Genomic DNA, 57,671 nt, shown 5'->3' with positions numbered 1-57,671 from the left:
GGGAAAAACGAATGAAAGAAACTTAGGTTTTGCACCGCACGGAGCAGGAAGAAATTTCAGCAGAAGCCAGCATAAAAAATCTTTAGCTCATAAAACGACCGAGGAAATCTTCAATGAGGAAACAGCAGGATTGGATATCCGTTTCTACTCTAATGAGATTGATATTTCTGAACTTCCAAGCGCTTATAAAAGTGCGAAGAATGTAAGAGCACAGATAGAAGAATACGGACTTTGTGAAGTTCTGGATGAAGTGATGCCTTACGGATGTATTATGGCCGGAGATGTTCAGAAGAATGCTCCATGGAAGAAAAAAAAGAAATTCAGAAAAGCATAATTTTAATAGTATGTTCAAACCTAACGGGTTTTAGAAACCCGTTAGGTTGAATAAAAACAATAAACCAAATTTCAAAGCACTAAAAAATTCAAGGCAAAGAAAGTTCCTATATTTCCAGATTTACTTTCCGCCTTTTTACAAATTACAAGGCAAACGGAGTTCCTATATTTTTTGGAAAAATACTCCCCGCTTTTTATAAACTATAGGTAAAAGGAGTTCCTATACCCTTCACTTTTAATGAATCTACTCCTCACTTATTTTTTAAACTTAAAACAATGAAAACACTACAATTATTCAATGCTGTACTGGCCAGAAAATCTGATGAAAAGCCATTTATTTCTAATGATGGTTTCATCATTGAACCGGATGCTCTATGGGCAAAAAATGAGATCATTTCTTATTATGCAAAGGAAAAGCTGAATGGTAATGATTTGAATAAAACCTTTCATAAATCCTGGGAGAAAATAAAGAACACTTCCAGAATTGATTTATTTTTTGAACAGATCACTCATTATATTTCAACCTATGGAAGCGATTTTCAAAGTGAAATCTATATTCCCAATGAAATTTTGAATGTTCCTGATATGAAGCTGGTTTTTAAAGTAGTCAAAGCCTACTCTGTAGAAGAAATGCAGGAAAAATGTCTTGCTCTTTTAAGATCAGGAATTGCTTTAAAAGAAGAAACCATTGATGATTTGCTTTCTATTTTACATACGGAGCTGGAATATGATTTTACCGGAAAAGAAAACATCAGAAATAAAGAAGCGGTTATAAAAATTGCTGATCTATATGATATCTATCCTGAAAATCCCGTTGAGTTTTTCCGTTATGTTATTTATAAAACGACGAACACTACGCTTTTAATCAAAAATGATGATTTGATTAATTTAATCAAGCAGAGTAATTTTAATCCAACATATTTGTTTGAAAGTTTTGGATTGGAAAAAATGGCGGAAATTTTCAACAGATTCAAGCCGTTATTTCTGGCTTATAAAAACAGAGCGCCCAAAGCGATCAACAAAATATCAAAGTTATCTAAGGTTCATCATAAACCATTGATTTCAAACCCATTGAATGACGCTACAAATACTCTATTGGAAAACAGCGATTGGCACTGGCTGGAAAATGCGACACCGTTTGCATTATTCAAAGCATTATCAGCATGTTACTCCAGAATGTATGGTCAGGATACCTTTGTCTACAGAATCCGAAACGGAAAATCATGGACTAAAAAAGGTAAGGAAACTTACGTGAATCAGTTCAATTATGATTTCATTCTGGACTTTTTAAAACTGAAGTATGAAAACCTATCCGGAAAGAAATTCTATTTCCCTGAGAATATAGAATTCGCATTGCCAACTTCTGAAAAGATGTTTGTTGGAAATATTCCTACCGGAACCCGTTTTTATGCGGATAGACTGGCTGTAGGTATTTATTGGGAAGATCAGTGGGGTGCCAATGACCTTGATCTTTCCGGATTGAACATCGCAGGAAAAATTGGTTGGAATGCCGCTTATAATCATGGTAACGGACAGTTGATGTACTCCGGAGATATGACTTCTGCTCCTAATGGCGCTGTTGAATATCTTTATGCCAATAAAGGCCTTTGTGAACCAACCCTTGTTATGAACAACGTTTTCAGCGGAGATGCGAACTGCGGATATAAAATTGTGATCGGAAAAGGGGATGATATTTCTTACGATTATATGATGAATCCTAATCACCTCTTTGCTGAAGCCAGATGTAATTCTGTTCAGAAGCAAATGATTCTGGGAATGCTTGTAGCGAAGAATGAAAAGCAATGTTTCGTACTGTTGAATTTCGGAGCCGGACATTCGCATGTTTCAGGAAATAGCCAGATTTCTGCAATGGCAACAAATGCATTATACCAGCAATGGTATGAAGCGATGTCTTTCAATGAGCTTATCAAAGAGCTTGGCGGTGAGATTACCACAGAAAAAGCGGAAGCTGATTTTGATTTCTCACTGGAAAACCTGGAAAAAGATAGTTTTATCAGAATTTTTAAATAAATTCTATGGCGTCATCTGATGGTATCGGGTGGCGTTTTTTCGTGGCGGTTTGGTTAGGTAAACGTTGAGAACCACCCCGTCAAAAATTCTTTGAATTTTCGCCACCCCTCCGAGGGAGGGGAATTTTCACGTCTTCAGTTGGGAGAATAGTCGGGATTGTACTATTTCTGTGTATGTTTTTTACAGGAATTCGGCCTACAAACTAATCTTTAACAAACGGACTAAAGTCCGTTCCTATTGAATACAAGCCTTTATGGTAATTATACATTCACCTTTTTCACAGAAAAAACTCCTTCATTCACATGAATGATCACTTTCCTTCCATAATCAATCTGAATAGTAAACATATTCTCCAATGGGAACTGAAGTACCGCCTGAAGGATCAGACGAATAACTCCGGCATGCGTAACTATAAGTGCTTTTTTCAGATCTTTTCTCTGAATAAATTCATTCCAGAAGCTGAGAACGCGGGTTTGCATTTCGAGAAGATTTTCACCACCCGAGGCTTTTACACTGACAAAATCTTTGTACCACGGATTGATTTCTTCTTCTGGAATATCCGTCCATTTTTTTAATTCCCAGTTCCCGAAATTCATTTCGCGAAGTCTTTCATCTGTTTGGTATTCAAATTTAAAATAATCAGCCAAAATACGGCATCGCTCAGAAGGACTTGAAACAATTACATCATAATGACTGTCAATATCCAACAATTTAAAATCTTCGATACACTCTTTCCGTAAAGGCATTTCAGCAAAACCATAACACAGGTTTTCAGGATTGTCCACAGCAGTATGACGGATCAAATGAATTTCCATACGATGATTGTTCCTAAATAAAATAAAACTTCACAAACCTGCTGTACCGATCCCAGACAATCACCTGTATACCCTCCGATATGTTTTTTAAAATACCAGCCCATATATATTTTTCCTAAATAAGCGAGCGCAAAAGCAAAAATCAAACGCCAGTCCGGAAACAGGGCAAAAGTGGCTAAAACACTGATGAAACTTACCAGCAAAGCCATTCCATCCAATGGTTTATTGGCCAGAGGCTTTGACTTACTGACATCGATATCCGTAACATACTGGTGAGTATAGATCATCGTTCCTGCAATAAAACGGCTTACCGTATGCCCTAAAATAACAATGAGTAAAACGCCCACCGGATTACTCATTCCTAAGGCCTGAATACTATAAAATTTTAAAGCAAAAAGCAAAATGATCCCTATTGTACCATATGCTCCTACCCGGCTGTCTTTCATAATCGTCAGGATTTTTTCCTTTCCATATCCGCCTCCGAAACTGTCGCACATGTCTGTGAAGCCATCTTCATGAAAAGCTCCGGTCAGCAAAACATTGGAAATCATCATTAAAACAATCCCGATTTCAAGATTAAAAAGCAGTGTAGAAAGATAAAGAACCAAAGCGTTGATGAGCCCTACAATCAAGCCTACCCAGGCAAAATATTTCTGAGATTTATTCATAATCTCGCTGGAGTACGGAATGGTAAACGGAACCGGAATTCTCGTGAAAAACATGAGTGCCGTTGCAAAGTAAATCAGTTCATTTTTTATAGCTTTCATTTAGTTTTTATTTGATACATCTGCATCTTCGAAACTTGACATTTCATTCAGAAAATTAACGGCACTTTGAATAATCGGATAAGCCAATGCACAGCCTGTTCCTTCACCAAGGCGCAGATTCAGATTGAGAATGGCCTGTTCTCTCATTAATCCCAACAGCTGAGGATGGGCATTTTCATTGCTTACATGGCAGAAGATACAGTTGTTCAATACTTCAGGATTCTTTTTCCAGACCGTGGCTACCGCAACTGTTGCGATAAAACCATCTACCATAATCAGAATATTGTGGTGATAAGCTTCTTCTATGGCTCCAATCATCTGGGCAATTTCCAATCCGCCAAAGGTCTGGGCAATCTCATCCTCAGTCATTTCAGCCGGGTATTTTTCAACAGCTTCTTTTAAAATACTGATCTTATTGTCAAGCTGATGATCATTCAGTCCCGTTCCACGTCCGATACAATGGATAATAGGAATATCAAAGAGCTTGCTCATCATCAAAGAAGAGGCGGAAGTATTCCCGATTCCCATTTCTCCAAAGCCAATGATATTGCAGCCTTTTTTAGCAATATCATTCACCACAGACTTTCCATTTTTAAGTGCCTGCTGATATTCTTCGAAAGTCATGGCAGGTTCTTCCAGAATATTACGGCTGGATTTTCTTACTTTTTTATCAATGAGATTCAGCCCTTCCGGGAAATCAAAATTCACTCCTGCATCTACAATTTTAATGTTGATACCATTCTGTCTGCAAAAAACATTAATGGCAGCACCTCCGCCAAGGAAGTTCATCACCATCTGATAGGTGACCTCCTGTGGATAAGCACTTACGCCTGCAGCAGCAATCCCATGATCGGCCGCAAAAACTACCATATGAGGGTTGAGCAACTGCGGAGAAGTGGTTTTCTGAACCATTCCGATTTTGTGGGCAATATGTTCAAGATGCCCTAATGCGCCTAACGGTTTTGTTTTAAAATCAATTTTATGCTGTAATTCTGATGATAACATGGATGTTTATAGTTACGTTAAATGGAAAAGTGCAATATTAGTAAAATTCAATGAGTCTTTTTCTTTTGTCTTGACACAAAAGAAACAAAAGGTCAAGACCTTGAAAATTGAGCTAAAATAAAATGTGTTCTCTAAAAATTCTAAACTCGTGCGAATTCATTATTACTTTTTTGTATCAATATATTCGTCGCACTCAGACAGGAGAATTTTCTTAACGTTCACACAATTTATTTTTTTAACGCCCAATTTTCAAAAGTCAGAAAAATTTTAGCCTGCAATATTCACTTACTCACAAACCGAACCCCGCAACTCTCAAACTCTCAAACTCTCACACACTCAAACCCTAAACTCCATCCCCACGAAACCCGCACCTCGAAACTTAAAAAAGCTACGCGAGTACATTGCGCACTTCCCCCTTTACTTTGCGCCATCAATCAATACCAATGACACCGAAAATACTTGAAAAAATAAAAGAAATAGAAGCAACACGGGGCGTAGAAGTCCTTCTTGCTGTAGAATCAGGGAGCAGAGCCTGGGGTTTTGCGTCTCCTGACAGTGATTATGATATACGTTTTATATACCGTCACGACAAAGATTGGTATCTTTCTCCCTGGGATAAGGATGAAACGATAGAATTTATGACAGAAGATGATCTGGATGGTTCCGGCTGGGATCTGCGAAAGACGTTTCATCTCTTACTGAAGTCGAATGCGGCTTTACTGAGCTGGTTCTATTCTCCTATCGTATATAAAGCGGATGAAAGGTTTGTAGAACTCTTTAAACCTTTGGCAGATGCCTGCTTTTCTCCGGTTGCAGTTTCTTACCATTATCTGAGTATGAGCAAGAAATATCTGGAAGCCTGCAGATATGATGAAGTAAAATTAAAAAGTTATTTTTATGGCTTACGAACCACATTAACAGGAAAATGGATCATAGAAAAAGGAACGGTTCCTCCTGTACTGTTCAGTGACCTGCTTGTTTTAACAGATGATGATACCAGATGGAAAATAGAAGATCTTGTCATCTTAAAAGCAACCAAAGGAGAATCTTACTACCATCCGAATGATTGGGAACTGTTTGATTTTCTGGAGAAAACAATCGCTGAAAATGAAGAGAAATCGAAAAGTTTATCAGGAGGAAAGGCGGATAAAGGGGAGATGGAGAGGGTTTTTAGGGAGATATTACAATTATAATAACTTATGAAACAACTATCTGAAAGAGCTCTTAGTTTTTTAAAAAGAAAAAAACGAAAAGAGGAGTTTTATATTGATAAAAAGGAGATAGAAAATTACTTATCCTTGTATTCCATCAAAAATTACTCTGAGATCCTTAGGTTTCAAGAAATGTATTCTGGTCTTATCATAAATGATAATATCATACACATTTTCAATCCTGCTAATGTAAAAGAACATAAGACAATCAAGACTTTTCTATGTGAAGAGCAAGTTCTGTTCCCTATTTGCAATGGACTTTGTATTTCGGAAGATGGAAGAATTGCCATAAAAGATAATATCAGCAATGATTATATCTTTTATTTTGAATTTTTTGAAACTTTTATAGAGCAACAAGCTTTTTTTGAGGAGTATCAAGATTACAAACACCTTCCAGCCATAGGATATTATACTAAGAATATCAGTTTAATTTCAAAAGGTCTTGCAGATTATGATTTCATTACTGAATGTTCGGACCGTTATCATTCTCTTTGGAAAAATATTTCGAATCTTGTCCACGCCAGATTATACCCTGGAGGTTACACGATCATTTTTGATAGTATTTCAGAAAAAGAACGTAGTTTTTTAATTAAAAAGCTAGAATCAAACAAATTAATCTAAAAAACTGTAATTAGCTAATATGACCATCCAAGACCTAAAAAACAAAAACCTCCTCCTCTTCGAAGCCATTTCCGGAAGTAGAGCTTTCGGGCTGGCAACGGAGAATTCTGATACGGATATCCGCGGGGTATATTATCTGCCGAAGGAAGATTTCTTTGGACTGAACTATATTCCGCAGGTTTCCAATGAGACGAATGATCTTACGTATTATGAAATCGGAAGATTTGTAGAACTGCTTCAGAAAAACAATCCTAATATTCTGGAAATTCTGGCAAGTCCTGAGGATTGTATTCTGTACAAACATCCGCTGATGGATCTGCTGAAAACGGAGGATTTCCTATCCAAACTATGCAAAGACACTTTTGCAGGCTATGCGGTTTCACAGATTAAAAAGGCAAAAGGTCTCAATAAAAAGATTGTAAATCCTATTGATAAAGAAAGAAAATCAATCCTGGATTTTTGCTTTATTCTGGATGGACAAGGTTCTGTCCCATTGAAAAAATGGCTGGATGAGGATGGTCTCTCACAGGAAAAATGTGGATTGATAAGTATTGATCATACCAAGGGAATGTATGCTTTATTTTATGATGAATCGGGAACATTGGGATATAAAGGAGTTATTCAGAATGAAGAAGCTAATCAGGTTTCTCTATCCTCTGTTCCTAAAGATGAAAAACCGGTTGCTTACCTGTATTGCAATCTTGATGCATATTCTGTGTATTGCAAAGATTACAGGGAATACTGGAAATGGGTGGCTGAGCGTAATGAAGACCGTTATAATGTCAATCAGACTCACAGACAGAATTACGACAGCAAGAATATGATGCACACCATCCGGCTGCTGCAGTCCTGTGAACAGATTTTTAAAACCGGGTCACTGACAATTCGTGTAGAAGACCGTGATGAACTGTTAGATATCAAAGCTGGAAACCAGTCGTATGAAAACGTCATGCAAAAGGCAGAAAACCTGATAGAATCCATAGAAAGTCATTATTCTACCACCACTCTACCCGACTCTCCGGACCTGAAGAAAACCACAAAAATATTAATTCATATCAGAGAAAAACTGTACAATAATAATGAATGATGAATGATGAATTATAAATGATGAGTTATGAATGGTGGGACTGTTGAAATCCAACGCTCCCACTCTCTCACTCACCTACCCTAAAACACTCTCCAAAACCGAATCCCGAATCCCGAAACTCTCCACCACACTCTCATACCCTCAAACGCTCCCACTCTCCAACCCTCCAACCCAAAACTCACTTCTTCGCCGCCTTCGCCAATGGATTATAATCAAGACATATTTTAATCCAATACTCAAAATCGTCTGCTTTTTTAAAACCTATGGGTTCTACATAGCAATAGCTATTTAACTGTTTCCCTTTCATGATCATTGGGAGATAACCTTTCTTCTCCGAAACCTCATCTTCCAGTTCGGGATTGTAACGGCACATCAGATTATCATGACTGATGTTGATGCACATCTTTCCGTTCACCAGAAAAGACAGTCCGCTGAACATTTTCTTTTCCTCGACCTCTATATTATTTTCCATTGAAAGCCGTTCACGTACGCGGTCGGCAAGTTCTGTACTGTAAGCCATGATTTCAATTTTTTGATTTATCCCTTTCAATAATAATGGTCTCGACAGGCTTAACCTGACAATGCTTAAAATTTCGGCTGGTATTCCAGTTGCCACCCTGAGCCTGTCGAAGGGTATCAATAAGAAAACCATATAATCATTTCTTGAGTATTACTTAAAGGATAAGTTGATCAGCTTTTCTCTTATTAAAATTAATAAAAAACTGTGATTAACACCTTACTTTTTTAATATTATTGATGAATTCAAAATTCAAAAATTAAAATTTTATTTAAATAAATTATTGTTTTACGATAATTAATTATACATTTGCAATAGTAATTACAATTCATACCATGAACCAGACCAAAATTATTGCAAGAATTTTATTCTATATCTGCGCCTTACTTTCGGCCGGATATTTAGTCACTTTTGGGTATTCCTTATTCTGTCTGATGAGCGGATTTGCGGTCACGCCTTATAAAGAAGGCCAGTTCCTTCACATCAATTATCCGTTTACAGAACAACCGTTTCTGAATATCGAAAACAATTATCCTTATATGATCTTTTCCTTTATGTTGGTGCTTATCACTTATGGAATCTTTTTCTGGTTATCTGCCAGGGTTTTCAAAGTGTTTTTCCAACAGAAACTGTTTACTCAGGAAAATATCATTCAGCTTAAGAGATTTTACCTGTACAATATTTTTATTCCGCTTCCTCTGGTTATTATCGCGAGTTTCTTTGTGGAAGTAGAAAGTATCATATGGGGACTGGTGTTTATTCACTTTATGCTTGGAATTTTCTGTCTGTTTCTTGCGAATATCTTTAAGCAAGGACTACATTTGCAAAACGAACAAGACCTATTTATTTAAAATGCCAATTATAGTCAACTTAGATGTGATGCTTGCCAAACGAAAAATGCAGAGTAAAGAATTGGCAGAAAAACTGGGTATCACGCCCGTGAACCTCTCTATCCTTAAAACCGGCAAAGCCAAAGGTGTCCGTTTCGATACTTTGGAAGCCATCTGCAAAATCCTGGAATGCCAGCCGGGAGATATTCTTGAATTTAAAGAGTAGACGAGTTGCGGGATGCGAGTTTCGGGGTTTGAGGGTTTGAGAGTAAGAGGGTTTGAGAGTAGTGAGTATAAGAGTTCACTTCTAACTTCTAACTTCTAACTTCTAACTTCTAACTTCTAACTTCTAACTTCTAACTTCTAACTTCTAACTTCTAACTTCTAACTTCTAACCTCTAGCTTCTAGCTTCCAGCTTCCAGCCATTAAACTTCTAAAATTGCTGCCGAAAGGCCGCCTGTCCTTCTATTCCCCAAACACAACGTTATGAACACATTAACCATCAACAACCTTAGCCTTACCTATAAAAATGGATTTCAGGCTATTAAAGACATTTCACTCAACATCAAAAACGGTATGTTCGGGCTTCTTGGTCCGAACGGAGCCGGAAAATCTTCTTTAATGAAAACCATTGTCGGACTTCAGAAACCGACCTCCGGAACAATACTTTTCAACGGAGTGGACATCGCCAAAAACCCTGATTATATCAAACAGAATCTCGGATTTCTCCCACAGGATTTTGGAGTATATCCGAAAGTTTCCGCGTACGATCTATTGGAACATATTGCCGTATTGAAAGGGATTACCGACAAAAGCGAACGTAAAAACCAGATTCTGGGTTTGCTGGAAAAAGTCAACCTTTCTGATTTTGCGAAAAAAGAAGTTCATACCTTTTCTGGCGGAATGAAACAGCGTTTCGGTGTTGCTCAGGCCTTATTAGGAAATCCGAAGATCATCATTGTAGATGAACCTACTGCAGGATTAGATCCTGAGGAACGTAACCGTTTCAATACGCTGCTCAATGATATCAGCCAGGAGGTTATCGTCATTCTGTCCACGCATCTCGTTGAAGATGTCAGAAATCTTTGCTCAGAAATGGCAGTGATGAATCATGGGCAAATCCTCCGAAAAGGAAACCCCGGAACACTCATTGCAGAGCTTGACAACAGAATCTGGTCCAAATCTATCGACAAAAACGAACTGGAAAGTTATCATTCCAATTATGAAATCATCAGCAGGCAGCTTCTGGAAAGAGAACTCCACATCACTGTATTTTCTGAAGAATCTCCGAAAGATTTCAGCCCTGTAACCCCTTTGCTGGAGCACGTTTACTTCCATACACTCACCCAAAAACCTTAATCATGAACGCGATATTCTTATTTGAAGCCGGACGCTCTTCCAAGCACTGGCTCACCTATCTTGTGGCCTTACTTTTAATAGGAATGGGCATCTTTTCTGGCAATCAGTTCAATCTTTCAGTAGGAGAAGGGATTTATTTAAACTCTCCCTACACCATTGGTTTTATGACCGGAATGCTGAGCCTTGCCGTGATTTTTTTCGCTACGGTTTATGCATTGCAGCTGCTTTTTAAAGATCAGGATTCAAAATTTGACAGTATTCTGTTTTCATTCCCATTGTCAAAACTCACTTACCTGAAAGGGAAATTCTATGCTTATTTTTTACAGACGTTTTTAAGTTTTTCTTTCCTAATGACAGGATTTATCATAGGTCAGATGATGCGGACGGGAAGTGAAATGCAGGAAGGTTTTAACATTGTCCATTATTTATACCCTTTATTCATATTCGGTTTTATCAACAGTTTATTTGTCTGCAGTTTCCTTTTTCTCATTGCATTTATTGTCAGGAAAAAACTGCTGATTGTAGTAGGCGGACTGCTTCTGTATGTTTCTTACATGATTATCCTGCTGTTTTCCAATTCACCCTTTATGGCGGGAAGTCTTCCCCAGTCACTGGAAACGCAACAGTTTTCGGCTTTAATAGATCCTTTTGGATTATCCGCTTATTTTATGGAAGCCCGTGATCTCACAGCTCATCAGAAAAATATTCAACTGGTACCTTTCTCTGGTTATCTTTTGTTTAACAGAATTTTATTCTCTTTTATATCTGTTGGAATTCTTCTGCTTTCGTATAGATTATTTTCTTTCTCCAATACCTCAGGAAAGAAAGTAAAAACATTAGGAAATACTCTTACATTTTCGGAAACAAATGGAGCTGAATACTCCACTGTTACACCCAGATTCAATGGATGGAGTTCTTTCCGGTCCGTATTCTCCTTTACAAAAACCGATCTTACCTATTTGTTTAAAAGCATTGCCATTCCTGCTGTATCGATTCTTTTATTATTCTCTGTGGGAATGGAAATGTATGCCGAAATTGAAAAAGGCATCCGTCTTCCGCAGAAGTATGCGAGTTCAGGTCTTATGGCGGCCACCATTTCAGAAAACTTCCATTTGCTTGGACTTCTTATTTCCGTTTATTTTTTAAACGATGTCTACTGGAGAAGTTCTTCTTCAGGATTTTCTCTGATTGAAAACAGTACCTATTTATCAAAAAACAGATTAACCGGCCATTTCATTTCCATCAGTTTTTTATTGTTTTTCTTTAGCGGAATTTTAATTATTCAGGGCATTATTTTTCAGGCGGCTTATCAGTATTTTCATATTGATTGGAATGCTTATCTCGGTGTTTTTCTTTTCAATACTTTCCCTTTGATCCTCTTTTCAGGATTGATTCTTTTGATAAATGACAGAATTCCCAACAAATTCATAGCCCTTGGAGTTTCCATTCTTGCCGTTTTTATAGTATCAGGTCCGGTTTCAGGGAAATTGATACCCTACCCTCTTTTCAGAATATTCTCAGATTTTAAAGGGACTTACAGTGAGTTTAACGGCTATGGAATCTATGAAGAAGCTTTTGCTCAAAGACTATTATTCGGAACAGGGATTATCAGTATTTTATGGATGCTCAACAGTATTATAAAAATTAAAAAAGTTCCTGTACTTGCATCTGGTTTCAGTATCATTCTGCTCATCTCAGGAATCTTTGCCGGAGTATTATTTATGAAAGGTTATATTCCAAAAAATAAAGATCAGGCTATTCTAAGCTCGGCAGAATATGAAAAAAACTATCGAAAGTATGAAAAACTTCCACAGCCGGATATCACCGATATTGCTACAGAAATTGCGCTGTATCCTTCGAAAAATGCTTATCAGATTGTTGGAAAATATATCCTTAAAAATCAAACCTATCAACCTATCAATAAGATTCTGATCAATTTTAATGAGGATTTAAAATTGGAATCTGCTGTGATAAAGTGTGGTACTGAAATCTCGAAAATTAATAACCATATTACAGAAGTCTCATTACAAAAACCTCTCCTGCCTGGTAAAACAGCTTCTCTTGATTTTAAAATCTCCTATCAATGGTTTGCGGTCAACGGACACCAGTCTTTCAATGCTATTATTGAAAACGGGTCTTTTATGAGAATCAGCAGATATTATCCAACAATTGGATATCAGAAGGATAATGAAATTCAGGATGAAAAAAAAAGAAGCCAGTTCAACCTTGGAAAACTTGCTGAGCTGAAAAAACCTGAAGCTTCTGAAGTTCAAAAAAGGGATTTTATCAATCTTACCATGATGATTTCCACCGAAAAGAAACAAACAGCCATAGGAACAGGAGATCTTGTCAGAAAATGGTCACAGGCCGGGCGCAACTATTTCAAGTTTAAAGCAGATCAGATTCCTTTCCGGTTTGCCGTTTCATCTGCTGAATATAAGATCAAAAGCGAGAACTATAAAGGAATTTCCATCAATATCTATTATCATCAGAAACACTTTGAGAATGTGAATCACCTTCTTGAAAACGCAAAGCTTACTTTAGATTACTGCCTGCAGAATTTCGGGCCGTACCCTTTTAAAAGCATCAATTTTGCGGAGATTTCTTCTTTTACCAGAGGTTTTGCCGCTACAGCCTATCCTTCTGCTGTTTTTATGCCTGAGGATATGGTTTTCCACGCCAATATTCTGGCGGATAAGAAACAGGATGTCATCAATGAGCTGGCAGGCCATGAACTTTCCCATCTCTGGTGGGGCAACAGCCAGATCGACCCTGATGACAGAGAAGGTTCTGTGATGCTTACTGAAACCCTCGCCATGTATACCGAAATGATGCTCTACAAAAAAATGCATGGCAAAGAAAAAATGATGGAAAGAATCAACGTACATCAGCAGATCTATGACAATGAAAAAGGACTGTCTGAAAATGTTCCGATTTATAAAGCAACCGGAGATGTTCCTCATATTTCATATTCCAAAGGAGCTTCAGCAATGGTACAGCTGAGTAACTTAATCGGTGAAGATAAAGTGAACCTGGCTTTGAAAAATTTTCTCAACAACAATCAATATCCCAAAAAACCTGGTTCATTGAATCTGATCAATGAGTTTTACAACATTGCTCCGGATATTTCCACCAGGAAGCAAATCGACAGATTATTCAAAACCACAGAAAATATAACTTTTACTTCAGAGTCTAAAACTGCTTCTGTAAAGGCAAAGTCCAAAGAAACCGGTAACAGCTTTTAATCTTTTTTGAAAATATTTTTCAGGAATTGTAACAAAGTAAAATGATGATTTACTAATTAATTGACATATCAATAATTGATATATCATTTTAAATCTGAAAATATGGAAAAGTTAAATTCAATCATCTTCTACAACATAGACAAAGCGATCAGATCTTACAGAAACTATGCTCAACGCCAGCTAAAAGTGCATGGTTATACGATCACTATTGATCAATGGCTTATCATCAAAGCAATTCTGGAAAACCCGGGAATTACCCAGAATGAAATTGGTGATCTGGTTTTTAAGGACAATGCTTCTGTCACGAGAATGATTGATTTAATGGTAAAATCCGAATACATTATCAGAAAAGTTCATCCTGAAGACCGAAGAAAAACCCAGCTGAAAGTGACAGATTCCGGGGTAAAAGTAATTAAAGAGGTTCAGAATATCGTAGAAAAGAACCGTAAAACTGCTTTAAAGGGCATCAGCAATGAAGAACTGGAAGTGATGTATTCAGCTTTACTGAAAATTTCAGAAAACTGTCTCAACCCTAAAAAGTAAAACGCTATGACCAGAATATTCTCACTTATTATTGTCTGTATGCTGATGCTGTTCAACAGCAGGATCTCTGCCCAGCAGGCAATGCAGAGTTTGACTTTGTCAGGAAACATAAAATCCGACAAAGCAGAGCAGATGGAGATCAATCTCTTTGATGCTGATCAGAAATTGATCAAAACAGAAATTGCTGATAACAGCGGTAAGTTCAATTTTAATGATTTAAAAGAAGGAACTTATCAGGTAAAAATTAATAAAAACGGTACTGAGGTTTATCACTCGGAAAATATTTCATTAACCGAAAATAAGACCCTCAGTCCCATTGACCTGAATGTAAAATCGATTGAAGGAGTAACGATCACCAAAACCAAGCCTCTCATTGAAAGACAGGATGGAAAGATGATCATGAACGTTGAAAACAGTATTGCCAGCACCGGAAATTCCGCTTTTGAAGTCCTCGAAAAGGCTCCGGGAGTGAATATTGACAATAACGACAATATCAGTCTTCGCGGAAAAGGAAACCTTCTGATCCAGATCGATGGTAAAAATACTCCCATGACGGGAACTGATCTTGCCAATTATCTAAAGGGAATCCAGTCTTCCACCATTGAAAAGATAGAGTTCATCACCAATCCTTCTTCAAAATATGACGCTGCCGGATCCGCCATTATCAATATTAAACTTAAAAAGGAACAGAGAAAAGGAACTAACGGAACTATTTCAAGCTCTCTGGGATCGGGTAAATATGTGAAAAACAACAACAGTTTCAGCATCAACCACAGAAATAAAAACATCAATATTTTCGGAAATTACAGCTTTGCGTACAGGGAAGCTTACAACGGATTGGTTCTCGACAGAAATTTCTATGAAGCCAATACCTTTAAGAAAGCGTATGTGCAGGATAATTATCTGAAATTCAAATTCAACAGCCATGTGGCCAAAGCGGGAATGGATTATTATCTGAACGACAAGAATGTGCTTGGATTTTCTGTGGGTCTGGTTTCCAACAAATTCAATGTGAACGGTGATAATTCCAACGTCACACTGGGCAGCAACTACCTTCCTGAAAGCACATTCACAACAGTCAACAGATCGAATGACCGCTGGACCAATGTTTCATTCAACCTTAATCATAAATATACGATTGATTCGCTGGGTTCTGATATTTCTACCGATTTTGACTACATTAATTACGCTAACTCTTCTTTGCAGAGCTTTGATACAAGAACACATGATATTTCCAGCAATACGGATAATCTTGACATTATTAAAGGTGATATGGACGGAAAACTGAATATCTATTCTTTAAAATCTGATCTTACAAAAAATTTCAGCAACGACTGGAAGCTGGAAAGCGGAGTGAAAACCAGTTTTGTAAAGACAGACAATGATTTGAAATTTTTCAACGCCAGTTCTGGTATTCCTGTTCCGGATCTTGGGAAAACCAATCATTTTATTTATGAGGAAAACATCAATGCAGTGTATGGAAATGTGTCCAAAAAATGGGAAAAATTTAAAGCTACAGCAGGTTTAAGAGTTGAAAATACCAATGTAAAAGGAACTCAGATTACCACCCATCAAATCAATAAAAGAAATTATACCCAACTGTTCCCAAGCGCTGTTCTGAGTTATGATCTGACGGATAAAAGCAACCTTGAAATCAATCTCAGCAGAAGAATTACAAGACCAAGCTACAACCAGCTGAATCCTTTCAAATTCTATCTTGATCCTACTACAATGAAAGCCGGGAATCCTGATCTGAACCCTCAAATCACGATGAATTATGAATTAACCTACAGTCTGAGTAATAAATACTTTGCCACTTTAAGCTACAGCAGGAATTCTGATAATATCACAGACATCCTAAAACCTGTCATAGAAAACGGGCAGATTGTAACCGTACAGACCATTGAAAACCTGAATTCTGCTTCTTATTTCGGATTAAACCTGATCGCTCCGGTAAAGGTGACCCAATGGTGGGATATGAATAACAGTGCTAATTTCTATTATGGCTCCTACACAGGAAATGTCTCCGGAACCCAGATCAATAATAAAGGGAATTTTACATTCAGTATCAACAGTATTAATTCCTTTAAGCTGGGAAATGGTTTCACTGCTGAACTTACAGGAAATTACAAAGCCAGAGAAATCTATGCTTATCTGAATGTGAGCCCGAACTGGTATCTGAATATCGGAGCGCAGAAGAAGTTTAAAAACAACAGTGTTCTGAAGCTTTCCTTCACAGATGTTTTCTTTACCAGCAATATCAAAGGGCAAACGCTGTATAATGATTATTTAGAAAACTTCGCTGTAAAAAGAGATACCCGTGTGGCAACCCTCTCCTATACTTACAATTTTGGTTCTTCCAAAAACGGACAGCCCAGAAAAACAGGCGGTGCTGAGGACCTGAAGCAGAGAGTGGGAAATTAATTGTAAGAAGTTGGAAAACGCAAAGACGCGAAGAAGGAGAAATAAAATACTGTCTTTAAGACGCAAAGATTTTATCTTCGATAAAATTGAGCACCAAATAACTGTACCTGTATTTTAGTCTCTCACGATTGGGCAGGCAAAGCAAATGCAAAAAATAAAACAATATGCTTGCTGAAAATCTTCGATTTTCTTGCGCCCTAATCAATATTAAATTAAAATTACTTTGCGCCTTTGCGTTTTCCAACTTATAACTTATGGTATAAAAAGCAAAAATCCCTCAAATTGAGGGATTTTTTATGTTTAAGAATGAATCTTATTAAGCTTCGTTAGATGGAGTTTGGTTTTCCACGGGTTTTTCGCTTTGTGGCTTTTCACCTTGTGGTTTCTGTCCTTCCGGTCTTCTTTGTCCTTCCGGTCTTCCTTGTCCTTCAGGTCTACCTTGTCCTTCCGGTCTTGGAGGTCTTGGTAAAAGAACTTTACGGGAAAGTTTCATTTTCTTACGGTCATCATAACCCATGAACTTCACTTCTACCTCATCACCTTCTGCATAAGGAACTTTGTCCAGACGAGCCCACTCAATTTCAGAAATGTGAAGAAGTCCTTCTGTTCCTTTAGCGATCGCTACGAATGCACCAAAGTCCATTACTTTCACTACTTTACCTTTGTAAACTTCGCCTACAACCGGTACGAAAGTAATTTCATTGATCTTAGCAATAGCTGCATTGATTTTTTCTCTGTCTGTTCCTGCAATTTCGATACGTCCGATTTCTCCCATCTCTTCGATAGCAATAACCGTATCTGTATCTTTCTGTAATTGTTGAATAATTTTTCCACCAGGCCCGATTACAGCTCCAATGAAATCTTTTGGAATCTCCATAACCACCATTTTCGGAGCGTGAGGCTTCACATCTGCTCTTGGCTGGGAAATCGTTTCCGTGATTTTATTAAGGATGTGTAATCTTCCGTCTTTAGCCTGCATCAAAGCTTTCTCCATGATATCCATAGAAAGTCCCTGGATTTTGATATCCATCTGACAAGCTGTGATACCGTCTGCAGTACCTGTTACTTTGAAGTCCATATCTCCAAGGTGATCTTCATCTCCTAAGATATCGGAAAGTACGGTAAATTTACCTGATTTTGTATCGGTGATCAGACCCATTGCAATCCCTGAAACAGGTTTTGTGATCTGAACCCCTGCATCCATCAATGCTAATGTACCTGCACAAACTGTTGCCATTGAAGAAGAACCGTTAGATTCTAAGATATCGGAAACAATTCTGATTGTATATGGATTTTCTTGCGGAATTACTGCTGTTAATGCTCTTTGAGCTAAGTTTCCGTGTCCTACTTCTCTTCTTGAAGTACCTCTTAAAGGTCTTGCTTCACCTGTAGAGAATGGAGGGAAGTTATAGTGTAAGAAGAATCTTTCGTCGTGCTGCGTGATTACGCTGTCGATCATGTTCGCATCTTTTACAGAACCCAGAGTTACCGCAGTCAGAGACTGAGTTTCTCCTCTTGTAAAGATCGCAGAACCGTGAGCTCCCGGAAGGTAATCAATTTCTGACCAGATTGGACGGATCGTCTGAGGATCACGACCATCAAGACGGATATTGTCTTCAAGGATCATCTGACGCATTGCTTCTTTCTCTACGTCATGGTAATATACTTTAACGAATGGAGTTACTCTTGCCAATTCCTCTTCGTCTTCAGCATATTGTGCTAAAAACTCTTCAAGAACCGCTTTGAATTTTTCTCCTCTTTCTTCTTTATTTGATGGAGTTTTTGCTACTTCATATACTTTATCATAGCACTCTTTCCATACTTTTTCACGAATTTCTTCATCGTGATCTTCGTGGCTGTATTCTCTTTTAGGGAAAGATTTTCCTACTTTTTCAGCTAATCTCTCCTGAGCTTCAATCTGTTTTTTGATCTCAGCGTGAGCGAAGTTGATGGCTTCAAGCATTTCCTGCTCAGAGATCTCCTTCATTTCTCCTTCTACCATTACGATGGAGTCTTTAGTAGCTCCCACCATAATGTCGATATCTGATTTTAATAAGTTTTCATAACTTGGGTTAACGGCCAATTGCCCGTCAATTCTTACTACTCTTGCTTCAGACATTGGTCCGTTGAAAGGGATATCTGTAATTGCAATAGCTGCAGAAGCTGCCAAACCTGCCAATGCTTCAGGCATTACTTCTTTATCGTAAGAAATTAATGAAATCATCACCTGTACTTCCGCATGGAAATCTTCAGGGAAAAGAGGACGTAATACTCTGTCCACCAATCTCATTGTAAGCACTTCATCATCAGATGGTTTTGCTTCTCTACGGAAGAAATTCCCAGGAATTCTTCCACCTGCATAAAATTTTTCTCTGTAATCTACCGTTAATGGTAAAAAGTCTACACCAGGATTGGCTTCTTTGTTGGCTACAACTGTTGCTAAAAGCATAGTTCCGCCACATTTCACCACTACAGATCCGTCAGCCTGCTTAGCCAGCTTTCCCGTTTCGATAGTGATTTCCCTGCCGTCTGCAAGGATAATCGTTTCTGTAAACGCTTGAGGTATACTCATAAATTTGCTTCTTTATACTCCGTATTGAGTATGATTAATATTTAAACTCTTTAAATTTTCGTTTGCAAAGGTACTATATAATAATGATATATTAAATTTTTCGATTGCTTTAATAGGCGTTTAAAATACAAAAAATTGGCTATCAATTGATGAAAGTTTGAAAATTTGCATTAGTAATCTGAACTTATACACCATTTACGAAAATAAAAAAGTATTTTTTTGAGGATAATGTATTGAAAAATCCCGTCGTTTTTGTATTATTGTCTCAAAAAATGAAAATAACATATTGATCTTAAAAAAAGTATTTATTTCATTTTAAAAATGATTAAAATTATTGCAAACCAATAGGCTGATCCCTATATTTGCCCTACTTCACCAATTACAATGCTGTAGGCTAAAAAAGTTAAGGAACTATCCTTATCCAGATAAATAAATGTTTATGATTAATAAAGAAGTACAATCTCAAAGCAGGAATTATACGGTTCCGTTGATTACCATCACCCTGCTGTTTTTTATGTGGGGATTCATCACCTGTATGAATGATATCCTGATCCCGTATCTGAAACAACTTTTCAATCTTACCTTTTTCGAATCCATGCTGGTACAGTTCTGTTTCTTCGGAGCTTACTTTATCGGGTCACTGATTTATTTTATGATTTCCATTACGAAAGGAGATCCTATCAATAAATTAGGCTATAAGAAGGGAATCCTGTTCGGAATTTTTCTGGCAGCATTCGGCTGCGTTCTGTTTTATCCGGCAGCTACGTTCTCTTATTATCCGCTGTTTCTGGGAGCTTTGTTTATTTTAGGACTTGGCTTTACAGTACTGCAGATTACAGCCAACGCTTATGTTTCATTGCTGGGAAGTGAAGAATCTGCATCTAGCCGACTGAACATGACTCAGGCATTCAATGCCTTCGGAACCACCATTGCACCGGTACTTGGAGGTCACCTGATTTTTGAATTTTTCTCATCTCCGGACGGATCATTCAGTGCGGTAGCGACGAGAATTCCTTACCTTATTTTTGCAGGTATCCTTTTACTGGTTGCTTTATTGATTTCCAGAGTGAAGCTTCCTTCCTTCCAGATGGGTGAAGAAGAAATCGTAAAAGGTTGGGGAGCCCTTGAATTCAGCCACCTGAAATTCGGTGTATTCGCTATGTTCTGCTATGTAGGCGGAGAAGTTGCCGTAGGAAGTTTTATCATCAGTTTCCTTGAGCAGCCACAGATTATGGGTTTTAATGAGATCATCAGTAAAAATTATCTTTCCTTATATTGGGGAGGAGCGATGATTGGCCGTTTTTTGGGAGCCATTTCTTTAAATCAATCCATAAGCCAAAGCAAAAAGGCTCTGTATATGCTGGGAGCAGCGGCAGCAGTTTTCCTTGTGATTTTCAGCATTGTCAATCTTACTTTCAGTCAGATCAGCTTTTTCCTTGTGTTTATCATCCTTAATTTCATTGCTTTTTTCGTGGGTAAAGCAGCTCCGGCAAGAACATTATCCATTTTTGCAGCAATCAATGTTGCCTTGTTGATTTCTGCAATGGTAAATCATGGTGAGCTGGCGATGTACAGTATTTTAGGAATCGGAATTTTCAATTCTATTATGTTCTCAAATATTTACACACTGGCTATTTCAGGACTGGGTAAATATACCAGCCAGGGATCTTCATTAGTGGTAATGGCTATTCTGGGAGGAGCTATTGTTCCTATTTTCCAGGGATATCTTGCCGATCAGTTTGGAGTACAGCATTCATTTATTATTCCTGTATTCTGTTATCTGGTAATTCTGATATTCGGAGCGTACTGTACCAAATATCTGGGTCATGTAGAAAGTACCGAAGCAAAGTCCGGGCATTAAAATCAAATTCAAATCAAAATGTATAAGGCGGAATATCTCAAAGGTATTCCGCTTTCTTTATTCAGATTTTAAAATGTAACTTTTCATGAGAAAAAAGAACTTATCGTATAAACTAACACAATCATTATGAAAATACAGTTAAAGCTTGAATATGCCGCATTTCTACTCTTAGGTATATATGCTTTTGCACAAACGGAATATTCGTGGTGGTGGTTTGCCGGACTTTTCCTCGCACCGGATATTTCTATGCTGGGATATACGGTTAATAATAAAGCGGGCGCTTTCTTCTACAATCTCTTCCATCATTTAGGAGTAGCCATTATCGTTTATTTTGCCGGAACAGCCTTGTCTCTGCCCTATTTACAAATGATCGGAGCTATTTTGTTTTCTCACTCTGCATTTGACAGAATTCTGGGTTATGGATTGAAATATCCCGATAGTTTTCAGAATACACATTTGGGAAAGATTGGAAAGAAGGCTGAGTAGTGAGGTTGTAAACCACCCCGTCAAAAATTCTTTGAATTTTCGCCACCCCTCCGAGGGAGGGGAATTATAACGTCTTTAGTTGTGACGTTGGTCAGGATTGGAGTTTTTGTTGAGGCTTTTTTTGTTGTTTTAATACGGCTGGATTCCTACGGAATGACACAATTGGCGCATTGGTCTATCCATACAGTTTGTCACTCCGTAAGAAACTTTTTGTGGCATTTGTGGTAAAAAATCCCCTGTTGCGTAAAACAAAAAAGCAACCTCTTTAGAAGTTGCTTTTTATTTTGAAAATCTTTATAGATTATTTTCTTAAACCTAGTTCAGCAATAATTGCTCTATATCTTGCGATATCTTTGTTTTTAAGGTAATCTAATAAACTTTTTCTCTTACCTACCAATTTCACTAGAGATCTCTCTGTGTTGAAATCGTGACGGTTAGCCTTTAGGTGCTGAGATAAGTGGTTGATTCTGAAAGTGAAAAGAGCAATTTGTCCTTCAGCACTTCCTGTGTCTTGTGCAGATTTCCCGTGTTTTGCGAAAATTTCCTGCTTTTTGTCTGTTGTTAAGTACATTCCAATATTGTTTAATGATTATTATGTAACGGGTGCAAAATTACGACTATTTTTTGATTCTGCAAACATTATTGATTTCATATATCAAATTTGATAGAAAAAAATGTTAAAAATTTCTTAATAATTTGTATGCCATCCAACGAAAAGGCAGTAATTTTGCATTCGAATTACAAATGAAAAAAATTATATTCTTTACAGCGGTTACTACTTTTTTATTCATCGGATTTACAACGGTAAAAGCCCAGAAAAATGCTGATGATAAAATAAAAAAAGTTCTTTACTTCAATCCTGAGGTAGAGCCTGATATCGACGAAATAAAAGACCCCACCAACAACGCTTTCTTTGATGCTGTTACCGATAATTTCAGTAACAGAAGAAATAAAATGCTCCGGGCGGAGGTTCAGGTTCCCTTCGACAGTATAGACAAACAGACTATTGCAGATTACTGTCTCAACAATGATGCAGATTTTGCCATTGTTTCCAAAGTGAGATATTTTAAAGTGGGATTTGGAAAGTATGTTTTCTCCAATCAGGTGGTTGTGAGTATGAAACTCTTTGGTGCTGACGGAACTCTTGTCACAGAAACCGATCATGATACTTATCGTAAAAATATGCGTCTGCTGGGTTCTACAGTCAACTCTGTTAAAATAGGAACCGAAGGAGCGATAAAAGGAATCATTAAGAAGCTGAGAAAACTGAAACCTACAGAAGCAGAGCTTTAAGATTTGAGGTTTAAGGTTGGAATTGACAGTCATTTATCGTCAATGGTCAATTTTGCTTTGCAAGTCAATGGTGAATTTTTTTCATGCAGGTCAATCCACATATCAGACTGATTCATAATCATAATTCTTTTATAGACACTATTCTGTAGTGTATCTCTATCCTTATCAATAAGTTGAAAGCTTTCATTAGTTTAGTTTTATCTTAAATCTAAATTATTATGAAAAATTCAAATCTAAAAAAACTAAGCAGAGAAAGCCAGAAAGAAATCCTGGGGAGTATCATACGTCTTCAGAAATGTCAATATCATTTCGAATGTCCTGGCGGTTCATGCTGCCACAGACTATGTGTTGCGTATGCATGCCCAGAATTATAAATATTTCATGTTAAATAAAGTACTTGTTCATCCTTACGAACAGGTGCTTTTTATTAAAAAAACCACCATAAACAACTGATACACAATTAAATATTTTCACTAAATAATGATTTATTAAATATTTTTCACTAATTTAGACCAACATTAAAACCAAAATCTCATGAAAAATCTAAAGAAACTCAGCAGAGAAAAAGCAAAACAAATTAATGGAGGAACTATGGAAAGATGCAGCGAAACTAATCCATGTACCGTTGGATGGTGTTGCTTTGGAATCTGCTATCCTTTCATCTGCCTTGAATAAAAGATAAAACTAAACCATATAAAATCAAAATTTATGAAAAATCTAAAAAAACTCAGCAGACAAGTACAAAAGGAAATTAAAGGCAGCGGACCTTTCAAAAGATGTACAGAACATTACGAATGTCCGGGAGGATCGTGTTGTCACAACACCTGTGTTGTTAATCCATGTCCCCTGGAATAATATATGATCATTACAGACACCTGCCTTAGTAGGTGTTTTTTTATTTAAAACATAAATAAAACACTGATTACTAGTAAAATATTTTCACTCCAAAATGAATAATATAGAAATATTTACTATTTTAGTCTGACATTAAATCTAAACTATAACAGTATGAAAAATCTAAAAAAACTCAGTAGAGAATCTGCCAAGCAAATTAACGGCGGTATCGGACCTTTCAGATGCAGCATCACAAGACCTTGCTCTGTTGGATATTGCTGTAATGGAGAATGCCTTGACCATGACTGCATGATAGAGCCTTAATTTAAATACAATCATATAGTATGAAGAATTTAAATCTTAAGAAGCTCAACAGGCTTGAACAAAAAAACATTAAAGGAAGCGGGATAAAAAAGTGCGGTGACAATTCAGATTGTGGTCCTTACCAATGCTGTACAAACGCTGTTTGTACATACATTCCCACTTCAGAATGCGAACCAATATAAAGAATATTGGAATTTAAAATTTAATTTTTGCACATCCGCTTCGGCGGGTGTTTTTTTTTCCCTTATACTGAAACAATAAACTTTAATTAATCCTTAATTTTGCCAGTTTATTACTCAGTCTTAAAAATTTGAATTATTTTTGCATATCCAAAAAATTTCACGTTTTGAATTCTAGAGACGAACTTATCTTCAACCCTGCCGATATTGCCGAAACTCTCAGCGAACTTCCTGCTGATGAGAGGCTGCTCGCATTCCTGAAGGTTCCGAAAGAATACAAAGCAGAAGTTTTTTCACATCTTGACCCTGATTTTCAGGAAGAAACCATCAGAAGTATCGGAAGCGATGAAGTTTCCGAAATTCTGAATGCCATGACTCCGGATGACAGAACTGCTCTTTTCGAGGATTTCCCGGATGAGCTGATCAAGTATTCCATCAACCATCTTAACCCCCAGGAAAGAAGGATTGCTTTAAAGCTTCTTGGATACAACTCGGATTCGATTGCCCGTCTGATGACACCTTACTATATCCAGATCCGTAAGGAATGGACGGTAAAAAGATGTCTTCAGCAGATCAAAAAAGTAGGAAAAAGAGTGGAAACCATGAACTACCTGTACGTGGTAGACGAAAGAAACCGTCTGATTGATGACCTTGCCATCGGAACTTTACTGCTGGAAGAGGAAGATACTTTGGTTTCCGACATCACAGACAATCATTTTGTGGCGATTACTACAACGACTTCCAAAGAAGATGCGGTAACCTATTTCGAAAAGTATGACCGTGGTGCTCTTCCTATTATTACGGAAGCCGGTGTTCTGGTAGGAATTGTGACTATTGATGACATTCTCGATCAGATTGAGCAGCAGAACACGGAGGACATCCAGAAGTTCGGGGGATTGGAAGCATTGGATCTTCCTTACATCCAGACTTCATGGACAGAAATGATCAAAAAAAGAGCTACCTGGCTGATCATTTTATTTGTTTCGGAAATGCTGACGGCTTCTGCTATGGGATATTTTGATAAAGAAATTGAAAAAGCAGTTGTTCTCGCTCTATTTGTTCCATTGATTATTTCCAGTGGAGGAAATTCCGGATCACAGGCTGCAACGTTGATTATCAGAGCAATGGCGCTGCAGGAAATCAGTCTGAAAGATTGGTGGTACGTCATGAAAAAAGAAATTATCTCCGGATTATGTCTCGGAGCAATTTTAGGGGTTATCGGATTTATCAGAATTATGCTTTGGCAGCAAATTGGCTTGTTTGATTACGGCCAGTATTGGGTATACGTAGGATTGAGTGTTTCTGTTTCCCTGATTGCTATTGTATTATGGGGAACATTATCAGGTTCTATGATTCCGTTTGTTTTAAAGAAATTAAATCTTGACCCTGCTACTTCTTCTGCACCGTTTGTAGCAACATTAGTGGATGTAACGGGACTTATTATCTATTTTACCGTAGCCGGACTTTTCTTAACCGGAAAACTTTTGTAATTTTAGGCATCATCTAACATGCCAATATGAAAATCGTTTCGCTTGTACCTTCTATTACTGAGGCTTTATTCGACCTTGGACTGACCGAAAATGAAGTGGTAGGAAGAACCAAATTCTGCATTCATCCTCAGGATAAAATAAAAAATGTACCCATAATCGGCGGAACTAAGAATATTAATATTGAAAAAATTAAAGCATTACAGCCGGATCTTATTCTTGCCAATAAGGAAGAGAATGTAAAAGATCAGGTGGAAGCTCTGATGGATGATCACAAGGTAATGGTCACCAATATTGATACCATTGAGGATAATTATTACCTGCTTAAAAACCTCGGAAAACTTTTTGGAAAGGAAGACAGAGCACAGCTTTTCAATCTTAAAATTTATGATGTTCTGAATCAGGCAAAACTGGAATCTCCTGTAAAAGCAGCTTATCTTATCTGGAAAAATCCTTATATGACCATTGGATCAGATACTTTCATCCACAGAATTTTATCTGAAATTGGTTTTGAAAATATTTTTAAAGACAAAACCCGTTATCCACAAATTACCACTGAAGATCTGGTAGAGGCAGACGTCATTATGCTTTCATCCGAACCTTTTCCGTTTAAAGAAAAACATATTGAAGAACTGCAGGTCTTCTATCCGGATAAAAAGATTATGATTGTAGATGGTGAAGCCTTTTCCTGGTATGGAACCCATATTGCCAAATGTGAGAATTATTTTAAAGAACTTCTCACAGAAATTCATTCAATGCAGCAAGGATAGTTTTTCACCTCATCTTTACTCTTTAAATATTAAACTTTAAATATTCAATTCACATGTCTGGTACAGTTATACTATCTGAAGGAACAGAATTCAATCATGTTATGCAGGAGGTTTTAAAATACATCAATCTTTATGTAATGGCATTTGGAAAGGAAGAAAGAACCATCACCCGTTTAGAAAAACGTGAAAATATGTATGGAGGAAAGGGAACGGTTTATATGATACAGATGTTTGATCAGGAAGAACTGGCCAATAACCGCCTGGCGGCCTATATGGTTTTACTGAATAAAGGAGATGAATCTGGATTCCACACGCACAATCTAAGAAATGAACAGGAATTGTACGTTGTAGTGCATGGAACCGGAGAATATCGTGAAAGAACAGGAACAGAAGGAGCAATACGCAGGAAAGTGCTGCATAAAGGCGATATTACAGCGATCAGTTCTGTAGGATATCATTCTATTGAAAATACGGGAGATGAGCCTTTAATTATGTTTGTGATTACCACCAACAATCCATAAAAAACTCCGGCTGATATAGCCGGAGTTTTTATTTTTTTATAGTAAGTTTTGATTATAAAATCTTAGAAACTTCATTACAAAGCCATTCTAATAATTCACGGTCTTCCTGCGTGAAAGGATCAATGGTGTGAGAATCAATATCGATCTGACCGATATTTTTTCCATCCTTAAAAATCGGAACTACAATTTCTGCTTTTGTATCAATTGAACAGCTTAAATAATTGCTTTCTTCGTGTACATCAGGAACTACAAATGTTTCATTGGAAACAGCAACCTGGCCACAAATTCCTTTACCGTAAGGAATAATAGTATGATCTGTTGGCGCTCCTACATAAGGGCCTAAAATCAATTCATCCTTATCTCCGTTTTTGAAATAGAAACCTGTCCAGTTGAAGTAAGGAATCTCATGATCCAACAGGTGGCAGACTTTTTCAAGTTTTTCTTCTGTATTATGTTTGGGACTTTCAAGAATTGAGGAAAGTCTTTTCTTTAATTCTGACATTGTATTTATATTTTAAGAGAATTGTTTTAGGGAAAGCTCTTCTTTATATCCGAACATTCCACGCTCTTTAATCATTTCTGCTACGCCTTCCGGAACCTGAGTTTCCCAGCCTTTCACACAACATGCAATTTTTCTCAATATCTCTCTGGAATAAATTTCCAAAAACTCAGGATTATAATTGGTAATATCTACGATACGGTTGTTGTGTTTGAAGTATTTGTATAATTCTTTCAGATTTTCTTCTACCTTCAGGTTGGAAGAATCCAACAGCTGATGAGTTTCCGGATCTTTGTAAGGATACAGATACACTCTCATTCCGTTTCTGAAAAACTTACCGAATGCTTCAAGAATTCCTCCTGAGAGATTTTTATAATATTTCTCATCGAATACCATCAGCATATTATTTACTCCCATGGCGACTCCGATGTCTCCACTTGTGTAAGATGCGAAGTAATCAATCAGTCTGTAATATTCAGAGAAGTTTGAAATAATAACGGTGTACCCCAGTTTTCCAAGAATGTCTACTCTATCCAGGAAATCCCTTTCATCAATATCTCCGTCTGCTCTCAGATTGGAAATGGTGATTTCAATAAGGACCTCCGTTTCTTCGTGGGTACAGGTAGCATCTTTGAAGAACATATCCATACCATTTTTAAGCATGTCAATGTTCACTTTCGTTACTGGTCTGAAACTTCCTCTTACCGCGAAAATATTTTTCTTGTACAAAACATCTGCAGGAAGCATATTGTTTCCTTGAGAATTGAAAATTACCGCATCCGTCATTCCATTCTTTACCAATTGAAGAGACATCAGTCTGTTATCAACATAGGCAAAAGCAGGTCCGCTGAAGTCGATCATATCAATTTCCAGATTATCTTTTGCAATATCATCATAAAGAGATTCTACTAAAGTTCTTGGATTGTCAAAATAATGAAAGGCTCCGAAAATAAGATTTACTCCGAGGTTTCCTAAGGTTTCCTGCTGAAGTGTAGCATCATTTTCTTTGAATTTTACGTGGATAACGATCTCATTATAATCTTCATTTTCTTTGGTCTGAAAACGGATTCCTACCCAGCCGTGGCCTTTTACCGTTTTATCAAAATTGATGGTCGTTACCGTATTGGCGTAAGAAAAGAATTTCCTGTCAGGATTATTATCTCTTGAAATTCTCTCTTCAATCAAAGCGACTTCATATCGAAGCATTTTGCGAAGCCTGTTTTGGGTTACGTACCTGTTTTTTACTTCTTTTCCGTAGATGGCATCACTAAAATCTTTGTCATAAGCAGACATTGCCTTAGCAATCGTACCGGAAGCTCCCCCTGCTCTAAAAAAGTGGCGAACAGTCTCCTGCCCGGCTCCAATTTCTGCGAAAGTACCATAAATAGTAGGATCTAGATTAATTGTTAATGCTTTTTGTTTAGGAGTTAGTTTCTGATACATTAGGACGTGAAATTTTTTGTAAATTTACCAAAATTAAACCAACCTCAAAACAAAATGAAGTTGAAATTTTTAGGAACCGGTACTTCTCAAGGTGTACCCGTTATAGGCTGTACATGTGAAGTGTGTACTTCAGAAAATCCCAAAGACAAACGTTTGCGTTCTTCCGTAATGATTACTACGGAAGAAAATAAAAAAATACTGATCGACTGCGGCCCGGATTTCAGGCAGCAAATGCTTACCAACCATGAACATACCGTAGACATTGCACTAATTACCCATGAACATAATGACCACGTGATCGGGCTGGATGATATGCGGCCCCTGATTTTTAAAAGTGGAAAAGATGTACCGCTCTACTGCTATTCAAGAGTGGCTCATGAGATAAAAAACAGATTTCCTTACGCTTTTGCTGACGTAAGGTATCCCGGTGCACCCGCTTTTGAACTACACGAAATAGAAAATAAGCCCTTTGAGGTATTGGACACAGAAATCACTCCTGTGGAGGTGATTCACTATAAAATTACTGTTTTCGGATATAAGTTTAAAAAGCTGGCTTACATTACGGATGCCGGGTTTATTTCTGAAACGGAGAAGGAAAAACTGAAGGATCTTGACATTCTGATCTTAAACTGCATCAGAAAATTTGATCCCCATCCTGCCCATTTTATCCTTCCGGATGTTATTAAATTATTTGAAGAGCTAAAACCTAAAAAATTATTTTTAACCCACATCAGCCATCATCTGGGGCTGCATGACATTGAAGATAAGGAGCTTCCATCCGGAATACACCTTGCCTACGATGGTTTGGAACTTAATTTTTAAAAAAAATCTTTAAAAAAGCTTTTGAACATTGAAAAAAGTTCCTATATTTGCACACCAATTTGAAACAAACATCATGTTTGAATTGAACATCAAGCCCAGGTGGCGGAATTGGTAGACGCGCTGGTCTCAAACACCAGTTCTTAGGAGTACCGGTTCGATCCCGGTCCTGGGTACAAGAAACCTCTGAAAATTTTTCAGAGGTTTTATTTTATTCTACCATCTATTAAATTTTACAACCTTGTAAAAAACATGTAAAATAAATATACTGAAGGCATTTCAGATTCCTCTAAAAACAAACTGTAAAGAAGTATTGGTTTCTTAGAATCACAAAAAGCCCTGTATCAAGAAAACACAAACCCCTGAAATTATTTGATTTTCAGAGGTTTATCACTTAAGCTTTATCATCATTGGGATTTTCCGCCCCTAAATGCATTAAGTACCATAATACACAATAGTCATTGATCCCTGAAGTATTCTAAAAGTTCTGGTATAATATGCTGTAACTCTAACAACATCACCAACATTAAAAAACTGTGTTCCTGCCAGATTATGTCCTATATCTGCTGTCCCATCCCCATGCCCCGAAAGATTATATGAAAACGTAGCACCGTTTCTAACGAGGTCTGTTCTAGCAGATCCTCCTGTTGGGGAGTTCATGGAGATATCATATTTTACAAAAACTGAAAAATTATAATATCCTGCTTTATTTATGGTAAAATTGCCACTACTATAGGTTATATTGGCGGCATTATTTTTACTAATCGTAAATGCTACTGTATAAAAATTATTTGCTGCCTGATTAGCAGATAAATTAGCTAAACCTATCGTAAAAATAGAAGGAATATTCAGATTACTTCCATCTACCAGAAAACCGTTAGCATCAGTTCCTAATACCTCGATATTTTTGTAATTTTCAAGACGAACAGATCCGTCATCTTGCACCCCCACTAATTCTTTATTCGTACTGTCATTAATCTCCAGGGCCTTAGTCGCATTAGTAGTCCCTTTACTCATGATATCAAGCACTGCGCTTGGAGAAGATGTATTAACCCCCACAGTACCTATAGGAGTAACAGTCATTTTGATTGCATTATTAGTCATCACATTCAGGTTATGAGCCGTAGTGGTTCCTATATAAGCAGCCCCACCTCCTATATACGTTTTCAGATTGATCGTACCATTGGTATGGTTCAAACCAAAACTATTGTCAGGAGTACTCACGGTAAGTTTTGTATCAGGAGTGGTTGTTCCTACTCCAACGCGGTCATTGGCAGCATCTACTGAAAGCGTACTGTTATCTACTGAAAAAGCATTGGTAGCCGTTCCTGTAAATGCCAATGTATTACCTGCCTGCGAAACGATACGGTTTCCGGTAAGGGCACCATCCGAATTGTAAATATTAGCAGCTATTGAATTGGTAGGATTATGAAGTTTCACCCATGCTGTCCCATCATAATAGTAATAACCAACGGTATTAATATTAACCGCCGTTCCCGTTTGTGTTCCTGTGGCTACGCTGTTTACATACACTAAGGTTGAAACAGGAACTCCAGTCATACTCTGAACTCTCTGCCGATCTACCCGGGTAATCAAAACACCATCCACATTGGTAGAAGCACCTGTAGCATTCTTGGCAGTAATATCTAATGTAGCAGCAGGAGTGGTGGTGTTAACACCTACTTGTGAGTACATTTTACAAAAAGTAAATAATAAAGCCAAGGGTAATAATTTTTTTCTCATAAAATTGGTTTTAAACGATTCATAAACAAAATTAAGCACAAATCAATGTTTAAATTAAAATTACCAATACATCATATATACAACAATAGTACATCAAACATACATCACTACACATAAACACCTGTAAATCAAAAGACAAAAACCTTCATATTTAAATATTTCAACAATTAATGATTTACTAACAATTAACCATATCCTAGTAAAAATTTATGTTACATTTACTCCAAAAAGCTTTCCTCCTAAAGCTGTAATTCCCATCGCACAATTCCCCAGAAACAAATCCTCAATACGGCTATTGTAATACCGGAACCACCGACTCTGCCAGAAACTATCCCTAAAAACATTAAAAATATAATTGAAAATCCATACTTTAAATACACCATTTTTTAAGAGAAGCCCAAAAAGAAACAGTAAACAGCAATAAGACTTTTATAAAAACAAGTTATTAACATAAAGCTGGTTAAAATTTAAATTCTCCTATTTCTAATTCATAATAAGTATATCCTGCTATATCAGGTTGTATTTTTGATTTTCTAACCTTGCCGCTCACCATTACTTCTGTATTTTCACGGAAAGCTTGAAGGTGGGTTACAAATATAATATACTGATACTTCATTAACAGTTCCCGGAGTGTGAATATTAACGAAGGATGTTCGGGAACTGAAAGCTCATATTCCAACACGAATACACGCCATCCTTACAAAAAAAACTACTTCAGCTGGCATTTTTTCATACAATGCAGTATTTAAACGTAATCATAAGACCTAAAATAAAAATAAATTTGTGGCTTAGTTCATCATTTTTTATTAAAATCATTTATTTTAAAATACAAACACCGAAAAAATAAAAACTAAAATAAACTTAAATATGAAAATTAAACGTTTTTATTCTCTGATCACGTTATGCAGTACAATCGTAATTACATATGCACAGGTAGGGATTAACACAGCCAATCCAAAGGCAACTTTAGATGTTGTAGGAAGTACAAACACCAATATGAGGGATGGTATTCTTCCTCCCAGAGTTTCCAAGCAACAATTAGCATCAAAAGACTTCGGAACTTATGGTATTGATCAGAAAGGGGCTATTGTTTATATCACAGACGTTACTTCACCCACCGGTACGACGCCGAGTATAGCAGAAGTTGGCAGCATTGACAGCATCGGATATTATTATTTTACCGGATTTCAATGGGTTCCTTTTGCCATGAATCTTTACAATACAGACGGAAGTCTTTCAGGTAACAGAGTTGTGACTCAAAATTCCAATACTCTGACATTTACAACCACCGCCAACAATGGCTTCTCTATTGACGGGACTACATTCTCTGTAGATGGAGCCAATCACAGAGTCGGATTGGGAACAAGCTCTCCTGAAACAAGATTCCATGTAGTGTCCACCACTCCAGTTTCAAACCGATACAATCTGATTGATGCTACTGCAGGAGCCAACCAATACGGAATTGTTACTTTAAGAAACACTTCTGCTTTGGCCACAGGAAATTTTTCATTGCTTGGTTTTACCAATAACGGACCTTCTTCAGGAGGCGGAAACTGGGCATTAGGATCTGTAAGAACGGGTTCAACACTCACCAATGGTTCGGAAGAAGATTTTTACATTGGAAATTCTACCGGAGGCGGTTTGATTGAAAGAATGAGAATCAATCCCATATCAGGAAATGTAGGAATCGGAACATCTTCAGCAACCAATAAACTCCACATTAATGCTACTAACCCAATAAGACTGGAAGGGTTACAGACTTCTTCAGGAACTGCGGGAAGCTTAACCGTGAACAGTACAGGTGTTGTACAATTACAAAACTCATCAAGCATCAGCGCTGCAAGAGGTACCGGAATAGTAGTCATTACAACAAACAATACTTTTGTAAATACAGCAACATCAGCAAAAACTTTTGATAATCTCAGTGAAATGACGGGTAATACTTTTACTGCTTCTGCAACAGGATTATATAAGGTTGATTTTGTAATTAATTATCCTCAAAGAGGAGCAACAGAAGATGGTGGAGACGGGTATTTAGGATATGCCCAGATTAGTCTGAACGGGATTCAGCAGTCATTTACCAATACTAAAGTTTCCCTGCCTGAAGCATCCGGAGCACCCTCATTTGTTACGTGCACAAATACTACATTACTAAAAATGAATGCAGGTCAGGTTCTTTCATTTCAGGCACTTACTTTCGGATCAACACCCAATTCAACCAATATTATAGCTCCGTTTACAATCAACGTCGTTCGTATTGATTAATCCATTGAAAAAAGTTAAAAGTTCCCATTTACCTTTTCAGGCAAAATTCTATCAACACAAATAGAAAAAGACCACTTGCAAAACACAGGTGGTCATACTTTTATTTAAATAATCTGTTTTTAGTCTTTACGTTACATTGACTCCAAAAATATGCCCCACAAATGCTGTAATTCCCATCGCCACGGTTCCCCAGAAACAAATCCTCAATACAGCTATTTTAATACTGGAACCTCCTGCTCTGGCAGAGATTTCCCCTAAAAGCATTAAAAATATAATTGAAAAGCCATATTGGAAATACACCATTTCTTTAAGAGGAGCCAAAAGAGACACCAAAAATGGCAATAAGGCTCCCACCGCAAATGAGCCGAATGAAGCCATTGCTGCTACCAAAGGTTTAGCCTGCGTTATTTCATTAATTCCGAGTTCATCACGGGCATGTGCTCCCAAAGCATCGTGCTCTGTAAGTTCAATAGCTACCTGCATGGCTGTTTCTTTAGTACAACCTCTTTTTTCATATACTTTGGCCAATTCTCTGAGTTCTATTTCGGGCATTTCTTCAAGCTCGCGTTTTTCACGGAGTAAATCTGCTTTTTCTGTATCCTCCTGAGAACTTACAGAAACATATTCACCCGCTGCCATAGACATTGCCCCGGCAATCATCCCTGCTAATGCAGCAAGAATAATGATATGACGCTCCGGCTCTGCAGCCGCAACTCCTATAACGATACTTGTAGTAGATAACAAACCGTCATTCGCGCCCAATACCGCTGCACGAAGCCAGCCTACTCTGTTTACATAATGTTTCTCCAGTGGATGATGCATAACTTTTATTTTGGTGGTAGGTTAAAGTTACCCAATATTTCATCAAGAATCATTTTAAATTATATTCATTCTTATAGGGATGGTTTTCTTCCGTGACAGTATGTAATACGCTATAAATCAAAATATACCGTTATAAAGCATCACCATTCTGTTCAGAAAATCCTATTTTCTTATCTTTGCGGCAATGAATTTATTATACATCAACTGGGATATTAATCCCGAAATCGTCAATATCTTAGGACTTCCCATAAAATATTACGGATTATTATTCCTTGCGGGACTTGTTTTATCACTCAATATTTTAAAAATAATTTATAAAAAAGAAGGTCTCAGCACTCAGGCACATGAGGCTTTATTCTCCTATGCCCTGATCGGAATTCTGGTAGGTGCAAGACTGGGACACTGCCTTTTTTACGATTTTGATTATTATTCACAGCATCCGCTTGAAATATTTTTACCGATTCAGAAAGGGCCGGATGGTGTCTATCATTTTACGGGATTTGCAGGTCTTGCCAGTCATGGCGGCGGCATTGGTCTGGTAATTATGCTTCTCATCTATGCAAGAAAATATTCTATCCCGTTCATGACGGTTCTGGATGCCATAGCGATTGTACTTCCGCTGGGTGGTACCTTCATCAGGCTGGCCAATCTTATGAATTCTGAAATTATAGGAGTTCCTACTGATGTTCCATGGGCTTTTATCTTCCGTCAGGTGGATGATCTTCCGAGACATCCGGCCCAGCTTTATGAGGCCATCTCTTATTTTATTATTTTCCTTGCGGTGTATTTTACTTATAAGAAGAATATTTTTAAGATCGGAAAAGGATTTTATTTTGGAATCAGTATTCTGCTGATCTTCATTATGAGAATCCTGATTGAGTTTATCAAGGTGGATCAGGTAGAATTTGAGCACGGAATGATTTTGAATATGGGACAGCTACTGAGTATTCCGTTTGTTCTTCTTGGATTATTCTTTATCATCAAAAGTATATTGGAGAAAAGAAAGATTGAAACCACTTAATTTTCTTATTTCTTTTACCATAAAAAACTCACTGAAAGCTGTTTTTCAGTGAGTTTTTTTTTGAATAAATTTTACAATATGCTATCTTGTTGTGTATCCACCGTTAGCAAATATGGTCTGCCCGGTAATCCACCAGCCTTCTGTTACCAGGAATTCTACCAGCGGAGCGATGTCTTTAATATCGGTAAGACCTCCCAATGCGGATGCTGATTTATGATACGCTACCGCATCGTCGGTTTCCTGTCCGTAGAAAAAAGGAGTATCCATAGGACCTGGCGCTACTGCCGTTACAGAGATACCTCTTGCCCCGAATTCTTTTGAGGCCGCTCTTGTAAAATGTTCTACCGGTGCTTTTGCTCCTGCATATGTAGAATATAATCCGGTATAAGCTGCCAGCAATGAAGTAACAATGGTACAGATTTTTCCGTGATCGTTTAGCTTTTTACCCGCTTCCTGCATAAAGAAATACGCAGACTTTGAATTGACATTGAACATGGTATCATATTCAGCTTCTGTAGTTTCTGAAAATGGCTTTTTAAGTACCATCCCTACAGTATTGATTGCAATATCAATTCCTCCGAAGCGGGAAATAGTTTCGTCAAAAAACTTCGTGATATGATCTACTTTGGTAAGATCTCCCTGAAATAAAAATGCTTCAGCTCCTAAAGCCTGCACTTCAGCCAGTGTTTTTTCGCTTTCGGCTTTTGAACTTTCGCTGTTGTAATGGATGGCCAGCTTTGCCCCCTTGGATGCAAAATCTCTGCTTAAGAGTCCTCCTAAATTTTTACCTCCTCCGGCAATTAAAACAACTTTTCCTTGTACATTTTGTGTTGACATGTTTTTATATTTAAATATTAATGAGACAAAGATCAATAATAAAAACCGCCTCAACATGGTGAAATTTTCGGGAATTTCTATTTATTATTTTTAAACCAAAAGAAAAATGTTTATTATTTTATGTAAACAATAGTTTTTAATAGAATGTTATTTACCAACCAGATACGCTTTGGCACATGTCATTTCTGTTAAACACTTTTGTATAATTCACAAACACGCATCAATTTTAGGCATAACATTTGATACCTTCCTCCCGTATCACGCACCACCACTTCATTTTTAATATATTTTTTTATAATCCTCAGGTTTCTGAGGATTTTTTTATACAATTATCACAACTTACTTTACACTCTTCCTACAGATAGAAAGTGTCACTTAAAACCATTTCTGATAATCAATCATTTAAATCCTGATTATTCATTTTATTGTTGTATATTTGCATATTATAAACCAAGTCTTTACTTTGTTTTCTGTAACGACCCGAATATTTTTTATTCAGTCTTTGCCTTTTGAGCAGCCATCTTTTTAACTTTTATTCTTCTATTAAAGAACAATACTTGTCGGAATTTTAAAGCTCTGTATGATTGGGATTATCCAGGACAGAAAACATAGCCAGGCTTTATAGGGGTCTAACAGACCAGTTTGAACTCATTAATTTATAGAAACTAAATACTAAAAATAATTTATGGCAGATTCTTTTTCTAAAAAGGAAAATTTCAAGAAAAAAATTCAAAAGCAAAAAGAAAAGGCGCTAAGACGCGAAGAACGTAAAACGAACAACAACAAAGGAGCAGAGGATGTCTTCATGTATGTAGACGAATTCGGAAGATTAACATCTACTCCACCTGAACAAAGACAGGAAGTAAATCTTGATGACATTCAATTGGGTGCTGCACCTATCATTGAGGAAGATCCAAGAAAAACAGGAATTGTTACTTTCCTGAGCGAAAAAGGATATGGCTTCATTACGGAAGATAATTCCAAAGAAAACATTTTCTTCCACAATAACAACTGTGCAGAGCCGGTGAAAAAAGGAAATAAGGTATCTTTTGAAAAAGAGAAATCTCCTAAAGGATTTTCTGCTGTTGAAATTCAGCTTGTTAAATAATATGTACTTATAAAGTGTTTCTGCCCTGAAAGCAGATTCATTTTAAACCATACACAAAGAGACTGCCCGCTGGGACAGTCTCTTTTTTTAGGGACATATAAAAAAAGTTAACTCAACTTATAAAAGTTAGATTGTATGCAAGATCCTGGAATTATTTCAATTATCATTACGGGAATCCGTAGGATCCTATAAAATATAAAAGAAGCTGCCTAAAGAGACAGCTTCCTTCATCGTAAAAAAAGTAAAAATTAATCCAGTTTCCCTCCCAGTGCTTTAAACAGCAGGACGTTATTTCTGGTATTCTGATGCTGAAACTGCAGCAGGTCCAGTTCAGCAGTTAATTTGCTCTTCTGAGAATTGATCAGTTCAAAATAATTAGCATATCCTGTGAGATACAGATCGTTGGAAACCTCAACACCACGATCAAGGAAACCTACTTCTTCCGATTTCAGTTTCAGAACACGTTCATAGATCTTGGTCTGTTTCAGAATCGACTGAAGTTCATTAAAAGCTGTTGTGATACTTTTCTGATAGTTTAAAAAAGCGATTTCCTGCTCTTTGCTGGCTACCTTAAATTCATATTTAAGCTGCCCTTTATTGAAAACAGGAACCATTAATCCTCCCAACAGCTGCCCGGCAAGGGAACTTGGTTTGAAAAACGTTTCCACAGAAAAAGAATTCAATCCGAAACCTGCTCCCAGATCAATTTTAGGATAAAAAGCAGCTCTTGCTGCCTTCGCATCAGCCTGAGAAGCTTCCAGAACATAATAATTGGCAGCAACATCCGGTCTGGAATGAATCACATTTTCTACATTAATGGTTTTATTCAAGACTTCCATATTGGTAGGCATCAGTATTTTTCCGCGTTTTACCTCTCCACCGTAGCTTCCTGTTAAAGTAGTGATTGCCTGTTCTACCGTAACAATTTCTACTCTGATATGTTCAATCTCTGCCAGCCAGTTGTTATTCTGAGCTTTGAACTGCTGAACTGCCAATTCCGTGGCTTTTCCCACTTCACGCTGAGCCAGAACAATTTCAAAGGCTCTTTGCTGAAGTTTATAGTTTTTCTGATAAATCGCAAGACGGTTATCTAAAGCAACCAGCTGATAATAGAGATTCGCAATATCCGTGAAAAGCTCTACTTGCAGCAACCTCAATCCTTCCGTTGAAGCAAGATATCTCTTCTGAGCAGCAATCTTTTTATTTTTCAGCTTTCCCCAGGCGTCAATTTCCCAGCTGCTTCTTGCTCCCAGCCAGTAATTTGGAGTAAAATCCCGGTTAATTTTCTGATTTTCCGTAATATTAGGGGAAAGATTGGTATCATAGTTTCCAACGCCTTCCATTGTATATTTTCCGTAGTGGTCACCGGAAGCCTGTACTCCCACTTCAAGAGATGGCAATAGATCCATCTTTGACCTTTGAAGGAAACTGTTGGCAATCTCCACTCTTTGCTGGGCAATCTGAAAATCAGGATTAGCCTGAACTACTTTATCGAAAAGTTCAAGCAGGTTTGGATCTGTAAAATAAGCTTTCAGGTTGATCTGCTGGAATTCATCCGGAGATTTATTTTTATCAGCTTTAAGAATCTCTTCAGGTAATTCCTGAGCTTTTTTCAACTCCGTTACTTTGGGAACAGCACACGAAACCAGGCTCAGTGACGCTATTCCATACAATATATTTCTATGATTTAATTTTTTCATCTTTCTTCTTATTTTCAAGTTTTGCAAAGAATATATACAGTCCCGGAATCACGACCAATCCGAAGATCGTTCCTATCAGCATTCCTCCTGCTGCTGCCGTACCGATAGAACGGTTACCGATGGCTCCGGCTCCTGATGCAATACATAGAGGAATAAGCCCTGCTACAAATGCAAAAGAAGTCATCAGAATCGGCCTCAGACGTTGCCTTGCGCCTTCAATAGCTGCCGGAACAATATCAAGCCCCTGTTTGTTTCTTGCTACCGCAAATTCTACGATCAGGATGGCATTTTTTGCCAGAAGACCGATCAGCATGACTAATGCTACCTGTGCATAAATATTATTATCCAGCCCTGCAGCTACCAATGCAATGTAAGATCCGAAAATTCCTGTCGGAAGACTTAATAATACAGGCATCGGAAGAAGGAAGCTTTCATATTGTGCTGCTAATAAAAGATACACAAATAAAAGACAGATCGCGAAGATATAAACGGTTTGGTTGCCTGATAAGATTTCTTCTCTTGTCATCCCCGACCATTCAATATCGAATCCTCTTGGCAGGGTTTCTTTGGCTACACGTTCTACCGCTTCAATGGCATCTCCGGAACTGTAACCGTCCGCGGGCTCTCCGTTGATCATCGCAGACATATACATATTGTACCTTGTCAGTACTTCAGGGCCGTATACCTTCTCGATAGTGATGAAAGTTGAGAAAGGAACCATTTCACCTTTATCATTTTTTAGATATAAATTCAGAATGCTTTCCGGGGTATCTCTGTGTTCCGGACTCGCCTGGACCATTACTTTATACATCTGACTGAAACGGATAAAATTCGTGGCATAATAAGATCCTAACATGGTCTGTAGGGTAGACATGGCGTTGTCTACCGATACTCCTTTCTTTGCTGCCATATCATAATCTACATTGATCATGTATTGCGGGAAAGTAGCATCAAAGCTGGTAAAGTTGTTCTGCAGTTCAGGAGCTTCGTTTAATTTCTTAACAAAATCCTTCGTGATCTTATCTGTATTTTCAATCGTTCCTCCGGTTCTGTCCAGAAGACGCAATTCAAAACCGCTGGTATTACCGAACCCCGGAACCGTTGGTGGTGCAAAAATCTCAATCTGCGCATCTGCAATGCTTTTTGTTTTGTCTGAAAGTTCTGAGATCAGATCATTCACTGAAATACTCCTTTCTTTCCAGTCTTTAAGGTTAATCATCGCCATTCCGTAAGAAGAACCTGCAATTTCTGTTACGATGCTGTACCCTGCAAGGGTGGTCACGTTTTCCACTCCTTTGATCTTCTTGGCAATAACGGTAACTTCATCCAGTACTTTTTCTGTTCTTTCTACTGTTGCTCCCTGTGGAGTCGTTACACTTACATACACCATTCCTTGGTCTTCCATTGGAATAAATCCGGTCGGCAGGAATTTGCTGGTCACGAAAGTAAGTCCGACAAATAAAAACAGCAGTCCGAAAGTTACCGTAGTTCTTGTAGCAAATTTTGATAAAATACCTACATAGCCATTTGTCAGTCTTTCAAAACCAGTATTGAAACTCTGGAAAGCCCTGTCGATGATCGTTTTCTTCTTATTGTGGTCATGAGGTTTTAAAATAATAGCACAAAGTGCCGGAGTAAGTGTCAATGCATTCACCCCAGAAATCACGATACTGATGGCCAGCGTTAATGAAAACTGACGGTAAAATACACCCACCGGGCCATCCAGGAAAGCTACAGGAATAAATACAGCAGACATTACGATCGTAATCGCTACTACAGCTCCTGCAATTTCTTTAGTGGCACTGATGGTGGCATCCATCGCATTCATTCCTTCTTCCATTTTCACGTGAACGGCTTCAACGACGACAATGGCATTATCAACCACAATTCCGATGGCCAGAACCAATGCAAACAATGTTAAAAGGTTCACAGAGAAATCCAGCATATTCATGAACGCAAAAGTTCCTACCAATGCTACCGGTACAGCCAGTACAGGAATTAATGTGGAACGCCAGTCCTGAAGGAAGATAAATACTACAATTCCTACCAGAATAAAGGCTTCAATAAGGGTTGTCAGTACTGCACTGATGGAAGCATCCAGGAATCGGGAAACATCATAAGCCATGTTATACTCCATTCCGGGAGGGAAAGAGGTAACTTTTAATTCTTCCATTTTTGCTTTTACGCTTTCGATCACTTCGGAAGCATTGGAACCGGGACGTTGTTTCATCATAATCGACGCAGAAGGTCTTCCGTCTGTTTTGGAAACCATTCCGTAGTTCATGGCTCCGAATTCCACTTTAGCAATGTCTTTAAGCTTTAAAATAGTTCCATCCACATCAGATCTGATGGGAACTTCTTCATATTGCTTAGGCTCAAAAAACTTTCCCTTATATTTGATTACATACTGAAGCTGGCTGGAGGTTTTACCAGAGGTTTCACCTACTTTTCCAGGAGCAGCGGAAATATTCTGTTTTTGCAGGGAAGTGATTACCTCATCTGCTGAAATATTATAAGCTGCCATTTTCTGAGGATCCAGCCATACTCTCATGGAGTACTCTTTCTGCCCCATAATTTCAGCACGCCCTACTCCATCAATACGTTTCAGCTCCTGAAGGACGTTGATATCCGTAAAGTTATAAATGAACTGTTCATCCTGGCTCGGATCTGCACTGGTGATGTTAAGGTACATCAGCATACTGTTCACCTCTTTTTCAGTATTTACTCCGGCTCTGATTACTTCTTCAGGAAGTTCATCAAGAATAGTCGTTACCCTGTTCTGAACGTTTACTGCAGCCACATCAGGATCTGTTCCTACTTCAAAGAACACCTGAATAAGGGTAAGACCGTCATTGGAGGTTACCGTGGACATGTACGTCATCCCTGGCACTCCATTGATCGCACGTTCCAAAGGCAGCGCTACCGCATTGGCAGACACTTCGGCATTCGCTCCTGTATATTTTGCTGTAACGGTTACTGAAGGCGGTACAATATCGGGAAACTGGGTGATTGGCATTTTCAGCAACGCCATAATTCCCAGCAATACAAATAATATGGAAATAACCAACGAAAGAACCTTTCGTCTTATAAACATTTCTACCATAGTTAGTTGATTTAAAGATTATGAAAGGTTAATACTTCTTTTTGATTTTGATAATATCACCATCTTTCAAAGACTGAGTTCCTTCATAAATGATTAAATCTCCCTTTTTAAGACCGCTTTCTACCATATAAGAATCTCTTAAAGTAGTTCCGATCTTAATGTTGGTCATTTTCACTTTATTCTGTTTATCTACCACAAAAACATAGGTTTTATCCTGAATGGAAAAGGTAGATTTTTGTGGAATAAGGATCGCATTATTCTGTTGCTCAGAAATGATAAGCTTCCCGGAAGTACCGTGTTTGATCAAACGGTCCGGATTCGGGAAAAGCACTTTATAACGAATAGAACCTGTGGTTCTGTCTATTTCCCCTTCTGCTGTTTTCAAAGCTCCGTTGAACTGGTAATTAACTCCATTAGGTAACGTTAATTCAATTTTTTGATGATTTCCGATCTTATCATTAGCTAAAAGCTCAAAATATAAGTTTTCAGGAATGGAGAAATAGGCATACACTTCGTTCAGTTGGGAAAGTGTGGTTAGCAATGTTCCATTTTCCACCAAACTTCCGTCTTTATGGGGAATTACATCAATTACTCCATCAAAAGGCGCCGTAATTCTTGTAAAGCTTATTTTCTGAAGAACCGTTCTCTTTTCTGCATCGGCAAAGGCATGTTTTGCTTTTGCAGAAGATAGTTTAGCCTTTACCATTTCCAGTTCGTTGTTTGCAACAAATTTTTTAGCATGAAGACTCTGAATCTGCTTCAATTCTACTTCTGCAATACGAACATCTGCTTCAGTCTGTTTTAAAGCTGCATTTGCTTTCAGGAGTTCCATCTGAAGTTCGGCATCATTAATTTTAAATAAAGCCTGTCCCTGATGGACAAATTGTCCCTCATTTACATAAATATGCTGTATAATACCTCCGATTCTGGAGCGCATTTCAACATTTTTTTTAGCCTGGATATCAGTAACAAACTGGTTGCTCACCAAGGTGTCTTTTTCCTTGATTTCCAGCACGGGAACTTCTTTGTCTTTCTGATTGTCTTTTTGCTTGTCTTTACTGCATGACACAGCGAATAATGTTGCAAGAATGCAAATTATTACGTTTTTAAAATACATTTTTAAATGTTTAAGTTATAAGATTTCCGTAAAAATGATTTGGTATTCAGAAACTTAAACCTAGTACAGCTGGAGGAGATGGAGAAAAGATTTAACGCCACAAATAATAGAAATTGCGATCTCAGGAAGCGTAACTTTGGGAATAGCTTTTAAAATTCCTGAAAAATCTGCAATGGCAGTATCGTTTTTCTTGACAGAATGTTTTACAATTTTGGCAGCCGCAGGCAATGCATGCGTATTCATATCTGCCTCTTCGTAAACATCCAGAACATGAATGTTGGTTACAGGAGGAACATGAGGGATATTTCTCAATGATTTTTCCGCCCAATTCGAATTGAAAAGGGAAAAAACCAGTATGATATAGAATAAGAAAAATGACCTCAGACTTGCCATGTCAACCAGAACACATTAGTTTTTAAGTAAAAAACGATAGTTTGGCAAAATTAGGAATTTTTACCGGAAAATCCGGCCATTGAACTGTTAAAAAAACTTAAACAATGGATGAATAATCTTATTTATTTGTATTGGGATTCCTACGGTACTAAATAACACAAATCTAAATAATTGATTATCGATTAATTACGTTTATTTAAAAATAAAAAGTGTCAATATTTGTGTCAATTATAAAGAAAAGTGTAAAATATCTTACTTTACTGAACTAACTCAAATTTTCTGTATTGGCAATTCATCATAAATAACAAAAGCAGGAGTTTTCCTGCTTTTGTATTTTAAATTTTATTGAACTTAATGATTAGTAAAAACCAATGCAAGGAAATATTGCTTTTCATTTTCATCTTTTGGAGGTAGATAATAACCAATAGTTAATTTAGATTTCTTAGAATTAGCTTCAATTAAGATTTCAGTATTTTCAGATTTTGTTTCAAAATTTTCATTTTGAATAGTTGAACTTTTAACTCTGTATCCTAATTTTTCAAAAGATTCAGTCAATTGTCTATATTCACTTATCATGTCTTCTTCATTTTTAAACAGGATTCTCTCATTAATTGAAAAATTGCTAGATTGAACATCTTCTTCTTTCTGTATTATACTGATTTGACCTTCCTTTATTCTTGATTGAATTAAAGGATGCTTTACAAAGCTGGCAACAAAATTATTTATATTTCCTCCAGTATTTCCCCAACTGATTCCCCTTCTAACTATATGTTCAAACTTTAGAGAAGATCTATTAGCCATAGTTTGGGGATTTGATGTTAGATCCAAGTCTAAAAACAACTTATTTAACTGCTCATTCATATTATTTTGACTGTATAAAATTAAACTTAAAAAAGTTAGTACTACAATAAGAATACTTTTCATAATTGATGATCATTATTTGTTTTTACTTAATAAACGTCGTACTAGGACTGGCACCACCATTATATAATCTCATTTCCATCAACTTATTTATCATTCTATACTGAGCTGTTATATGTACAACTTGTATATTATGTAATAATCCTTGCGCCACAATATTAGGCGAAATTTTAGTGTCCGAGGTAGTACCTATAATAAATTGTCCTCCATATTGATTTACTCCATTGTTTATACTCATTGCATAAAGCATAGATGAAATTTGTCCTTGATTTGAGCCACTATATAAAGTTCCATCCATTGCTTTTACCTCTGCAAACTGGACACCAGGATACCTTGTTGAGCTTTTAGGAAATGGTGTTGGTACTTTAAATATAGAATAGTATTCATCAATAACTAAATCAAACATCCCATCAGGAATTGTATTTCTCAATTTTCCTTTGTATTTACCTGCAATTTTAGTGTAATTACTTTCATAATTTAATGAGGAGTAATCTATTCCCATAATCCTGTTAAAAGCTTTTTCAAACATTGTACCCGCTTTTTGTTGTAAAGCACCATTAGTACAAGCAGGGCAATAATTATTTTTAACGTAATTGAGTAATATACTTTTCGTTAAATCATCCCATCCTCCTCCAGAGTAGTCTTCTTCGGGAGAAGTAATATATCTATACCCAGCACTAATTCCGTCTGTAGAAGTTATACTATTACCAAATAAATTGGCTGTATAGGATATTCCCCCAATGGCACCACCTAAGAAATTTCCTCCTGTAAACGCTGAGTTGAGTCCTCCTGAGATAATACCTGGTAAAGCAAACTTAATAGCTCCGGGGTTGCTTGTGATCGTTCCCAGTGCCCCTGAGATAGCTGCTCCACCAATGGCACCTCCCAACACGGCACTCCATGTTCTCTGCCAGTCCCATTTTACAGGATTCCAGTTTCCACCATTGGCAGCTACACCGTTTAAGTATCCTCCAACAAAAGCTCCAATGATCCACTGTAAGAACTCCCCGCTTGGGTCATTATACATTAGCGGATTATTCATCACATACCCATACTTATTATAGTTTTGGGTATTGGTAGGATCCTGGATATTTTCATCCGCATTTAAGAACCTTCTTAATAAGGGATCATACAGCCTGCCATTCATGTGAATAATGCCTACTCCCATAAAGTGCTCATGTCCTGTATAGCCACGATCAATAATAAGCGAAGCTTCAGCAATGACTCCCTTGTCTGTTATTACAGGTGCATTTCCTATCTTCAGGTGAGTAATATTACCCCATGCATCATAGTGTCTCTGTTCCAACCTGTTTCCAGTCTGGTCAGTTACCGCCAGAATACTTCCTAGATAATCTTTATGCAAAAATTTATAAGAACCGCTGCTCTGTTCAAAGTTTTTCAAATATACAATATCAGATTCATATGGACTGCCTTCAATGTATAAAATATGCTTTTCCTGAGCCGACATAAGATCTTTTACCACTTCAAAACTACCATCCTCACTGTAAAATTTGGTATAGGTATCTTCCCATATTGGATTCTTTGCATTCTGTGTTAAAGAAGAGATATCAATCCTTTGTCTCATGTTTCCCAACCCGTATTCAAAACTGATACGCGATTTTTCTCCATTGATCTGGACTGGATCATTATTCTCATTATACACAACGGTCTGGATGAGGTCTCCAGTATAGTTCTGTACTCCCACAGTATTAAGAGTCATTCCTGTAGGGCGGTAAATTTTGGCTGAGTTATCAAACTTGATTTCCCCTACCTGATCATTTTGTTTGATTCTCCCTTTTTCATCATAGATATTTTTAGAGAGCTGACCTGTTACAGGATTGGTCCAGTTCAAAAGCCTGTTATTATCGTCATAATTAAAGGATTCAATGATATTAAAGTCTCCTAAAGTCTTTCTGGATTTCAGCTCATTTCTGATAGCATCAAAGCCATACTGTATGTTCAGTACTGTCTGTTGGGGAGAAATATGCTTTATTTCAGTAAGCATTCCCGTGGCATCATTGTAGGTATTGGTAATCACAGAAGCTCCTAGTGTTGCCTGTTTTACCTGTCCCTTTGCATTGGTTTCCTGAAGCTGCCAAAGTACCTTGTCATTTTGCTGGTCCTTAATTTGGTAAAGCTCTCCGTTCCAGTCATTGTAAATATTCTCTATATGAGCCTCGGTAACCATACCTGAAGAAGAGAGCTGTTTTACATAGGAAATTTCCCTTCCTTTATCATCATAGGTAATTCCTTTATTGACGTAGGTTCTTCCATTGTTATTCTCAATAGCAGAAACAACTCTTCCATAAGGATCATACTCATATTCCGTACTGTATGGAATCCCGTTTGCCGTACCCGATTTTTTGGTAAGCAAACCTTTCGGGTTATAAGCGAATGTAATGAGCTTATTTGTGGCTGTACCCCCATCAGCTGTAGAAAATTCCTTCTGAGAAACCAACTGCCCCAGATTATTGTAAGAAAATTCCTTGGTTCCTTTCGGACTGGTTGTCTTTTTCGCCTGTCCTAATCCGTCATATTCATATTTGTACAATCCGTTGGAAGGATCATTAAATTCTGATTTCCTACCCCAAGAGTCATAGAGTGTACTTACTATATTTTCTGCATACTGGGCTTTTACCTGTTCTCCGGCTGCGTTATATGAAAACTTTACTGTTCCTCCCTTATCGGTGGAAGTGATCGTGTTTCCTAAAGCATCTAATGTTTTGGAGGTGGTTCTTCCATAATCAGCAGTAGCAGTCTCCTTTACTGTTGTTGTGAACCCTGACACGCTGGTTTCTGTCTGTTTTCCGGTAAATGCTGTAGCTGTTACTTTAGCAGGGTATACAGAATCATCATAGGCAATGGTATTCCATTTACTTGCGCTTTGTCCTTCGAAATACGGTTCAGACTCTTTTGTCTTTCTTCCCAGAATATCATACTGAGTTTCTTTAGAAATGTATTGTCCCTGGGCAAAAGCCTTGGTGGTTACCTTGTATACCTGTCCCAGCTTGTTGGTCAGTGTTTTAGAGATATTTCCGTCCGCTTCGATTGTCGTAACAGTAACATTATCGTTTGCATCCCTGTCATAGGTATACACTGTTTTTCCCAAAAGACTGTTTTCTGTAAGAAGCAGTTTTCCCCAATTATCATAGCTGCTCTTAACCGTATTTCCCAGCGGATCTGTCTGGGTAATCACCTGCCCAATTGCGGTATAAGTGATTTGGGTAGAGAGTCCCAGGTGATCTGTTCTCTTAATGACAAACCTTCCTGTAGGGTCATACTGTGAGCTGGTGGTACGCACCTGTGAATCAATATTGTTGGAAAGTGTTTTTCCGGTGATGTTTCCAAATCCGTCATAGGTGTAGATTTCAAGAAGGTAGCCCGTATTATCCCTGTTCCATTTCTTAAAGGTCTTTATATGGTTATTTTCATACGTATATTCCTGTTTCCCGGACTGGCTGTCTCCATAAGCCTGCCGGGTTTCTGTTTTAGATTTAAGACGGCCTATATAATACCCACTGCCATTGCCTGAAGGGTTATGATCATAAGCAAATACAGAAGTAGTAACTCCATAGGTGTCATTAACCTTGGAATCTATTTTCAGCGGAAGGTAATACTGTTCATAGATGATATTGTCTTCTTTAACTGTTCCGGTTAAGAAATCTTTCACTCTGGTTCTTGCTGGTAAAATGGCGGTAACCACTTTGGCTTTATCAGCATCAGACACAGAGCTTACCTGTTGTCCGTTTAAGAGTTTAATAGTTTGATATATTGTAGATTTTAAACTCAGAAGCTGGGTATTGTTTTCCGAAATATCCGCCGGGAAAATACTTGTGTCATTATTGGTTCTGATTGACCATTCTTTTACCGGAACCCCTTCATTGAGCGGATCTATTTCTACCCCCGTCCAGATCTTTGTATTTTCAAATCCCTCTGCATACCAGGAGGAGCGTGCCATTTTTCTAAAGCCTGTAAGCCCTCTTCCAAGGATGTTGGAGGCTAAACCTCGGTACCTGAAATCCTGCTTTAATTTTTTGTCTGTGGTAGTACTTTGCGTCAGCTGGGAGACCACATACATTCCTGTAGACTGGTTAATCTCCACATAAGGATAGATGAGCGGGGAAACAGTGTCATATAATCCCGGATTGATACTTTTGTCCAGCTGTTTATATACAATATCCGTCGTGATTCCTCCCTGGGATATGCTTTTGATACGAGCTTCTTTAGAAATATCATAGAAATTGTGAAATGATACAAATTGCTCGAAGTTAGTGCTATACCCAACAGTAGGAACCATTGAAACCAGCATAAATCTTCTCAGCATAGAGCCTGTCCATTGGTCTACAGACAAACCAACTTTATCATAGGCATTCAGTGCCAGCTCGTTATTGATATTACCATCATTTAGATAGAGATAGGTAAGGTTAGGATAAGCCTCCTGATCGCTGTTAAGGGGCATTCCACCACCTCCCGTTGTTGAATAAGCAGTAACCGATGAGCCTATCGACCTCTGATACTTCATACCAACGTTACTATCTTGTGGATAATATTTCAAATAATACCTGTCTGAAGAAATACGAATCAGTTCTGCTTTCCCGTCATTATTAATATCATAGGCAGCAAAAGTTTTAGGATTCAGTATGGTGATATTCAGATCGGGATCTTTATACACGATCCTGTTTTTTTGAATTTTTTCAAAACTGATAACACTTTCTGCAAAACCATTCCCCTTAGAGGTATAAAAATACCAATTCACAGAATCATTGGACTGGGGAATCATAATATCACTCAGCCCATCCCCGTTATAGTCTCCCACAACACCATCATCCCAGAGCCCGTTGACAATTTCACTTGTAATCTCGCTAAATGGGGCTATCGCAGATACATATTTACCCTGGGCATTTTTTGAAAAAGTAATAAGAAGGGGCTTCTTATATGGATCCGTTTTCATAAAATCAAAAGCGCCATCGCCGTTGAAATCTCCCGCTTTATAAATAGTAAACAGATCTTTACCCATTTTATCACTATCCGAATACAGTTCCAAGGGATAAAACCATTGGGAACCCTGAATAGCTTCGTCAGGATCTACAACAAGATATCTTTTTATATCTTCACAAGTGTGAGGTAATTTGGCAACCGGATCAAGCTGGCATGTTCTATCATTAAATACTATGACAATTTCACTTAATCCGTCCCCATTGAAATCTACACTTTTTAATCCGGTAATGGTTGTTCTGATTCCTTCCTGAGTTGTCCCTATAGAATAATCATAATTAGCATTTGGAATAACCTTTTGATAATCCAGTACCAATTGATTATTATCTGTGATATCATAAAAAGAAAGCTCGATATCATTTTTAGATGTTGAAGAATTGGGAACGAATCTTTTGGCTACAAACCCCTGGCGGTTACGGATAAGATTATTCTTTTTTAAATTAACAACCGTAGCTCCTGCAAAATTTAATTGAGTAATGGCATTTCCTATATACGTTGGATTCACTGTATCATCATGATATTTAATCCTGTAGAAATTGCTGTACAGATATAAACCTATTTGAGGAGTTTTAGTTGTTGTCGACGAATGATACCTTAACAAATCAAGATTACCGTCGCCGTCAAAATCGCCCACCAGATCTTCTCCCTCTTTGGGTTTTAAGGAAGCGGTAAGTTCCCATGTTTTAATATTAGGGTTTGGAAGATCCATTGATTTTTCATAAGTGAAAATCACGGGATTGGCTTCTTCATTATTTCCATTTAAAGTGGTGATCTTCTCTAAGTATCTGTATGCTGTTTGCTGCAGATCTTTTTTATAGGAAATTGTATATTTTTTATACTGTTTGTTTCCGGTAGACACTACTACAGATTCCAGGAGTTTTGAAGGTTTAAACAGAACTCCTTTTATGTAGGCTGTTTCATCTGAGGGCCTTGCCATAAAATTAAAATCTATAGTATTAACATGTTGTGTGCCTTGCACTTCATTACCACCCCAGCTTATCTTTGTGATCACCGAGACATTATCAGCCAACGTATAGCTGTAATTGATATAATTTCCGTCAGTATCTCTTGTTTTCACAATATGATAGTCAATCGGTGTCCTGGCCTGGCTATTTCCCGAAGTTGTAGCTCCATACCAGGTTTGTGAACCGTCAGGAGAGGTCACCTCCCAATATTCTGGTCCCTGCCAGTTTTGTCCGGTAATGCTTCCTATAGATTTTATTCTTAGGTTAGAATACTTTTCGGTTACATACTCTGCACCATCTTTGCCATATTCCCCGGATTTTAAAATTAATCTTTGTCCGTTAAAGCTGTAATAATCTGAATAATCAAGCTGTACTCCTTTGGTAATACCGTCTTTTTCAAGATTCTTTCCAACCCTGGAAATAGAAGAAAGACCTGTAATGTTCCATCCATAGCCTGCCAGCCCGTTTCCACCACCACTTACATAGACAAGACTAATGCCGGGAGACATATTTTTAACACCCGGAGGAAGATCTATAGGAAGCGTATACTGAAGCTGTCCTGCACCCGTAACATCTATATTTCCTTTAGTGTCATGAAATTTTGGAGTTGTGGTCTGAGATAAGCAGAATACGGATATAAAAGATAATACGAGCGATGAAAATATTTGTATTTTCTTGTGATTGTACTTTTTCATAGCGATTATCTTTTAGTGATGTTTTTACTAAAAATTCTACCGTCTTTAAGGGTAAAGCGCAGAACATATATCCCCCAATCAAAACCAGTCATATTGATTTTTAACTGCCTGTTAAGTCCGGGAATATTTTGCTGCTGAAATTTCCAGTGGACTGTACTATGCTGATAGAGTGATACTGATTCTATCAGATTGTCAGTTTCCTCAGTCCAGTCGATAGTCAAAAAATCATTTACCGGAACCGGGTAAAGACGGATCTGTTTCCAGAATGTTTTTTCATCCATTATCTGGGAGCCTGCTAAAGAGGATGTTTTAGATTCAGTTTTTGACAAGTTTTCAGGAGCCTGTTTAGCTGCGGAATCAGGTCCCCGGTATTTTTGATTGCCTGCCTCGTCATACTTGAAGTAGACTTCGGTTTGCTGAGCACTGAGTGTACTGAGCATAGTGCATACAAGAAATGCACTTAAATAAAGTTTTTTCATTTGTTTTTTTCTTTAAAAAATTGAAATTAGATCTAGCAATCCCAATAAATGAGATTAATAGCGTATTTAACGGCTTTTCATGCGACAGGAAAAGTTTATCCTGACAGATAGAATGTTTTCATACATTTTGTTTTTGGGTGTAACGGTATAGCCTGAGTAAAAATCAGGGTATCAAAATAGGCAGTCTTGGGAGACCTAAAGGCATTAAAGCCCTACACAAAAGAAATAAAGGAATTCCTTATATCGTGCATACAAGAAATTAAGTGTAAAAACTGAATTTCTTTTCTCTCATTTGTTATTGTTTTTATATAGGCGAACTTACACAATGTATAAGAAATCTGTAATCCGTGAAATCACGGTATTTCATATCAGGGTTTTTACGGAGGGGGCTAATTTTAGCCCGATAACTCGTGTGTTTTCATAGTCTGTTGGTTTTAAATATTTTATTTTATTGCTAATACAAAGCTATCACAACACGGCGACAAAACGTGACGCATTATATTATAATATGCATAAATCAACAAAAACAGAATGAAATTATAGAAGCAGAACTTGACACAATAGAAAAGGCGTGAAGCCAAGTCTATCGTAAGAGCGGTACTGGTATACCTACACACAAATAAACAAGTTCACGCCAAGCGTAAACATTGCTCATTCCTGTGTGTTTAAAAATTACCAGTTTTCTCTTACAAGAATAAAGCTATGCTTTATATTTTTTCCGTTAAAATCTGCAACTAAGATATAAATATTTTTTCAACCATAGGTGAGGAAAACCGTAAAATTAAAATTCTATCGAAACGGGTACGATTCCTCACGCACGTAGAGACATCAAGAAACTCCGTAAAAACATTTATTAATAAGGAGAAATCAGAAAATAAAGAAAACGGCAGAATTGAGGGGAATATAAAATATAGAACGATAAATGTGACGTACCATTTCTTATATTCTTATGCGTGAACAGATAGTGGAATATTCAATTATGGATTTTTATTTCTTGTTTCCTGTACACGCGAAGCGATAGGGAGAAAATCGGCTTAGGTCTAATTTTAGGCTATTTTTATGACTGATCACAAACCTAAATTATTAAGGAACATTAGAACGCAACAAAAAAACTGCCGAAGATCAATTAAGTCTCCGGCAATAATGAAATAATAAAGTTAGTTGAAAAATAAATAAGTTCGCATCAAAGATAAGCAAATCTAGGTTTTGTCAGAGAATAAGAATTATCTGGGCATTAAAAGCAATTCTATTCCTGTTTTCAGCTTTAAAATGTTAGTAAAACAGTAATAAATGGTAATTCTCAGACACTTTTTTAAATGTGGTTTCTACCAGCTTCTTTTCATTAACAGAGGGTTTTACATCTATTTTCCTGTTTTTAATCTCAGGGAAGCCCCCTGTCAAAAAAGTCAAATGTTTTTAGAACTGTTCTCTAACTATCACGGATAAAGGTATGCCGTTTTCCTGCCGTTTGATCGGCTGGATTATTTAGCCGGAAAAATAGTCCTCTTTTTTCGGTTCTCTTCCGTTTAATGGAAGGTGATTATCAAAAATACTGTCGTTTTCCCGTTGTTTAACGACGGGATACCTATGCTGTTTTTTGTTTGTGCTACATAATATCCTTAATGATTTTATGACAATAAGGAACGTATTTTTTACCGGGTAAGAAAACCGGGTAGATTTACAATTCTTTATAATTCAGAATCTATTTTTATATAGTTTATGGTTGTGATCTTTATTCTTTATTGGCTATTTTTTTGAGTAAGAAAACTCGGCAATATTATAGATTACTGAAGTTGTAATTTGTGGTTCAGTTTGCGGATCACAGTGAACCACAATGCGTTATTTTTCTATATATGTATGACTCTAAAAACACGGATAAAATATTTAGGCATCGTTTCTGACACTTCAAAAATCTTTTTGCAATAAAAAGTCTCCCACATAGCGGAAGACTGCAACTTTCAAAAATCCATTTTAAATGAAAAAAATTAAAAACTTTCTTAATTCAAATATATAATAAATGAATATCCGTAAAATTGCCTAATATTTATTATCTTTGTGTTAGTCAAATAAATAACGATGAATTTATTTAGTTTTACAGCTCATTTTGGTACAGAAGAAGATTGCAGAACTCATTTTAAAGAACAGAGAGATTTGCAAGGTGTTATTTGTAATAAATGTAACAGTAAAGATCATTACTGGAAGAAAGATAAGTGGAGTTATGAGTGTAAAAACTGTAAATACCGAACCTCTCTGCGAAAAGGAACGATTATGGAGTTTTCAAAATTGTCCTTTTTAGTTTGGTACAAAGCCATGTTTTTAATGAGTGCTACTAAGAAAGGGTTTTCGGCAAAAGAGATTCAAAAACAACTGGGATTAAAAAGATATGAACCAGTTTGGTCTATGGTTCACAAATTAAGAACCGCTATGGGAAACCGTGATTCTATGTACACATTGGAAGGAATGATTGAATTTGATGAAGCCTATTACACAGTAGAATCCAGCGAAATAGAACAGGAAAAAGGGATTCGTGGAAAAGGAGCTGTAGGAAAACAGAATGTTGCAATGATGGCAGAAAGTACCCTTTTGGAAGATGTTGAAACAGGCAAAAAGGAAAAGCACGTTCGTTTCTTTAAAGCCAAGGTTTTGCAAGGGCATGATTCAGAAGAAATTAACGAAATTATTCAAGAATCAATTGATAATCAAAGTATCGTGTTTACGGATAAAAGTACATCGTATGTTGATATTGCAGATTTTGTAGAACTTCACGTGATGGAAAAAAGCTCAAAAGAAACTACGAAAGAAACTTTAAAATGGGTCCATATTGCAATAAGCAATGCCAAAAGAAATCTTCTAGGAAATTATCATAAAATAAAAAGAAAATACCTTCAATTGTACTTAAATGAGTTTGTTTATAAGCTGAATCGAAGATATTTTGGAGAAAAATTGTTTGATAGGCTCATTATTGCTAATATTACAGGATTAGGCAAATAAACGGACATTCATTTATAATATTATCCTTAAAAACAGAACCTGATTTTTTGCAAAAGAATGGTCTAATCTGTTTCTTTTACTTCGATTGTTTTTAAAATCCCCTCAATAGCATTGAGCTGTTCTGTAGAGAGCTGCTGCAATACCTGCTGATTAAGGGTGGTATTATTGATCTGAATATAATTGTTTTGATTTTTCAGAGGTTGAAGGCTGCCAGACTTCCCTAATTTTCCGGCTACTTCCAAAAAGAGTCTTGCTGCTTTTACGTCTCCATCATTAGCGAGTGAATACATCTGCCAAAGGATTTTATCTGCCATAAGCTCTACAGCCTGTTTTTGTCCTTTGTAAGAGCGGTGTTCTTTAAATGAATTGATGTGCTTATAGATCGTTGTCCTGCTTAATCCTGTTTTTACAGCAATCAGGTTAACAGGAGGAAAATTGCACGTTTCTTTCGTTAATGTTGATATAGCCCACATAATGGTCTGGTGGTTAAACTCCCAAAGCTGGTTTTTAGTGCCAGATTGTAATACTTCTTCAAACTGTTCGTAAAATTGACCGTAAGCAGGCCCCTGAAGTCCATTCATTTTCTTTCCCAATGCCTCATTAAACTGATCCATTTCCTGAGGCGTAAAGTGTTCAATATCTTTTGGAGTGACTTTTTCTAAAGTAAAGATATTCTTAATTTTCTTTTCCGATTCTGTTAACTTTTGTAAACCTTCACTATTTTTTGTAGTGGATTTTCTATTGGTACTCATATTTTTTTCTTTTTAATTTATTGATTTTTAATTACTTAAATAAATTCCGTGACGAATGTGACGGATGTGACGCAGAAAAAAAACAAATATTTTTGTATTAATAAATTTATAACGGTTCCTGGTTTATTACTTCCTTTACTCCTGTTAATTTGGTTACCCTCCTATTCTGTCTTTGAGCTGCTGTAATCTGCTGAGGTAAGGTAAAAATATAGGGTTTCCATTATTAGCCCTTACCACTGAAAGATGACTTTTAATAAATTTTGAAACATCTGAAATATTGCTGTACGTATTAAATTTGATGGGGTGATCTGGGGTTTCTGCCTCAGTAAAGAAATTTTCAAGTGCCTGAATCTCTTTATCCCATGTTTCAGAATATTTCCTAAATTTCTTCTCATAAGGTTTTTTATGACTCTCTAAAAGTAACTTAGCTTTTGCAGGTGGGTTGGAAGCTTCATCCAATTTTATAGCTTGTGCTTCATCGTTTTGATTTTTTGTAATGGTTATGATCTTTTCTGATTGACCTTCAGATTTACTTTCACACCTTGACTCTGGATGAGATTCTGTTTTGATTCGTAGGGTCTGCTTTTTAAACAACCGCCAATCCTTTTGTATTAAATAATCTGCAAGATCATAGCCTTTACTTTTATCATTATCAGGTACTAAATACTCCAATAGATCAGAAAAAATGAAATGTGTTCCAGGTAACTGTTTTTCGAATTCATCTGCTTTTCTTTTCCACTCCCTGAAAGTGCTCCCATCTTTTGACACGTCAGGGAATACATATACCTCTCTTCCCTGTAATACCTTCAGCTTATCGAATGAAAAACTGCTTTTATTGTAGACCGCCAGCCAGATGAGGTTCTGGGAACTCTCTTCAGGGAATCCAAAATATAAGCTTCCATATACAGCTGTCTTTGGAGCTTCTACGAGTGCAACCGGATTAAACGGATATTTCTTTAAAAGATCTTCTCCAAATAAACACGAAACCTTTTTCTCATTACTGGCATAGGCTTTTAACCATTCTGGCAAAGGTTCTGTATTCCTGATACAATTCTTTTCCAATATAGAATGTAAAAAATCAGTTCTCTTGGTATGATTATCCATATCAAACTCTTTGACCTGTACTGTCCTGATATTGCCCTGTATATCAATAAAAGGAAAGGTAACGGCTCCCTCTCTGTATCCTTCCGTAATGGTTCCCAGTCTGTAAAGCTCTATAACTTTTGTAACCTCATCTGCTTCAAAGGGGAATTTTATCTGAGATAATAGATTTTGAATAAAAAGATTTTGCTCATAGCCTTCAGGCTTTAATGTCGCTTTAAACGTTTCAAAATCAAAGTAAACAGTCTTTGTCCCTGGATGAGCTTTGAAGGAATTCAAATGTCTTCGCCTTGAGTAAATATATTTCTGTTTTACAGTATTTACTGTAGTAACTCCGGCAGCTCGTTGCTTCTCTTCCTGTATTATTGCCGCATATCCATCCAGATAAGGATTAAGGTGATAAGCACACTTACTCTCACGGTCACAGCGTCCATAATCTTTAGGCAGATATTCTCTGGTCTCTGTATTTATATACCTCACAAAGCTTCTTTTTTCGCACTCAGGACAGGGAAATTTTTTGCTCCCTTTCTCTAGGATATACAAATATTCGGTTTTCATTTCGATAAAAATATTTTTTGTTTTTCTTGCTTCACCTGCTACACCTGCTTCACCCTGAAAACATAATATACTAAATAACAATCAATTACAAATGAAAGGTGTAGCAGGTGAAGATGGTGTAGATCAAAAACAATCTTTTTTTTATGCACTTAATTCTTTATCTGAATGGTTAATTTTCACTAAAAATATTTTTGTTTTTCTTGCTTCACCTGCTACACCTGCTTCACC

46 protein-coding genes and 1 tRNA gene (2 of these 47 running past the window's edge) are annotated in these 57,671 nt (G+C 37.2%); 27 read left to right on the top strand and 20 right to left on the bottom strand.

All coding sequences use genetic code 11. The features are described from left to right. Both RHP76_RS23505 and RHP76_RS22075 read left to right on the top strand, forming a co-directional pair. A protein-coding gene (locus RHP76_RS23505) for an RtcB family protein (RefSeq protein ID WP_394360852.1) crosses the window boundary here: on the top strand, positions 1-334 show its final stretch. It extends 467 nt beyond the left edge of the window; the window shows 334 of its 801 coding nt (coding positions 468-801); its start codon lies beyond the left edge, outside the window; it ends in the stop codon at positions 332-334. Between the two features lie 275 nt (positions 335-609). Beyond that, positions 610-2,364 carry a hypothetical protein gene (locus RHP76_RS22075; protein WP_311229081.1) on the top strand — a complete coding sequence of 585 codons (1,755 nt, stop codon included), beginning with the start codon at positions 610-612 and terminating at the stop codon, positions 2,362-2,364. A 260-nt stretch (positions 2,365-2,624) separates the two neighbouring features. Here the strand turns inward: RHP76_RS22075 and RHP76_RS22070 are convergent, their stop codons facing one another. The 3 genes from RHP76_RS22070 to cobT are packed head-to-tail and all read right to left on the bottom strand — an operon-like array spanning position 2,625 to position 4,951. After that, a complete protein-coding gene (locus RHP76_RS22070; RefSeq protein WP_311229080.1) occupies positions 2,625-3,179 on the bottom strand; it encodes a histidine phosphatase family protein in 555 nt (184 codons plus the stop codon). Next, positions 3,164-3,946, bottom strand: coding sequence for an adenosylcobinamide-GDP ribazoletransferase (locus RHP76_RS22065; RefSeq protein ID WP_311229079.1), 783 nt, complete (start codon positions 3,944-3,946; stop codon positions 3,164-3,166). Before RHP76_RS22065 ends, RHP76_RS22070 begins: the two co-directional genes overlap by 16 nt. After that, positions 3,947-4,951 (bottom strand): nicotinate-nucleotide--dimethylbenzimidazole phosphoribosyltransferase, encoded by a 1,005-nt coding sequence (gene cobT, locus RHP76_RS22060; protein WP_120233097.1) that lies wholly within the window; start codon positions 4,949-4,951, stop codon positions 3,947-3,949. Between the two features lie 443 nt (positions 4,952-5,394). Between cobT and RHP76_RS22055 the strand changes: the two genes are divergently transcribed. Genes RHP76_RS22055 through RHP76_RS22045 form a run of 3 tightly spaced genes read left to right on the top strand, consistent with a single transcriptional unit; the run spans position 5,395 to position 7,870 of the window. Then, a complete protein-coding gene (locus RHP76_RS22055; RefSeq protein ID WP_311229078.1) occupies positions 5,395-6,144 on the top strand; it encodes a nucleotidyltransferase domain-containing protein in 750 nt (249 codons plus the stop codon). Between the two features lie 6 nt (positions 6,145-6,150). After that, complete coding sequence (locus tag RHP76_RS22050) at positions 6,151-6,783, top strand: hypothetical protein (protein ID WP_120233095.1); 633 nt, start codon at positions 6,151-6,153, stop codon at positions 6,781-6,783. A 19-nt stretch (positions 6,784-6,802) separates the two neighbouring features. Beyond that, entirely contained in the window at positions 6,803-7,870 is a 1,068-nt protein-coding gene (locus tag RHP76_RS22045) for a nucleotidyltransferase domain-containing protein (protein WP_311229077.1), read from the top strand. Positions 7,871-8,048: 178 nt separating this feature from the next. Here the strand turns inward: RHP76_RS22045 and RHP76_RS22040 are convergent, their stop codons facing one another. Then, a complete protein-coding gene (locus RHP76_RS22040) occupies positions 8,049-8,390 on the bottom strand; it encodes a TfoX/Sxy family protein (RefSeq protein WP_311229076.1) in 342 nt (113 codons plus the stop codon). A gap of 332 nt (positions 8,391-8,722) precedes the next feature. Between RHP76_RS22040 and RHP76_RS22035 the strand changes: the two genes are divergently transcribed. From RHP76_RS22035 to RHP76_RS22010, 6 genes are all read left to right on the top strand, one after another. After that, entirely contained in the window at positions 8,723-9,238 is a 516-nt protein-coding gene (locus RHP76_RS22035) for a DUF2975 domain-containing protein (RefSeq protein WP_062671338.1), read from the top strand. A gap of 1 nt (position 9,239) precedes the next feature. Then, entirely contained in the window at positions 9,240-9,443 is a 204-nt protein-coding gene (locus tag RHP76_RS22030) for a helix-turn-helix domain-containing protein (protein ID WP_002980904.1), read from the top strand. Positions 9,444-9,704: 261 nt separating this feature from the next. After that, on the top strand, positions 9,705-10,577 hold the full coding sequence (locus RHP76_RS22025; protein ID WP_311229075.1) for an ABC transporter ATP-binding protein: 873 nt from the start codon (positions 9,705-9,707) through the stop codon (positions 10,575-10,577). 2 nt (positions 10,578-10,579) lie between these two features. Next, entirely contained in the window at positions 10,580-13,822 is a 3,243-nt protein-coding gene (locus RHP76_RS22020; protein WP_311229074.1) for an ABC transporter permease/M1 family aminopeptidase, read from the top strand. Between the two features lie 102 nt (positions 13,823-13,924). Then, a complete protein-coding gene (locus RHP76_RS22015) occupies positions 13,925-14,365 on the top strand; it encodes a MarR family winged helix-turn-helix transcriptional regulator (protein ID WP_311229073.1) in 441 nt (146 codons plus the stop codon). Between the two features lie 6 nt (positions 14,366-14,371). Then, positions 14,372-16,789, top strand: coding sequence for a TonB-dependent receptor domain-containing protein (locus RHP76_RS22010; protein WP_311229072.1), 2,418 nt, complete (start codon positions 14,372-14,374; stop codon positions 16,787-16,789). Positions 16,790-17,105: 316 nt separating this feature from the next. Here the strand turns inward: RHP76_RS22010 and RHP76_RS22005 are convergent, their stop codons facing one another. Then, a complete protein-coding gene (locus tag RHP76_RS22005) occupies positions 17,106-19,361 on the bottom strand; it encodes a polyribonucleotide nucleotidyltransferase (protein ID WP_311229071.1) in 2,256 nt (751 codons plus the stop codon). A 439-nt stretch (positions 19,362-19,800) separates the two neighbouring features. Between RHP76_RS22005 and RHP76_RS22000 the strand changes: the two genes are divergently transcribed. Further along, positions 19,801-21,222, top strand: a complete 1,422-nt coding sequence (locus RHP76_RS22000) for a sugar MFS transporter (protein WP_120233087.1) — start codon at positions 19,801-19,803, stop codon at positions 21,220-21,222. A gap of 126 nt (positions 21,223-21,348) precedes the next feature. Beyond that, complete coding sequence (locus tag RHP76_RS21995) at positions 21,349-21,708, top strand: DUF4260 domain-containing protein (RefSeq protein WP_120233086.1); 360 nt, start codon at positions 21,349-21,351, stop codon at positions 21,706-21,708. A gap of 301 nt (positions 21,709-22,009) precedes the next feature. Here the strand turns inward: RHP76_RS21995 and rpsO are convergent, their stop codons facing one another. After that, entirely contained in the window at positions 22,010-22,279 is a 270-nt protein-coding gene (rpsO, locus tag RHP76_RS21990; RefSeq protein WP_034692246.1) for a 30S ribosomal protein S15, read from the bottom strand. A 173-nt stretch (positions 22,280-22,452) separates the two neighbouring features. Here rpsO and RHP76_RS21985 point away from each other — a divergent pair, with 173 nt between their 5' ends. The 7 genes from RHP76_RS21985 (at position 22,453) to RHP76_RS21955 (ending at position 27,116) form a co-directional block, all read left to right on the top strand. Beyond that, the gene (locus RHP76_RS21985) at positions 22,453-23,001 is read left to right on the top strand and encodes a pyruvate decarboxylase (RefSeq protein WP_311229070.1); all 549 of its coding nucleotides are present in this window, start codon (positions 22,453-22,455) and stop codon (positions 22,999-23,001) included. 534 nt (positions 23,002-23,535) lie between these two features. Then, positions 23,536-23,676: a bacteriocin-like protein gene (locus RHP76_RS21980; protein WP_311229069.1), complete on the top strand. Its 141-nt coding sequence runs from the start codon at positions 23,536-23,538 to the stop codon at positions 23,674-23,676. Positions 23,677-23,709: 33 nt separating this feature from the next. After that, positions 23,710-23,856 (top strand): bacteriocin-like protein, encoded by a 147-nt coding sequence (locus RHP76_RS21975; protein ID WP_002980914.1) that lies wholly within the window; start codon positions 23,710-23,712, stop codon positions 23,854-23,856. A 153-nt stretch (positions 23,857-24,009) separates the two neighbouring features. After that, positions 24,010-24,159 carry a bacteriocin-like protein gene (locus RHP76_RS21970; RefSeq protein WP_157885751.1) on the top strand — a complete coding sequence of 50 codons (150 nt, stop codon included), beginning with the start codon at positions 24,010-24,012 and terminating at the stop codon, positions 24,157-24,159. 346 nt (positions 24,160-24,505) lie between these two features. Further along, positions 24,506-25,828, top strand: a complete 1,323-nt coding sequence (gene mgtE, locus RHP76_RS21965) for a magnesium transporter (RefSeq protein WP_047432715.1) — start codon at positions 24,506-24,508, stop codon at positions 25,826-25,828. A 26-nt stretch (positions 25,829-25,854) separates the two neighbouring features. After that, positions 25,855-26,595 (top strand): ABC transporter substrate-binding protein, encoded by a 741-nt coding sequence (locus tag RHP76_RS21960; protein ID WP_216445109.1) that lies wholly within the window; start codon positions 25,855-25,857, stop codon positions 26,593-26,595. A 53-nt stretch (positions 26,596-26,648) separates the two neighbouring features. Further along, positions 26,649-27,116, top strand: coding sequence for a cupin domain-containing protein (locus RHP76_RS21955; RefSeq protein WP_311229068.1), 468 nt, complete (start codon positions 26,649-26,651; stop codon positions 27,114-27,116). A 52-nt stretch (positions 27,117-27,168) separates the two neighbouring features. On the opposite strand, the gene RHP76_RS21950 is transcribed toward RHP76_RS21955, so the two are convergent. Beyond that, entirely contained in the window at positions 27,169-27,618 is a 450-nt protein-coding gene (locus RHP76_RS21950) for an XrtF-associated fRMsr-like GAF protein (protein WP_311229067.1), read from the bottom strand. Positions 27,619-27,630: 12 nt separating this feature from the next. Continuing rightward, positions 27,631-29,058 (bottom strand): hypothetical protein, encoded by a 1,428-nt coding sequence (locus tag RHP76_RS21945; protein WP_034692241.1) that lies wholly within the window; start codon positions 29,056-29,058, stop codon positions 27,631-27,633. A 54-nt stretch (positions 29,059-29,112) separates the two neighbouring features. Between RHP76_RS21945 and RHP76_RS21940 the strand changes: the two genes are divergently transcribed. Both RHP76_RS21940 and RHP76_RS21935 read left to right on the top strand, forming a co-directional pair. Next, positions 29,113-29,880: an MBL fold metallo-hydrolase gene (locus tag RHP76_RS21940; protein WP_311229066.1), complete on the top strand. Its 768-nt coding sequence runs from the start codon at positions 29,113-29,115 to the stop codon at positions 29,878-29,880. A 93-nt stretch (positions 29,881-29,973) separates the two neighbouring features. Continuing rightward, positions 29,974-30,053: transfer RNA gene (locus RHP76_RS21935), tRNA-Leu, on the top strand. A 259-nt stretch (positions 30,054-30,312) separates the two neighbouring features. Here the strand turns inward: RHP76_RS21935 and RHP76_RS21930 are convergent. Continuing rightward, positions 30,313-31,620 (bottom strand): phage tail-like protein, encoded by a 1,308-nt coding sequence (locus RHP76_RS21930; protein ID WP_147367623.1) that lies wholly within the window; start codon positions 31,618-31,620, stop codon positions 30,313-30,315. Positions 31,621-32,487: 867 nt separating this feature from the next. On the opposite strand from RHP76_RS21930, the gene RHP76_RS21925 reads away from it, so the two are divergent. Beyond that, positions 32,488-33,885 (top strand): phage tail-like protein, encoded by a 1,398-nt coding sequence (locus RHP76_RS21925; RefSeq protein WP_311229065.1) that lies wholly within the window; start codon positions 32,488-32,490, stop codon positions 33,883-33,885. 126 nt (positions 33,886-34,011) lie between these two features. Here RHP76_RS21925 and RHP76_RS21920 read toward each other — a convergent pair whose 3' ends face one another. Then, the gene (locus RHP76_RS21920; protein WP_311229064.1) at positions 34,012-34,707 is read right to left on the bottom strand and encodes a VIT1/CCC1 transporter family protein; all 696 of its coding nucleotides are present in this window, start codon (positions 34,705-34,707) and stop codon (positions 34,012-34,014) included. A gap of 184 nt (positions 34,708-34,891) precedes the next feature. On the opposite strand from RHP76_RS21920, the gene lgt reads away from it, so the two are divergent. After that, the gene (lgt, locus tag RHP76_RS21915; RefSeq protein WP_120233024.1) at positions 34,892-35,728 is read left to right on the top strand and encodes a prolipoprotein diacylglyceryl transferase; all 837 of its coding nucleotides are present in this window, start codon (positions 34,892-34,894) and stop codon (positions 35,726-35,728) included. An 81-nt stretch (positions 35,729-35,809) separates the two neighbouring features. Here the strand turns inward: lgt and RHP76_RS21910 are convergent, their stop codons facing one another. After that, positions 35,810-36,565: an SDR family oxidoreductase gene (locus RHP76_RS21910; protein ID WP_120233023.1), complete on the bottom strand. Its 756-nt coding sequence runs from the start codon at positions 36,563-36,565 to the stop codon at positions 35,810-35,812. A gap of 685 nt (positions 36,566-37,250) precedes the next feature. On the opposite strand from RHP76_RS21910, the gene RHP76_RS21905 reads away from it, so the two are divergent. Next, positions 37,251-37,673, top strand: a complete 423-nt coding sequence (locus RHP76_RS21905) for a cold shock domain-containing protein (protein WP_047432903.1) — start codon at positions 37,251-37,253, stop codon at positions 37,671-37,673. A 248-nt stretch (positions 37,674-37,921) separates the two neighbouring features. Here the strand turns inward: RHP76_RS21905 and RHP76_RS21900 are convergent, their stop codons facing one another. The 7 genes from RHP76_RS21900 to RHP76_RS21870 all read right to left on the bottom strand — a co-directional run bounded on the left by RHP76_RS21900 (position 37,922) and on the right by RHP76_RS21870 (position 52,041). Next, positions 37,922-39,373 (bottom strand): TolC family protein, encoded by a 1,452-nt coding sequence (locus tag RHP76_RS21900; RefSeq protein ID WP_311229063.1) that lies wholly within the window; start codon positions 39,371-39,373, stop codon positions 37,922-37,924. Further along, the gene (locus RHP76_RS21895; RefSeq protein ID WP_311229062.1) at positions 39,354-42,476 is read right to left on the bottom strand and encodes an efflux RND transporter permease subunit; all 3,123 of its coding nucleotides are present in this window, start codon (positions 42,474-42,476) and stop codon (positions 39,354-39,356) included. The genes RHP76_RS21900 and RHP76_RS21895 overlap by 20 nt, the downstream gene beginning before the upstream one ends. Positions 42,477-42,504: 28 nt before the next feature. After that, positions 42,505-43,593 (bottom strand): efflux RND transporter periplasmic adaptor subunit, encoded by a 1,089-nt coding sequence (locus RHP76_RS21890; RefSeq protein ID WP_062676351.1) that lies wholly within the window; start codon positions 43,591-43,593, stop codon positions 42,505-42,507. Between the two features lie 60 nt (positions 43,594-43,653). Further along, positions 43,654-43,905, bottom strand: a complete 252-nt coding sequence (locus RHP76_RS21885; protein WP_131797565.1) for a hypothetical protein — start codon at positions 43,903-43,905, stop codon at positions 43,654-43,656. A 432-nt stretch (positions 43,906-44,337) separates the two neighbouring features. Beyond that, complete coding sequence (locus RHP76_RS21880) at positions 44,338-44,847, bottom strand: hypothetical protein (RefSeq protein WP_311229061.1); 510 nt, start codon at positions 44,845-44,847, stop codon at positions 44,338-44,340. A gap of 85 nt (positions 44,848-44,932) precedes the next feature. Then, positions 44,933-51,562, bottom strand: coding sequence for an RHS repeat-associated core domain-containing protein (locus RHP76_RS21875; protein ID WP_311229060.1), 6,630 nt, complete (start codon positions 51,560-51,562; stop codon positions 44,933-44,935). A gap of 5 nt (positions 51,563-51,567) precedes the next feature. Next, positions 51,568-52,041, bottom strand: coding sequence for a T9SS type A sorting domain-containing protein (locus RHP76_RS21870; RefSeq protein ID WP_311229059.1), 474 nt, complete (start codon positions 52,039-52,041; stop codon positions 51,568-51,570). Between the two features lie 2,076 nt (positions 52,042-54,117). Here RHP76_RS21870 and RHP76_RS21865 point away from each other — a divergent pair. Beyond that, a complete protein-coding gene (locus RHP76_RS21865; RefSeq protein WP_311229058.1) occupies positions 54,118-55,032 on the top strand; it encodes an IS1595 family transposase in 915 nt (304 codons plus the stop codon). Positions 55,033-55,094: 62 nt separating this feature from the next. Here the strand turns inward: RHP76_RS21865 and RHP76_RS21860 are convergent, their stop codons facing one another. Together RHP76_RS21860 and RHP76_RS21855 are read right to left on the bottom strand one after the other, a co-directional pair. Beyond that, positions 55,095-55,784 carry a hypothetical protein gene (locus RHP76_RS21860; protein WP_311229057.1) on the bottom strand — a complete coding sequence of 230 codons (690 nt, stop codon included), beginning with the start codon at positions 55,782-55,784 and terminating at the stop codon, positions 55,095-55,097. A 153-nt stretch (positions 55,785-55,937) separates the two neighbouring features. Next, positions 55,938-57,443 (bottom strand): DUF6965 family protein, encoded by a 1,506-nt coding sequence (locus tag RHP76_RS21855; protein WP_311229056.1) that lies wholly within the window; start codon positions 57,441-57,443, stop codon positions 55,938-55,940. A gap of 91 nt (positions 57,444-57,534) precedes the next feature. Here RHP76_RS21855 and RHP76_RS21850 point away from each other — a divergent pair, with 91 nt between their 5' ends. Further along, positions 57,535-57,671, top strand: partial view of a hypothetical protein gene (locus RHP76_RS21850; RefSeq protein ID WP_311229055.1) — the 5' portion only. 4 nt of this gene lie beyond the right edge of the window; only the first 137 of its 141 coding nucleotides appear in the window; its start codon is at positions 57,535-57,537; its stop codon lies off the right edge, out of view.

Source organism: Chryseobacterium sp. SG20098, assembly GCF_031844745.1.
Classification (GTDB): Bacteria; Bacteroidota; Bacteroidia; order Flavobacteriales; family Weeksellaceae; genus Chryseobacterium; species Chryseobacterium cucumeris.
The sequence above is the reverse complement of the archived record's forward strand: the minus strand, read 5'-3'. Positions and strand labels throughout refer to the sequence as shown.

Excerpts from the sequence above, each read along its gene's own strand:
- lgt (WP_120233024.1), top strand. The coding sequence starts at position 34,892 with ATGAATTTATTATACATCAACTGGGATATTAATCCCGAAATCGTCAAT.
- RHP76_RS22025 (WP_311229075.1), top strand. The coding sequence starts at position 9,705 with ATGAACACATTAACCATCAACAACCTTAGCCTTACCTATAAAAATGGA.
- RHP76_RS22010 (WP_311229072.1), top strand. The coding sequence starts at position 14,372 with ATGACCAGAATATTCTCACTTATTATTGTCTGTATGCTGATGCTGTTC.
- cobT (WP_120233097.1), bottom strand. The coding sequence starts at position 4,951 with ATGTTATCATCAGAATTACAGCATAAAATTGATTTTAAAACAAAACCG.
- RHP76_RS21910 (WP_120233023.1), bottom strand. The coding sequence starts at position 36,565 with ATGTCAACACAAAATGTACAAGGAAAAGTTGTTTTAATTGCCGGAGGA.
- RHP76_RS22055 (WP_311229078.1), top strand. The coding sequence starts at position 5,395 with ATGACACCGAAAATACTTGAAAAAATAAAAGAAATAGAAGCAACACGG.
- RHP76_RS21970 (WP_157885751.1), top strand. The coding sequence starts at position 24,010 with ATGAAAAATCTAAAAAAACTCAGTAGAGAATCTGCCAAGCAAATTAAC.
- RHP76_RS21925 (WP_311229065.1), top strand. The coding sequence starts at position 32,488 with ATGAAAATTAAACGTTTTTATTCTCTGATCACGTTATGCAGTACAATC.
- RHP76_RS22065 (WP_311229079.1), bottom strand. The coding sequence starts at position 3,946 with ATGAAAGCTATAAAAAATGAACTGATTTACTTTGCAACGGCACTCATG.
- RHP76_RS21980 (WP_311229069.1), top strand. The coding sequence starts at position 23,536 with ATGAAAAATCTAAAGAAACTCAGCAGAGAAAAAGCAAAACAAATTAAT.
- RHP76_RS21920 (WP_311229064.1), bottom strand. The coding sequence starts at position 34,707 with ATGCATCATCCACTGGAGAAACATTATGTAAACAGAGTAGGCTGGCTT.
- RHP76_RS21895 (WP_311229062.1), bottom strand. The coding sequence starts at position 42,476 with ATGGTAGAAATGTTTATAAGACGAAAGGTTCTTTCGTTGGTTATTTCC.
- RHP76_RS22045 (WP_311229077.1), top strand. The coding sequence starts at position 6,803 with ATGACCATCCAAGACCTAAAAAACAAAAACCTCCTCCTCTTCGAAGCC.
- RHP76_RS22035 (WP_062671338.1), top strand. The coding sequence starts at position 8,723 with ATGAACCAGACCAAAATTATTGCAAGAATTTTATTCTATATCTGCGCC.
- RHP76_RS22000 (WP_120233087.1), top strand. The coding sequence starts at position 19,801 with ATGATTAATAAAGAAGTACAATCTCAAAGCAGGAATTATACGGTTCCG.
- RHP76_RS21950 (WP_311229067.1), bottom strand. The coding sequence starts at position 27,618 with ATGTCAGAATTAAAGAAAAGACTTTCCTCAATTCTTGAAAGTCCCAAA.
- RHP76_RS22050 (WP_120233095.1), top strand. The coding sequence starts at position 6,151 with ATGAAACAACTATCTGAAAGAGCTCTTAGTTTTTTAAAAAGAAAAAAA.
- RHP76_RS22070 (WP_311229080.1), bottom strand. The coding sequence starts at position 3,179 with ATGGAAATTCATTTGATCCGTCATACTGCTGTGGACAATCCTGAAAAC.
- RHP76_RS21860 (WP_311229057.1), bottom strand. The coding sequence starts at position 55,784 with ATGAGTACCAATAGAAAATCCACTACAAAAAATAGTGAAGGTTTACAA.
- RHP76_RS21945 (WP_034692241.1), bottom strand. The coding sequence starts at position 29,058 with ATGTATCAGAAACTAACTCCTAAACAAAAAGCATTAACAATTAATCTA.
- RHP76_RS21900 (WP_311229063.1), bottom strand. The coding sequence starts at position 39,373 with ATGAAAAAATTAAATCATAGAAATATATTGTATGGAATAGCGTCACTG.
- RHP76_RS21940 (WP_311229066.1), top strand. The coding sequence starts at position 29,113 with ATGAAGTTGAAATTTTTAGGAACCGGTACTTCTCAAGGTGTACCCGTT.
- RHP76_RS22020 (WP_311229074.1), top strand. The coding sequence starts at position 10,580 with ATGAACGCGATATTCTTATTTGAAGCCGGACGCTCTTCCAAGCACTGG.
- rpsO (WP_034692246.1), bottom strand. The coding sequence starts at position 22,279 with ATGTACTTAACAACAGACAAAAAGCAGGAAATTTTCGCAAAACACGGG.
- RHP76_RS21960 (WP_216445109.1), top strand. The coding sequence starts at position 25,855 with ATGAAAATCGTTTCGCTTGTACCTTCTATTACTGAGGCTTTATTCGAC.
- RHP76_RS22075 (WP_311229081.1), top strand. The coding sequence starts at position 610 with ATGAAAACACTACAATTATTCAATGCTGTACTGGCCAGAAAATCTGAT.
- RHP76_RS21875 (WP_311229060.1), bottom strand. The coding sequence starts at position 51,562 with ATGAAAAAGTACAATCACAAGAAAATACAAATATTTTCATCGCTCGTA.
- RHP76_RS22015 (WP_311229073.1), top strand. The coding sequence starts at position 13,925 with ATGGAAAAGTTAAATTCAATCATCTTCTACAACATAGACAAAGCGATC.
- RHP76_RS21880 (WP_311229061.1), bottom strand. The coding sequence starts at position 44,847 with ATGAATGAGCAGTTAAATAAGTTGTTTTTAGACTTGGATCTAACATCA.
- RHP76_RS21985 (WP_311229070.1), top strand. The coding sequence starts at position 22,453 with ATGAAAAAAATTATATTCTTTACAGCGGTTACTACTTTTTTATTCATC.
- RHP76_RS22040 (WP_311229076.1), bottom strand. The coding sequence starts at position 8,390 with ATGGCTTACAGTACAGAACTTGCCGACCGCGTACGTGAACGGCTTTCA.
- RHP76_RS22030 (WP_002980904.1), top strand. The coding sequence starts at position 9,240 with ATGCCAATTATAGTCAACTTAGATGTGATGCTTGCCAAACGAAAAATG.
- RHP76_RS21890 (WP_062676351.1), bottom strand. The coding sequence starts at position 43,593 with ATGTATTTTAAAAACGTAATAATTTGCATTCTTGCAACATTATTCGCT.
- RHP76_RS21905 (WP_047432903.1), top strand. The coding sequence starts at position 37,251 with ATGGCAGATTCTTTTTCTAAAAAGGAAAATTTCAAGAAAAAAATTCAA.
- RHP76_RS21995 (WP_120233086.1), top strand. The coding sequence starts at position 21,349 with ATGAAAATACAGTTAAAGCTTGAATATGCCGCATTTCTACTCTTAGGT.
- RHP76_RS21930 (WP_147367623.1), bottom strand. The coding sequence starts at position 31,620 with ATGAGAAAAAAATTATTACCCTTGGCTTTATTATTTACTTTTTGTAAA.
- RHP76_RS21955 (WP_311229068.1), top strand. The coding sequence starts at position 26,649 with ATGTCTGGTACAGTTATACTATCTGAAGGAACAGAATTCAATCATGTT.
- RHP76_RS21855 (WP_311229056.1), bottom strand. The coding sequence starts at position 57,443 with ATGAAAACCGAATATTTGTATATCCTAGAGAAAGGGAGCAAAAAATTT.
- RHP76_RS21975 (WP_002980914.1), top strand. The coding sequence starts at position 23,710 with ATGAAAAATCTAAAAAAACTCAGCAGACAAGTACAAAAGGAAATTAAA.
- RHP76_RS22005 (WP_311229071.1), bottom strand. The coding sequence starts at position 19,361 with ATGAGTATACCTCAAGCGTTTACAGAAACGATTATCCTTGCAGACGGC.
- RHP76_RS21865 (WP_311229058.1), top strand. The coding sequence starts at position 54,118 with ATGAATTTATTTAGTTTTACAGCTCATTTTGGTACAGAAGAAGATTGC.
- RHP76_RS21870 (WP_311229059.1), bottom strand. The coding sequence starts at position 52,041 with ATGAAAAAACTTTATTTAAGTGCATTTCTTGTATGCACTATGCTCAGT.